The organism is Burkholderia sp. AU16741 (genome assembly GCF_002223345.1).
GTDB classification, from domain to species: Bacteria; Pseudomonadota; Gammaproteobacteria; order Burkholderiales; family Burkholderiaceae; genus Burkholderia; species Burkholderia sola.
On the sequence record NZ_NKEZ01000007.1, the window covers coordinates 631,749 to 689,419 of the forward strand.

At 66.8% G+C, this 57,671-nt stretch carries 46 protein-coding genes, 1 tRNA gene and 1 pseudogene (2 of these 48 cut by a window edge); 25 read left to right on the forward strand and 23 right to left on the reverse strand.

Translation table 11 applies throughout. The features are described from left to right. Positions 1-900 carry the 3' portion of a CHAD domain-containing protein gene (locus CFB89_RS19720; protein WP_089469304.1) on the forward strand. It extends 720 nt beyond the left edge of the window, so the window shows 900 of its 1,620 coding nt (coding positions 721-1,620); its start codon lies beyond the left edge, outside the window; its stop codon occupies positions 898-900. Positions 901-954: 54 nt separating this feature from the next. Beyond that, positions 955-1,791 (forward strand): TOBE domain-containing protein, encoded by an 837-nt coding sequence (locus tag CFB89_RS19725; protein WP_089469453.1) that lies wholly within the window; start codon positions 955-957, stop codon positions 1,789-1,791. Positions 1,792-1,972: 181 nt separating this feature from the next. Here the strand turns inward: CFB89_RS19725 and CFB89_RS19730 are convergent, their stop codons facing one another. The 4 genes from CFB89_RS19730 to CFB89_RS19745 form a co-directional block, all read right to left on the reverse strand. Continuing rightward, the gene (locus CFB89_RS19730) at positions 1,973-2,674 is read right to left on the reverse strand and encodes a sulfate/molybdate ABC transporter ATP-binding protein (RefSeq protein ID WP_089469305.1); all 702 of its coding nucleotides are present in this window, start codon (positions 2,672-2,674) and stop codon (positions 1,973-1,975) included. A 64-nt stretch (positions 2,675-2,738) separates the two neighbouring features. Further along, entirely contained in the window at positions 2,739-3,416 is a 678-nt protein-coding gene (gene modB, locus CFB89_RS19735; RefSeq protein WP_089469306.1) for a molybdate ABC transporter permease subunit, read from the reverse strand. Between the two features lie 10 nt (positions 3,417-3,426). Further along, positions 3,427-4,221: a molybdate ABC transporter substrate-binding protein gene (modA, locus tag CFB89_RS19740; protein ID WP_089469307.1), complete on the reverse strand. Its 795-nt coding sequence runs from the start codon at positions 4,219-4,221 to the stop codon at positions 3,427-3,429. Positions 4,222-4,340: 119 nt separating this feature from the next. Then, positions 4,341-5,039 (reverse strand): phosphatase PAP2 family protein, encoded by a 699-nt coding sequence (locus CFB89_RS19745; protein ID WP_089469308.1) that lies wholly within the window; start codon positions 5,037-5,039, stop codon positions 4,341-4,343. A 259-nt stretch (positions 5,040-5,298) separates the two neighbouring features. On the opposite strand from CFB89_RS19745, the gene CFB89_RS19750 reads away from it, so the two are divergent. Together CFB89_RS19750 and CFB89_RS19755 are read left to right on the forward strand one after the other, a co-directional pair. After that, positions 5,299-6,408, forward strand: coding sequence for a PHB depolymerase family esterase (locus CFB89_RS19750; RefSeq protein WP_089469309.1), 1,110 nt, complete (start codon positions 5,299-5,301; stop codon positions 6,406-6,408). A gap of 81 nt (positions 6,409-6,489) precedes the next feature. Further along, the gene (locus CFB89_RS19755) at positions 6,490-6,666 is read left to right on the forward strand and encodes a DUF3563 family protein (protein WP_069618521.1); all 177 of its coding nucleotides are present in this window, start codon (positions 6,490-6,492) and stop codon (positions 6,664-6,666) included. A 116-nt stretch (positions 6,667-6,782) separates the two neighbouring features. Here the strand turns inward: CFB89_RS19755 and CFB89_RS19760 are convergent, their stop codons facing one another. From CFB89_RS19760 to CFB89_RS19780, 5 genes are all read right to left on the reverse strand, one after another. After that, the gene (locus CFB89_RS19760; RefSeq protein ID WP_089469310.1) at positions 6,783-7,202 is read right to left on the reverse strand and encodes an organic hydroperoxide resistance protein; all 420 of its coding nucleotides are present in this window, start codon (positions 7,200-7,202) and stop codon (positions 6,783-6,785) included. Between the two features lie 156 nt (positions 7,203-7,358). Then, a complete protein-coding gene (locus tag CFB89_RS19765) occupies positions 7,359-7,811 on the reverse strand; it encodes a MarR family winged helix-turn-helix transcriptional regulator (RefSeq protein WP_089469311.1) in 453 nt (150 codons plus the stop codon). 200 nt (positions 7,812-8,011) lie between these two features. Next, complete coding sequence (locus CFB89_RS19770) at positions 8,012-8,818, reverse strand: BPSS1780 family membrane protein (protein ID WP_089469312.1); 807 nt, start codon at positions 8,816-8,818, stop codon at positions 8,012-8,014. Continuing rightward, positions 8,809-9,807 (reverse strand): homoserine kinase, encoded by a 999-nt coding sequence (locus CFB89_RS19775; protein WP_050011351.1) that lies wholly within the window; start codon positions 9,805-9,807, stop codon positions 8,809-8,811. The genes CFB89_RS19770 and CFB89_RS19775 overlap by 10 nt, the downstream gene beginning before the upstream one ends. A 99-nt stretch (positions 9,808-9,906) precedes the next feature. Further along, entirely contained in the window at positions 9,907-10,302 is a 396-nt protein-coding gene (locus CFB89_RS19780; protein ID WP_006479446.1) for a hypothetical protein, read from the reverse strand. A 129-nt stretch (positions 10,303-10,431) separates the two neighbouring features. Between CFB89_RS19780 and CFB89_RS19785 the strand changes: the two genes are divergently transcribed. Then, on the forward strand, positions 10,432-11,958 hold the full coding sequence (locus CFB89_RS19785; RefSeq protein WP_011548157.1) for an AMP nucleosidase: 1,527 nt from the start codon (positions 10,432-10,434) through the stop codon (positions 11,956-11,958). A gap of 115 nt (positions 11,959-12,073) precedes the next feature. Here CFB89_RS19785 and CFB89_RS19790 read toward each other — a convergent pair whose 3' ends face one another. Further along, positions 12,074-12,343: a hypothetical protein gene (locus tag CFB89_RS19790; protein ID WP_089469313.1), complete on the reverse strand. Its 270-nt coding sequence runs from the start codon at positions 12,341-12,343 to the stop codon at positions 12,074-12,076. A gap of 381 nt (positions 12,344-12,724) precedes the next feature. Beyond that, positions 12,725-13,483: a TIGR00730 family Rossman fold protein gene (locus tag CFB89_RS19795; protein WP_089469314.1), complete on the reverse strand. Its 759-nt coding sequence runs from the start codon at positions 13,481-13,483 to the stop codon at positions 12,725-12,727. Position 13,484: 1 nt separating this feature from the next. Between CFB89_RS19795 and polA the strand changes: the two genes are divergently transcribed. The 3 genes from polA (at position 13,485) to CFB89_RS19810 (ending at position 19,058) form a co-directional block, all read left to right on the forward strand. Then, positions 13,485-16,238, forward strand: coding sequence for a DNA polymerase I (gene polA, locus CFB89_RS19800; protein WP_089469315.1), 2,754 nt, complete (start codon positions 13,485-13,487; stop codon positions 16,236-16,238). Between the two features lie 278 nt (positions 16,239-16,516). Further along, positions 16,517-17,851 (forward strand): NAD(P)/FAD-dependent oxidoreductase, encoded by a 1,335-nt coding sequence (locus CFB89_RS19805; protein ID WP_089469316.1) that lies wholly within the window; start codon positions 16,517-16,519, stop codon positions 17,849-17,851. 331 nt (positions 17,852-18,182) lie between these two features. Next, positions 18,183-19,058: a dienelactone hydrolase family protein gene (locus CFB89_RS19810; RefSeq protein ID WP_089469317.1), complete on the forward strand. Its 876-nt coding sequence runs from the start codon at positions 18,183-18,185 to the stop codon at positions 19,056-19,058. A gap of 69 nt (positions 19,059-19,127) precedes the next feature. Here CFB89_RS19810 and CFB89_RS19815 read toward each other — a convergent pair whose 3' ends face one another. After that, positions 19,128-19,997 carry a sulfurtransferase gene (locus CFB89_RS19815; protein ID WP_089469318.1) on the reverse strand — a complete coding sequence of 290 codons (870 nt, stop codon included), beginning with the start codon at positions 19,995-19,997 and terminating at the stop codon, positions 19,128-19,130. A gap of 148 nt (positions 19,998-20,145) precedes the next feature. On the opposite strand from CFB89_RS19815, the gene CFB89_RS19820 reads away from it, so the two are divergent. After that, positions 20,146-21,474 carry an IS4 family transposase gene (locus CFB89_RS19820; protein ID WP_089466718.1) on the forward strand — a complete coding sequence of 443 codons (1,329 nt, stop codon included), beginning with the start codon at positions 20,146-20,148 and terminating at the stop codon, positions 21,472-21,474. Positions 21,475-21,545: 71 nt separating this feature from the next. Here CFB89_RS19820 and CFB89_RS19825 read toward each other — a convergent pair whose 3' ends face one another. Beyond that, positions 21,546-22,652: an aromatic ring-hydroxylating dioxygenase subunit alpha gene (locus CFB89_RS19825; RefSeq protein WP_089469319.1), complete on the reverse strand. Its 1,107-nt coding sequence runs from the start codon at positions 22,650-22,652 to the stop codon at positions 21,546-21,548. A 269-nt stretch (positions 22,653-22,921) separates the two neighbouring features. Between CFB89_RS19825 and CFB89_RS19830 the strand changes: the two genes are divergently transcribed. From CFB89_RS19830 to folE2, 4 genes are all read left to right on the forward strand, one after another. Continuing rightward, positions 22,922-23,215, forward strand: a complete 294-nt coding sequence (locus tag CFB89_RS19830; RefSeq protein ID WP_006479428.1) for an exodeoxyribonuclease VII small subunit — start codon at positions 22,922-22,924, stop codon at positions 23,213-23,215. Next, positions 23,212-24,096, forward strand: coding sequence for a polyprenyl synthetase family protein (locus tag CFB89_RS19835; protein WP_089469320.1), 885 nt, complete (start codon positions 23,212-23,214; stop codon positions 24,094-24,096). Before CFB89_RS19830 ends, CFB89_RS19835 begins: the two co-directional genes overlap by 4 nt. Before the next feature lie 81 nt (positions 24,097-24,177). After that, a complete protein-coding gene (gene dxs / locus CFB89_RS19840) occupies positions 24,178-26,082 on the forward strand; it encodes a 1-deoxy-D-xylulose-5-phosphate synthase (RefSeq protein WP_089469321.1) in 1,905 nt (634 codons plus the stop codon). A gap of 153 nt (positions 26,083-26,235) precedes the next feature. After that, positions 26,236-27,045 carry a GTP cyclohydrolase FolE2 gene (folE2, locus tag CFB89_RS19845; RefSeq protein WP_089469322.1) on the forward strand — a complete coding sequence of 270 codons (810 nt, stop codon included), beginning with the start codon at positions 26,236-26,238 and terminating at the stop codon, positions 27,043-27,045. A gap of 89 nt (positions 27,046-27,134) precedes the next feature. On the opposite strand, the gene tsaD is transcribed toward folE2, so the two are convergent. Further along, positions 27,135-28,175, reverse strand: a complete 1,041-nt coding sequence (gene tsaD, locus CFB89_RS19850; RefSeq protein ID WP_089469323.1) for a tRNA (adenosine(37)-N6)-threonylcarbamoyltransferase complex transferase subunit TsaD — start codon at positions 28,173-28,175, stop codon at positions 27,135-27,137. Positions 28,176-28,296: 121 nt separating this feature from the next. Between tsaD and CFB89_RS19855 the strand changes: the two genes are divergently transcribed. The 8 genes from CFB89_RS19855 (at position 28,297) to CFB89_RS19890 (ending at position 37,791) form a co-directional block, all read left to right on the forward strand. Then, a complete protein-coding gene (locus CFB89_RS19855; RefSeq protein ID WP_256979723.1) occupies positions 28,297-29,526 on the forward strand; it encodes an NAD(P)/FAD-dependent oxidoreductase in 1,230 nt (409 codons plus the stop codon). A 105-nt stretch (positions 29,527-29,631) separates the two neighbouring features. Then, entirely contained in the window at positions 29,632-29,844 is a 213-nt protein-coding gene (gene rpsU / locus CFB89_RS19860) for a 30S ribosomal protein S21 (RefSeq protein WP_006479415.1), read from the forward strand. A gap of 194 nt (positions 29,845-30,038) precedes the next feature. Further along, positions 30,039-30,485, forward strand: coding sequence for a GatB/YqeY domain-containing protein (locus CFB89_RS19865; RefSeq protein WP_050011331.1), 447 nt, complete (start codon positions 30,039-30,041; stop codon positions 30,483-30,485). A 70-nt stretch (positions 30,486-30,555) separates the two neighbouring features. Beyond that, positions 30,556-32,427 carry a DNA primase gene (gene dnaG, locus CFB89_RS19870; RefSeq protein ID WP_089469325.1) on the forward strand — a complete coding sequence of 624 codons (1,872 nt, stop codon included), beginning with the start codon at positions 30,556-30,558 and terminating at the stop codon, positions 32,425-32,427. 88 nt (positions 32,428-32,515) lie between these two features. Beyond that, positions 32,516-34,933, forward strand: a complete 2,418-nt coding sequence (rpoD, locus tag CFB89_RS19875; RefSeq protein ID WP_089469326.1) for an RNA polymerase sigma factor RpoD — start codon at positions 32,516-32,518, stop codon at positions 34,931-34,933. A 138-nt stretch (positions 34,934-35,071) separates the two neighbouring features. Then, positions 35,072-35,150: transfer RNA gene (locus CFB89_RS19880), tRNA-Ile, on the forward strand. Between the two features lie 274 nt (positions 35,151-35,424). Then, positions 35,425-36,975 carry a phospholipase D family protein gene (locus CFB89_RS19885; protein ID WP_089469327.1) on the forward strand — a complete coding sequence of 517 codons (1,551 nt, stop codon included), beginning with the start codon at positions 35,425-35,427 and terminating at the stop codon, positions 36,973-36,975. A 165-nt stretch (positions 36,976-37,140) separates the two neighbouring features. Then, entirely contained in the window at positions 37,141-37,791 is a 651-nt protein-coding gene (locus CFB89_RS19890) for a pyridoxamine 5'-phosphate oxidase family protein (RefSeq protein ID WP_089469328.1), read from the forward strand. A gap of 55 nt (positions 37,792-37,846) precedes the next feature. On the opposite strand, the gene CFB89_RS19895 is transcribed toward CFB89_RS19890, so the two are convergent. The 7 genes and pseudogenes from CFB89_RS19895 to CFB89_RS19930 all read right to left on the reverse strand — a co-directional run bounded on the left by CFB89_RS19895 (position 37,847) and on the right by CFB89_RS19930 (position 49,294). Further along, the gene (locus CFB89_RS19895; RefSeq protein ID WP_089469329.1) at positions 37,847-39,523 is read right to left on the reverse strand and encodes a DUF3300 domain-containing protein; all 1,677 of its coding nucleotides are present in this window, start codon (positions 39,521-39,523) and stop codon (positions 37,847-37,849) included. 453 nt (positions 39,524-39,976) lie between these two features. Then, the gene (locus CFB89_RS19900) at positions 39,977-41,812 is read right to left on the reverse strand and encodes a protease pro-enzyme activation domain-containing protein (protein ID WP_089469330.1); all 1,836 of its coding nucleotides are present in this window, start codon (positions 41,810-41,812) and stop codon (positions 39,977-39,979) included. Between the two features lie 818 nt (positions 41,813-42,630). Continuing rightward, the gene (locus tag CFB89_RS19910; RefSeq protein WP_089469331.1) at positions 42,631-43,242 is read right to left on the reverse strand and encodes an ankyrin repeat domain-containing protein; all 612 of its coding nucleotides are present in this window, start codon (positions 43,240-43,242) and stop codon (positions 42,631-42,633) included. A 77-nt stretch (positions 43,243-43,319) separates the two neighbouring features. After that, a complete protein-coding gene (locus CFB89_RS19915; protein WP_089469332.1) occupies positions 43,320-44,855 on the reverse strand; it encodes a catalase in 1,536 nt (511 codons plus the stop codon). Positions 44,856-45,091: 236 nt separating this feature from the next. Then, positions 45,092-46,577: pseudogene (locus CFB89_RS19920) on the reverse strand (efflux transporter outer membrane subunit). 13 nt (positions 46,578-46,590) lie between these two features. Continuing rightward, positions 46,591-48,177, reverse strand: coding sequence for an MDR family MFS transporter (locus CFB89_RS19925; protein ID WP_089469333.1), 1,587 nt, complete (start codon positions 48,175-48,177; stop codon positions 46,591-46,593). Then, positions 48,170-49,294 carry an HlyD family secretion protein gene (locus CFB89_RS19930; protein ID WP_089469334.1) on the reverse strand — a complete coding sequence of 375 codons (1,125 nt, stop codon included), beginning with the start codon at positions 49,292-49,294 and terminating at the stop codon, positions 48,170-48,172. The genes CFB89_RS19925 and CFB89_RS19930 overlap by 8 nt, the downstream gene beginning before the upstream one ends. A 91-nt stretch (positions 49,295-49,385) precedes the next feature. Here CFB89_RS19930 and CFB89_RS19935 point away from each other — a divergent pair, with 91 nt between their 5' ends. Beyond that, positions 49,386-50,222, forward strand: a complete 837-nt coding sequence (locus tag CFB89_RS19935) for a CerR family C-terminal domain-containing protein (RefSeq protein WP_089469335.1) — start codon at positions 49,386-49,388, stop codon at positions 50,220-50,222. Between the two features lie 33 nt (positions 50,223-50,255). Here the strand turns inward: CFB89_RS19935 and CFB89_RS19940 are convergent, their stop codons facing one another. Together CFB89_RS19940 and CFB89_RS19945 are read right to left on the reverse strand one after the other, a co-directional pair. Continuing rightward, the gene (locus CFB89_RS19940; protein ID WP_089469336.1) at positions 50,256-52,718 is read right to left on the reverse strand and encodes a mechanosensitive ion channel family protein; all 2,463 of its coding nucleotides are present in this window, start codon (positions 52,716-52,718) and stop codon (positions 50,256-50,258) included. Positions 52,719-53,066: 348 nt separating this feature from the next. Next, positions 53,067-54,026, reverse strand: coding sequence for an LLM class oxidoreductase (locus CFB89_RS19945; RefSeq protein WP_089469337.1), 960 nt, complete (start codon positions 54,024-54,026; stop codon positions 53,067-53,069). Between the two features lie 1,204 nt (positions 54,027-55,230). Here CFB89_RS19945 and CFB89_RS19955 point away from each other — a divergent pair. The 3 genes from CFB89_RS19955 to gndA all read left to right on the forward strand — a co-directional run. Next, positions 55,231-56,139 carry an NAD-dependent protein deacetylase gene (locus CFB89_RS19955; protein ID WP_089469338.1) on the forward strand — a complete coding sequence of 303 codons (909 nt, stop codon included), beginning with the start codon at positions 55,231-55,233 and terminating at the stop codon, positions 56,137-56,139. Then, a complete protein-coding gene (locus tag CFB89_RS19960; protein ID WP_089469339.1) occupies positions 56,136-56,777 on the forward strand; it encodes a DUF938 domain-containing protein in 642 nt (213 codons plus the stop codon). Before CFB89_RS19955 ends, CFB89_RS19960 begins: the two co-directional genes overlap by 4 nt. Before the next feature lie 97 nt (positions 56,778-56,874). Beyond that, positions 56,875-57,671: the 5' portion of an NADP-dependent phosphogluconate dehydrogenase gene (gndA, locus tag CFB89_RS19965; RefSeq protein ID WP_089469340.1), read on the forward strand. It continues 616 nt past the right edge of the window; only the first 797 of its 1,413 coding nucleotides appear in the window; the start codon lies at positions 56,875-56,877; the stop codon falls past the right edge of the window.

Sequence of the window (57,671 nt, forward strand, 5' to 3'; positions counted from 1 at the left end):
CCGGTGGCCGCCGCGCTGGTCAAGGCGCAGCCCGTCGACCTGACCGGCATCCGCACGCAGCGCGCCGCGCTGTTCGCGCTGTCCGGCGACATCACCGCGCAATGGCTCGGCAACGAGTGCGGCGTGCTCGATCGCGACGATCCCGAATTCGTGCACCAGATGCGCGTCGCACTTCGCCGCCTGCGCACGCTGATGCGCTTCTTCCCGCGCTTCACCGACCGTCAATGGAAGGACACGCTCGGCGTCGACCTGCGCTGGCTCGCCGCGTTGCTCGGCACCGTGCGCGACTGGGACGTGTTCGCGACCGAGAGCCTGCCCGCACTGATCGCGGCCGACGGCGGCGGCAGCGAGTGGGACGGCACGCTCGGCGCGGCCCGCGCGCAGTCGATGGCCGCGCGCGTCGAGCTGCGGCAGGCGCTGCATTCGGCGCGCTATGCGCGGCTGACGCTCGGCTGGCTCGAATGGCTGAGCGCGCTCGCGCTGCCCGCGGCCGACGGCGACGACGCGCCGCCGCTGCGGCGTCACGCGACCAAGCGCGTGCGGCGGCTGTTCGGTCATCTCTACGGATCGCCGTCGCTCACGTCGCTCGACACGGCCGCGCGCCATCAGGTGCGGATCGATGCGAAGCGGCTGCGCTACGCACTGGAATTCTTCGCGTCGCTGGCGTCGCGCCGCACGCGCACCGAGACGGTCAAGACGCTGGCGCGCGTGCAGAGCGTGCTCGGCGAAGCGAACGACGCGATGGTCGCGCTGCATCATCTCGAGCAACTGGCCGCGCCGCCGTATCAGCTCGGTTTCGTGCGCGGCTACGGCGCCGCGCTCGAACAGCGGGCCGCCCGCGACGCCGAGACGCTGCTGGCCAGCCTGCGGCCGCCGAAGCTCGACGGCAAGCCGGGCTGAGCGCCGCGCGCCGGACCCTATAATGGCCGCCCGTTTCCCGCACGCATGCCGATGATGACCGACGCACCGCATTCTTCCTCGTCCCCCGGGCCGCTCGAACTGGGCGGCGAGCTGTGGCTGCGCGCCGGCGAACAGACGCTCGGCGGCGCGACGCGCATCGCGTTGCTCGCGGCGATCGGCGACACCGGTTCGATCACGCGCGCGGCGAAGGCGGTGGGCCTCAGCTACAAGGCCGCGTGGGACGCGGTCGACACGATGAACAATCTCGCCGGCGAACCGCTCGTCGCGCGTTCGACGGGCGGCAAGGGCGGCGGCGGCACGACGCTGACGCCGCGCGCGACGTCGTTGATCGCCGCATTCCGCACGATCGAGCGCGAGCATCGCCGCTTCATCGAGGCCGCGAGCGCGGCCGTTGCGGGCTTCGACGTCGACTGGGCGCTGATCGGCCGGATCGGGATGAAGACGAGCGCGCGCAACCAGTTGTTCGGCAAGGTCGCGTCGATCGTGCGCGGCGCCGTCAACGACGAGGTGACGCTCGCGCTGCCGGGCGGGCAAGCCGTCGTCGCCGTGCTGACGCACGAAAGCGCCGAGGCGCTCGGGCTGCGGGAAGGCGCGAGCGCGTGCGCGCTGGTGAAGGCATCGTGGGTCGTGCTCGCAGTCGACGATGGCGGGCCCGACCTCAAGGTGTCCGCACGGAACAGGCTGCGCGGCAGCGTCGAAACCGTCACGGCGGGCGCGGTGAACAGCGAGGTGACGCTGGTGCTCGACGGCGGCGGGACGCTGACGGCCGTCGTGACCAACGACAGCGTCGATGCGTTGCAGCTCGACGCCGGCCGGCGCGCGATCGCGCTGTTCAAGGCGTCGAGCGTGATTCTGGCGGTGACCGGCTGACCCGCCCGGCAGCGCGGCTTCCATTGGCCGACGGCCGTCGTGCGGGGCGGAGTGAAGCCGGTGCCGCATGCGTGCGCATCGCACCGGCTTCGTTTCCGCTTTCAGCATGTGCCGCGACGCGGCTGCTCTCAAGCTCCGGCGTGGCGGCCGGCGCCACGCTCGCGACCACGGCGTCGCGCGTTCAGGTGACGCGCGTCGGCCACTCGGCGTGCGGCGAACTCGCCCGCACGCGTCCTTCGCTCAACTGCACGACCTGGTCGCCGAACGCGGCGACGTCATCGGGGTCGTGCGAGATCAGCACCATCGGGATGTCGAGCCGCGCCTGCAGTTCGGCGAGTTCATGGCGCATGCGCTGGCGCATCGCACCGTCGAGCGCCGCGAACGGTTCGTCGAGCAGCAGGATGCGCGGTTGCGCGACCAGCGCACGGGCGAGCGCCACGCGCTGCTTCTGCCCGCCCGACAGTTGCGACGGATATTGCCCCGCGAGCGATTCGAGATCGAACGCGCGCAGCCAGTACGCGACCTCCGGCGGCGCCGTTTTCGCGCGCGGATTGCGCAGGCCGGACGTGAGCCCGAACGCGATGTTCTGGCGCACGTTCAGATGCGGGAACAGCGCGTAGTCCTGGAACAGGTACGCGACACGGCGTTCGCGGGTCGGCACGTCGATGCGGCGCGCGGCGTCGAACAGCGGCTCGCCGTTCAGCGTGATCGCGCCTTCGTCGGGCGTCAGCAGCCCGGCGATCGCCTGCAGCGTCATGCTCTTGCCCGCGCCCGACGGCCCGAACAGCACGACGCGCTGCGTCGTCGCCGTGAACGACACGTCGAGCGTGAAGCGGCGTTCGGCGTTCGCGTAGGTCTTGCGGATGTCGACGACGACGCTCATGCGGGCCTCCGCCGAAGCGGGCCGGCTGCCGGACGACGGGCGCGATACGGGCGGCGCAGGTGCTTCATGTCAACTGGCTCCGCCGGGCGCGCGACGGCACGAGCCAGCCGGTCGCGAGCAGCACGAGCACGCAGGTGATCGACGTCACCAGCACGAGGAAATTGGCCGTGTTGTCGTCGCCGGCCTGCACGGCCGCGTAGATCGCGACCGACAGCGTCTGCGTGCGGCCGGGCAGGTTGCCGGCGATCATCAGCGTCGCGCCGAATTCGCCGAGCGCGCGCGCGAACGCGAGCAGCGCCCCCGCGAGGATCCCGCGCGCGGCGAGCGGCAGCGTCACGCGGAAGAACACCGCGGCTTCACCGAGCCCGAGCGTGCGGGCGGCGCGCTCGAGATGCGGATCGACGCCCTCGAACGCCGCGCGCGCCGATTTCAGGATCAGCGGAAACGCGACGACCATCGACGCGATCACCGCGCCTTGCCACGTGAACACCAGTTCGATGCCGAACGTGTCGAGCCACGCGCCGAACACGCCGCGCCGGCCGAGCAGCACGAGCAGGTAATAGCCGAGCACGGTCGGCGGCAGCACGAGCGGCAGCGTCAGCACGGAATCGACGACGTCGCGCAGCGGCGAGCGCCAGCGTGCGAGCATGAACGCGGCCGCGACGCCGAGCACGATGTCGAGCGCGGTCGCCCAGCCGGCAACCTTCAGCGACAGCAGCAGCGGGACCCAGGCGTCTTGCATCGCGATTCGCTCACTTGGCGGGCTTGAAGCCGAACGTCGACAGCACGGCCTGCCCCTGCGGCGACGCGACGAAATCGATGAACGACTGCGCCTGCGCGGCGTGGCGGCTGTCCTTGACCACGGCGATCGGGTAGGTGATGGCCGTCTGGGTCGGCACCGTCAGCGCGATCTTCACGCGGCCCGGCATGATCGCCGCGTCGGTGCCGAACACGAAGCCCGCGTCGACCTCGCCGCGCGCGACGTAGTCGAGGCTCTGGCGCACGTTGGCGGCCAGCACGCCCTTCGCGCTGACCGCATCCCACACGCCGGCCGCGCGCAGCGCGCCCTCGGTGTAGCGGCCGACCGGCACCGAGGCCGGATCGCCGTACGCGATGCGCTTCACGCCCGGCGCTTTCAGGTCGTTCAGCGACGCCGGCGCGGGCGCGCGGTTGTCCGCCGGCACGATCAGCACGAGCGAGTTCGCCGCGAAATCGCGGCGCGTGCCGGGCACGATCACCTTCTCGTTCACCGCGCGATCCATCGCCTTCTGGTCGGCCGACGCGAACACGTCGGCCGGTGCGCCCTTGGCGATCTGCTGCATCAGCACGTCCGATGCGCCGAAGTTGAACAGCACCTTGGTGTCCGGATGCTGCTTCTCGTACGCGTCGCCGACGGCCTTGAACGCGTTCGTCAGGCTGGCGGCCGCCGACACGACCAGTTCGTCGGCGGCGCAAGCGGGTGCGCTGAATGCGACCGCGGCGGCAAGCGTGGCGATCGGCAGCAGGCGAAGCAGGGTGCGGCGAAGCGGACGGACGGTTGAGCGCATGGAGATTCGTCGTGAATGGATGGAAACCGTAATCGTAATATAGGGCGGGTTATAACGCTCGGCATAGTGCTCATGCGACGGTGCGCATGAAATGGTCGGACGTGAAAACGGGCGGCCGGTTACGCGTGAAGCGTAGGCGGCGCCGATCGGGTGCGCTGCAGCGACGACGGCTGCGACGCGGGATGGTAGTTCGGATTGGCCTTCCAGCGCGCGCGGACGAACGGGCGCTCGTGGCCCGACAGTTCCAGCGCGACCTTGGTGACCCAGCGATGCGACGGCACCGTGAGGCCGTGCAGCGCCACGGTGACGAGCGCGAGGCTCGCGACGACCGCCGGCACCGACCAGCGGTGCGGCGTCGCGCGCCACGAGCCGGCGATGAACGTGAGCGCGGCGACTCCGCCGACGAGGCAGCCGGTAATCGATTCGGACGGCGAATGCGCGTCGAGCGCGACCCGCGACACGCCGACCGCGACGCCGGCCGCCAGCCCGAGCGCGATGCCGGCGAGCCGCACCGGCGTGCGCGTGCGGATCAGCGCGAGGAAAATCGCGACCGGATACACCGACGTCGACAGCATCGCATGGCCGCTGAACCCGGTGAAATCCCACGCGCGGATGCCGATGCCCCAGCCGAGGAACGCGATCTTCGTGAGCGCCACCACGCCGATCGCGGCCGCGAGCACGCCGAGCCACGCGGCCGCACGCTGCCACGAGTAGCCGAGCGCGAGCCAGACGGCGATCGTGATCGCGAGCGGCAAGGTCAGGCCGGCGCCGCCGAACGCGGTAATCATGATCCACAGGTGAGCGGGCAGGTCGAACATCGGGAAGGGGACGAACGAAGGCGGGGACAATGCTTAAATCAACGCGCGAGCCGGGAAGAACGACTACAACGGATACAAGCGACGAAACCCCAGTATAGCGCCGCGTCCGCATGGGGCCCGCTTTTTGCGCGACCGGGCACGATCGACGAGCAGGAAAAATCCTGGAAACAATGTTATGGTGCATTGCACAAAGTCGAACGATGCATCCGTTGTGGCGGCTCTCATGGCGCCCTATTTTTCCTGACTGCGAGCCCGATCGATGACCAAAAGTCTGACCAAGGTATGGCTGGGCGGCATGAAACGCATGCTGTCCCCGGTCGCCAAGCGCGCGGCGCGCGATGCGCAGCGCATCACCCGCGACGCACTCGAGGCCGCGGCCTCTCCTGCCGTATCCGACCCGTCCCCACCTCGCGAGTCGCGTGTGCGACCGCGCGCGGCCGCGTGGGCGGCCGGCGAGTGGGCGCGCGGCGAATATCCGATGGCGCCCGCGCTCGGTCGCCTTGTCCAGAACCTCGCGTACGGGCTCTACGTGCCGTCCGGCCGCCGGCGTGGCGCGATGCCGCTCGTCGTGATGCTGCACGGGTGCCAGCAGTCCGTCGACGAGTTCGCGCTGGGCACGCGGATGAACCTGCTGGCCGACAAGCACGGCTTCGCGGTGCTGTATCCGGAACAGTCGCTGCGTGCGCACGCGCATGGGTGCTGGCACTGGTATGAAGACACCGACCGCGCGGGGCGGGGCGAGGCGGACACGGTGGCGGCGCTGGTCGACGCGCTGGTCGACGAGTACGGTTTCGACGCGTCGCGCGTCTACGTCGCCGGGCTGTCGGCCGGCGCGGGGCTCGCTTCGCTGCTTGCGCTGCACCACCCGGACCGTTTCGCGGCGGTCGCGTTGCACTCGGGCCCCGCACTCGGCGAAGCGAATTCCGGCATCACCGCGATGGACGTGATGCGCCGCGGTTTGCGGCAGAACCCGGCCGCGGCGGTCGATGCGCTGGTCGACGCCGGCGCGTATCCGGGCATGCCGGCGCTGATCGTCCAGGGCGACGGCGATCATGTCGTCGCGCCGAAGAACGCCGATCAACTGACCGTCCAGTTCATGCGCCTGAACGGGCTCGCCGACAGCCGGGGCGCGCTGCGCGGCGGCGAGCGCGTCGAGACGCGCAAAACGGGCGTCCAGATTACCGATGTATGCCGCGACGGCGAGCCGGTGGTGCGGCTGTGTCACGTGAAAGGGCTCGATCACGCGTGGGCCGGCGGCGACGAAGCCGTGCCGTTTCACGCGGCGGTCGGCCCCGACGCAAGCGTGATGATCTGGGCTTTTTTCGAAACCCGTCGTCGCACTGTGGCGACCGAACGACGCATCGTTTGATCGACGCTGGTCAAAGCCTAGGGTTTTCCCTATAATTCGGGAAAACCCCTAGTCCAGAACCTTTGAACAGCGAGATCGACCATGTACCTGCTGAGCCACCTCTTCCTGATGCTGACCAAGAACGCTGAAAAGGCTGCGAAAGAGCGCGCCGACGCGTACCTGGCCGAAGCCACCGACATCTACGATCTCGAATTCCGCATGCGCAAGATCGATCGCGACGCGGCAATGAATCGTCCGTATTCGATCGGCGCGCGCTAAGCGGCGCACGCGGGCCTGCCGGCCCGCCGTTTCGATGCATCGCGCAAAAGGGCGCGTGCGGCATGGTGCCGCACGCGCCCTTTTTGTATTCGCGTGAAACCCGAACCGGCGTCGTGTCAGACGACCGTCAGGCGCACCGGCACGTTGTTGCGCGTCGCGTTCGAATACGGGCACACGTGGTGTGCCTTGTCGACCAGCGCTTGCGCGTCGTTCTTGTCGAGCCCCGGCAGCGACACGCGCAACTCGATGTCGAGCCCGAAGCCGCCTGCATCGTTCGGGCCGATGCCCACTTCCGCCGTCACTTGCGTATCGGCCGGCAGCGTCTGCTTGTTCTGGCCCGCGACGAATTTCATCGCACTCAGGAAGCAGGCCGAGTAACCTGCGGCAAACAGTTGCTCCGGATTCGTGCCTTCCGCGCCCGTGCCGCCGAGTTCGCGCGGCGCCGCCAGCTTCACTTCCAGCTTGTTGTCGGCGGATACTGCGCGGCCGTCGCGGCCGCCGGTGCTCGTGGCGCTGGTCTTGTACAGAATGTTCATCGTGCAGCTCCTGTCGGGAAGAGAGGGAGAAAGCGGTCCGGTCAAACGGGATGTCGCCGGCCACGACTGAAATATAGAACACTAATGATTTGTGTGCAAATTAAATTTTGAAGAAAAACCCGGCGATGCCGGGCGGGTCGCTTCATGCGCGAAGTGTCAGCGTTCGTTGGCCACCGACAACGCGTCGCGCAACTGCTGGAGATCGGCGCGCAGCCTCACCAGGAATTCGGGTGTCTGTTGCATCGCGCAAAAAAGGTCGGCGGGCACCGAGCGCGCGCGGTCCTTCAGCACACGGCCTTCCGGCGTCACGCGCACGTTGACCACCCGTTCGTCGGCCGCGCTTCGCACGCGCTCGACGTAGCCGAGCGCTTCCAGCCGCTTGAGCAGCGGCGTGACCGTGGCCGGATCGAGGTCGAGCCGCGCCGAGACGTCCTTCACGGCCATGTCGTCGCGCTCCCACAGCACGAGCATCGCGAGATATTGGGGATAGGTCAGCGACAACTTGTCGAGCAGCGGCTTGTACGCCTTCGTCATCGCGTGCGAAGTCGAATAAAGCGCGAAGCAGAGTTGCTCGTCGAGCGTCTGGGGCAGCGGAGGCAGGCGATCCATGATTCGGGTAGCGCATCGGATGCGCGAACGATTTGTACGCAAATTATTTTGCGCGCAAAAGATCGCGTTGAACAGGGGCGACCCGCAGCGTTCGATACCGGAAGAAGGGGGAGCAGAAGCGCGCCGCGCGACGCCGCGGTGCGGGAAAACAGCGCGCCGGCCGGCGGCGGGCGGCCCGCGCCGGCCGGGAGAGCAGTCAGTCAGCGGCCCGACGTCGTCGTGGCGCCCGGTTCCTGCACGCCGAAGCAGCCGCGATAGGTCGCGTAGAACGAGCAGTACAGCATCGTGACGATGATGATCGTCACCGGCATCATGATCGTGAGCGCATACGCGCCGGCGCCGAGCGCCTGCAGCAGCAGCGACAGCACGAGCGACGTGCCGAGCGCGACGCCGAACCACAGTACGCCGTACACGACGAACGCGCCGCGATTGCGCCAGCAACTGACGACGCTGAAGAACAGCGCCTTCGCGGGCGGGACGTCATGCCACGCGACCAGCACCGGCGCGAACCAGAACAGCATCGCGACCGGCAGATAGAGCAGCGTCGCGAAGAACAGCGCGCCGAGCGTGCCTTGCGCGGCGAGCGTCTCGGGCGTCGTGTTCGCTTCGTCGGCCGCACCCATCATCACGTGGAACAGCGCGCCGCCGTCCACGAACGACGACGCGGCGAACACCAGCACCATCGACGCGACGTAGATTACGCCGAGGACGAGCAGCCGCTGGGTCGCGACGGCGCCGTACGAGCGAAAGCCGTCGACGAGGATCGTCGGCATCACGGTCTTGCCGGCCACCGTGTCGCGGCACGCGGCCATGAAGCCGACCGCGATGCCGGGAATGAACATCAGCGGCAGCGCGGAGCCGATCACGGGCACCCTCGACACCAGCGTGATCGCGAGCAGGTACGTGAAGAACAGCGTGATGAACGCGAGCGGGTTCCGGCGGAACAGCCAGATGCCTTGACGGAACCAGACATAGCCCGTTTTCGCGGGCACTTCGATCAGTTGCATGCGGTTTGGATCTCGGGAAGCGCGGGCGTATGCGCGATACGCTCACGCAGAATGCGTTCGAAATGGCCGGGGTCGTGCGGCTTGAGCATCTCGGCCGCGCGTGGCAGGTAGAAGTCGTACAGGCGCGACACCCAGAAGCGGTATGCGCCGGCGCGCAGCATGTCGCTCCAGTGGCGGCGTTCCTCGGCCGTGAACGGCCGCACCGTCTGGTACGCGCGCAGCAACGCATCGGCGCGCGCGACGTCGAGCACGCCGGTCGCGAGGTCGACGCACCAGTCGTTGACGGTGACCGCGACGTCGAACAGCCACTTGTCGCAGCCCGCGAAATAGAAGTCGAAGAACCCGCCGAGCCGCACGTCGTGGCCGGTGCCGGGCGCCGCGTGCGCGAACAGCACGTTGTCGCGGAACAGGTCGCAATGGCAGGGGCCGGCCGGCAGCGCCGCATAGTCGTCCGACGCGAAGAAGCCGGCCTGGTGCGCGAGCTCGCCTTCGAGCAGCGTGCGTTGCGCGTCCGTGATGAACGGCACGATCGCCGGCACGTTCTCCTGCCACCACGGCAGGCTGCGCAGGTTCGGCTGGCTGCGCGGATAGTCGCGCCCCGCGAGGTGCAGGCGCGCGAGCATCTGCCCGACCTCGATGCAGTGTTCGACGCCGGGCGCGAGTTCGGCCGCGCCGTCGAGCTTCGTGACGATCGCGGCCGGCTTGCCGTGCAACTCGCCGAACAGCGCGCCGTCGTCACGCGGGACCGGGTCCGGCACCGGCACGCCATGGGCGGCGAGGTGGCGCATCAGGTCGAGGTAGAACGGCAACTGCTGCGCCGTGAGCTTTTCGAAGATCGTGAGGACGTATTCGCCGCGCGTCGTCGTCAGGAAGAAATTGCTGTTTTCGATACCGGACGGAATGCCGCGGAACGCAAGCACGTCGCCCAGTTCGTAGTGGCGCATCCATTGCGCGAGATCGGAGTCGGAAACAGCGGTGAAAACGGCCATGCGGGATGCGTCAGGTCAAGGTGTCGGCACGCGGGCGGCGTGCAGCGCGACAGCAGGTGAAGGAGCGGCGCGGCGCGGTCGGTGCGCGGCGCCACGGAATCAGTAGCGCAGGTTCAGCGACGGCAGGCGCGTGATCGGGATGCCGGCGTCGTGCGGCTTCGGCGACGTGTCGGGCGTCGAGCTCATCTGGTAGCGCGTGCCGAAGTTCGACTTCACGTCGATCTCGACCGGCTTGCCGCGGTCGCGGTACTCGGTGACCTCGGTGCCGTTCTTGCTCTTTTCGTGGAAGCTCGGCGTGCGGCGGATGTCGGCGAAGTCCACTTTCGACGTGACTTCGGCGCCCGGCCGGTTGATCTTGCGGAGATCGGGCAGGCCGGCGGCTTCGTTGGCCTCGGCCCGGGCCTGCGCGTCGGCGTCAGGCGTGCCGCCGGCGGCGTGAGCGACGCTGGCGGCGGCAAACGCGACGGCAGCGGCGACGAAAATGAGCGGCTTCATGATGAGTCTCCAGTGAACCTACCGATTTTAGCAAATACTGTGCACCATCCGGCCCTTGTGTGCGCAGGGGCGGCCATAAGGGCGACCGGGTTCCGTGGTAATGTCGTCGGATCAGACGAGGTGATGAAAATGAAGAACGATTTGAGCCGCCGGCACCGTGTGCTGTCGCCCGAAAGCCCGTCGGTCGAGGCTTTCGACGATCCGATCGCTGCCGTCGCGCGGCTGTCCGCCATTTACGACACGAATACGGGCTTCCTGCGCGATGCGTTCGCGCGCTATCGCCGCCACGAAGCGATTACCGAGCACGTGCGCGCGTGCTACCCGTTCGTGCGGATCCGCACCGACGTCAACACGCACGTCGATTCGCGCCGCTCGTACGGCTTCGTCGCGGGCCCCGGCGTGTTCGAGACGACGGTCACGCGCCCCGATCTCTTCGCGAACTACTACCGCGAGCAACTGCGCCTGCTGGCGAAGAACCACCATGTGAAGATCGAGATCGGCGTGTCGTCGCAGCCGATTCCAATCCATTTCGCGTTTCCGGAAGGCATCCATCTCGAGGGTGAACTCGATCGCGACCGCCTGCTCGCGATGCGCGACATCTTCGATACGCCCGACCTGTCGTATCTCGACGACCGCATCGTCAACGGCACGTTCGAGCCGGCGCCGGGCGAGCCGCATCCGCTCGCGCTGTTCACCGCCGCGCGCGTCGACTTCTCGCTGCATCGGCTGCGCCACTACACGGCGACGTCGCCCACGCACTTCCAGAACTATGTGCTCTACACGAACTACCAGTTCTACATCGACGAGTTCGTGAAGCTCGGCCGCACGATGATGACGGAAAGCGACGATCCGGAGGTGCGCGCGTACCGCAGCGAGTACAGCGCGTTCGTCGAGCCGGGCGACGTCGTCACGTACAACGCGAACCTCGGCGGCGAGCCGGCCGAGGGCACCGCGCCGCCGCGCCTGCCGCAGATGCCCGCGTATCACCTGAAGCGCGCGGACGGCAGCGGGATCACGATGGTCAACATCGGCGTCGGCCCGTCGAACGCGAAGACGATCACCGATCACATCGCGGTGCTGCGCCCGCACGCGTGGGTGATGCTCGGTCACTGCGCGGGGCTGCGCAACACGCAGCGCCTGGGCGACTACGTGCTCGCGCACGGCTACGTGCGGGAGGATCACGTGCTCGACGCCGACCTGCCGCTGTGGGTGCCGATCCCGGCGCTGGCCGAAGTGCAGCTCGCGCTCGAGCGCGGCGTGGCCGAGGTCACGCGGCTCGAGGGTGTGGAGCTGAAGCGCGTGATGCGCACGGGCACGGTCGCGAGCGTCGACAACCGCAACTGGGAGCTGCGCGACCATCGCGAGCCCGTGCAGCGGCTGTCGCAGAGCCGCGCGATCGCGCTCGACATGGAAAGCGCGACGATCGCCGCGAACGGCTTCCGCTTCCGGGTGCCGTACGGCACGCTGCTGTGCGTGTCCGACAAGCCATTGCATGGCGAGCTGAAGCTGCCGGGCATGGCCGACACGTTCTATCGCGGGCAGGTCGACCAGCATCTGCAGATCGGCGTGAAGGCGATGGAGATCCTGCGCACGAACGGGCTCGACAAGTTGCATAGCCGGAAACTGCGGAGCTTCGCGGAAGTGGCGTTCCAGTAACGACACACGGCGCAACGGCGTCCATCACGACAAAGGCCGCACGCGAACTTGCGTTCGCGTGCGGCCTTGTTCTTTTCGTTTCGGCGCGAAGGCCGGATGGCCCGCGCTCAGGCGTTCAGCATTCGCCCTTTTTCGCGTGCCCCGGCGGGCAGTGATAGCCGCCATGGCCGCGATGACGCTCGTGATCCTCCCACTCGCGGCGTTCCCAGTAGCGGCGGCCGTCCCAATAGCGGTCGCCGTGCCAGCCGACGATTACCGCCGGTGCGGGAGCGACGACGACCGGCGCGGGCGTGCCGATGTTGACGTCGACGTTGACGGCATGAGCGAGGCCGGACAGCGAAAGGCCGAGGCCGGCGAAAGCGAGGGCGATCAGCGAGCGTTGCATGTTCTTTTCCGTGGTGTCGTGATGAATGGGCCGACGCGACGCGATGGAAGCGAGGGGGACCGTTCCACCGGGGGAACGCCGCGCCGACAGAATGCAGTGTGCTGCCGGGCGACGGAAAAGGCGAGTCGTGATTATTACGGAGGATTGGCGGTGCGTGCGCGCGCGAAGGGCCATCCATTTGACAGTGGCGGGCCGCCGGTGCGGCTGATCCCGTCGCATGACGCAGCGCCGACGGCGGGATTTGACATTCGACCGCGCGCGGCGGCGAACGGGTATTAACGGCGCGTTACAAAATCGCGCCCGGCGAGCGGCCGGCACGCGTTGCTCATTGCGTGCCAGGCACGACAACCGGCCGTCGGGCCGGCTGTCGTCACTGACCGGTTACAGATAGAACATCCGGTCTTCTTCCGGGCGCGGCGGATGATCATCGTCGTCCGAACCTTCCTCCTCGCCGCTGTCCTCGTAGAACGCGAGCACCGCGTCGAGCACCTGGTCGGGATCGTCGATCACCTGCATCAGATCCATGTCTTCCGGATTGATCAGGCCCATCGGAATCAGTTGATCGCGGAACCATTGCAGCAGCCCCTGCCAGAATTCGCTACCGACGAGGATGATCGGCACGAGGCGCGATTTCTTCGTCTGGATCAGCGTGAGCACTTCGGACAGTTCGTCGAGCGTGCCGAAGCCGCCCGGCATCACGATCACCGCGTCCGAGTTCTTCACGAACGTGACCTTGCGCGTGAAGAAGTGGCGGAAGCGCAGCGAGATGTCCTGATAGTGGTTGCCGGCCTGCTCGTGCGGCAGCTCGATGTTCAGGCCGACCGACGGCGCCTTGCCGGCGTGCGCCCCCTTGTTTGCGGCTTCCATGATGCCGGGGCCGCCGCCGGAGATCACCGCGAAGCCGGCGTCCGACAGCTTGCGGGCGATCTGCACGGCGAGCTTGTAGTGCGGCGTGTCGGGTTTGAGGCGGGCAGAACCGTAGATGCTGACAGCCGGGCGGATCTCCGACAGGTACTCGGTCGCCTCGATAAACTCTGCCATAATCGTGAACATCTGCCACGATGCGCGCGCCTTCTTGGCCGTCGCGCGCTCTTGATCTGCGAGCGAACGCAGACTCGGAATCACTTTTCTCTTGTTCATAATGCCTGAAGAACGAAATCTGGAAGGTAAGACCCTGCTATTGGTTGACGGTTCGAGCTATCTGTATCGGGCTTACCATGCGATGCCTGATTTGCGTGGCCCTGGCGGGGAGCCGACCGGAGCGCTCTACGGAATCATCAACATGCTGCGCCGTATGCGCAAGGAAGTCAGTGCAGAGTATAGCGCTTGCGTGTTCGATGCAAAGGGCAAGACGTTCCGCGACGACCTTTATGCCGACTATAAGGCAAACCGTCCGTCGATGCCGCCCGATCTCGCGTTGCAGGTCGAGCCGATCCACGGCGCGGTGCGCGCGCTCGGCTGGCCGCTGCTGATGGTCGAAGGCGTCGAGGCCGACGACGTGATCGGCACGCTCGCGCGCGAAGCCGAACGGCACGGGATGAACGTGATCGTGTCGACCGGCGACAAGGATCTCGCGCAGCTCGTGACCGGCCGTGTCACGCTCGTCAACACGATGACCAACGAGACGCTCGACCGCGACGGCGTGCTCGCGAAATTCGGCGTGCCGCCCGAGCGCATCATCGACTACCTCGCGCTGATCGGCGACACCGTCGACAACGTGCCGGGCGTCGAGAAATGCGGGCCGAAGACGGCCGTGAAATGGCTGTCGCAATACGACAGCCTCGACGGCGTGATCGAACACGCGGCCGAGATCAAGGGCGTGGTCGGCGACAACCTGCGCCGCGCGCTCGATTTCCTGCCGCTGGGCCGCCGGCTCGTGACGGTCGACACGGCCTGCGATCTCGCACCGCATCTCGACTCGATCGAAGCGTCGCTGAAGAGCGACGGCGAGGCGCGCGACCTGCTGCGCGACATCTTTGCGCGCTACGGCTTCAAGACCTGGCTGCGCGAAGTCGAGAGCGCACCGGCCGAAGGCGGCGGCGCCGATGCGCCGGAAGGCGAGCCGGCCCCGGTGATCGCAGCCGACGTCGCGCGCGAATACGACACGATCCAGACCTGGGAACAGTTCGACGCGTGGTTCGCGAAGATCGATGCGGCCGCGTTGACCGCATTCGACACCGAGACGACCGCACTCGATCCGATGCTCGCACGGCTCGTCGGCCTGTCGTTCTCGATCGAGCCGGGCAAGGCGGCCTACCTGCCGGTCGCGCACTGCGGCCCCGACATGCCCGAGCAGCTTCCGCTCGACGAAGTGCTCGCGCGCCTGAAGCCGTGGCTCGAGTCGCCCGATCGCAAGAAGGTCGGCCAGCACCTGAAGTACGACGCACAGGTGCTCGCGAACTACGACATCGCGCTGAACGGCATCGAGCACGACACGCTGCTCGAATCGTACGTGCTCGAATCGCACCGCACGCACGACATGGACAGCCTCGCGCTGCGTCATCTGGGCGTCAAGACGATCAAGTACGAGGACGTGGCCGGCAAGGGCGCGAAGCAGATCGGTTTCGACGAAGTGGCGCTCGCGCAGGCCGCGGAATACGCGGCCGAAGACGCGGACATCACGCTGCAGCTCCATCACGCGCTGTATCCGCAAGTCGCGCGCGAGCCGGGCCTCGAGCGCGTGTACCGCGAGATCGAGATGCCGGTGGCGCTCGTGCTGCGCAAGATGGAGCGCACCGGTGTGCTGATCGACGATGCGCGCCTGCACGCGCAGAGCACCGAAATCGCGACGCGCCTGATCGAGCTCGAGGGCCAGGCGTACGAACTGGCGGGCGGCGAATTCAATCTCGGCTCGCCGAAGCAGATCGGGCAGATCTTCTTCGAGAAGCTGCAGTTGCCGGTCGTGAAAAAGACGCCGAGCGGCGCGCCGTCGACGGACGAGGAAGTGCTGCAGAAGCTGGCCGAGGACTACCCGCTGCCGAAGCTGCTGCTCGAGCACCGCGGGCTGTCGAAGCTGAAGTCGACCTATACCGACAAGTTGCCGCGCATGGTGAACCCCACCACCGGCCGCGTGCATACGAACTATGCGCAGGCGGTCGCGGTGACGGGCCGCCTTGCGTCGAACGATCCCAATCTTCAGAACATTCCGGTGCGCACGGCCGAAGGCCGGCGCATCCGCGAGGCGTTCATCGCCTCGCCGGGCCACCAGATCGTGTCGGCCGACTATTCGCAGATCGAACTGCGGATCATGGCGCACATCTCGGGCGACGCGTCGCTGCTGCGCGCGTTCTCGCAGGGCGAGGACATCCACCGCGCGACGGCCGCCGAGGTGTTCGGCGTGACGCCGCTGGAGGTCAATTCCGACCAGCGCCGGATCGCGAAGGTGATCAACTTCGGGCTCATCTACGGGATGAGCGCGTTCGGGCTCGCATCGAATCTCGGTATCACGCGCGACGCGGCGAAGCTCTATATCGACCGTTATTTCGCGCGCTATCCGGGCGTCGCGCAGTACATGGAAGACACGCGCGCGGCGGCCAAGGAGAAGGGCTACGTCGAAACCGTTTTCGGTCGCCGCCTGTGGCTGCCCGAGATCAACGGCGGCAACGGCCCGCGTCGCCAGGCGGCCGAGCGCGCGGCGATCAATGCACCGATGCAGGGCACGGCGGCCGACCTGATCAAACTGTCGATGATCGCCGTGGACGACTGGCTCACGCGCGACCGGCTTGCGTCGCGCATGATCATGCAGGTGCACGATGAACTGGTGCTCGAAGTGCCCGAAAGCGAGCTGTCGCTCGTGCGCGAGAAACTGCCGGAAATGATGTGCGGCGTCGCGAAGCTGAAGGTGCCGCTGGTCGCCGAAGTGGGCGCCGGCGCGAACTGGGAAGAGGCACACTGACGCACCCCGTACGATTCCTTGCTGCCCGCGGCATATTGTTGCAGGGATGCCGAATATCGAGATGGTTTGCTTGTGGTCAACGCGCAAGCTCCCGGACAATGCATGTCAGTCATGCCATTGACGCGGGGCGGCGCGCCCCGCGTGCCGGATCGGCCGCATCGAAGTGCTTCGAACTGCACATCGATGATGTCCGAACCGGTTAATCCGCCGGGCTGTGCGAATGCATCGCGTTTGCTTTATCCGGCGGCAGCAGTTTCGAATCGCAAAGGGGGAATCAGATGCATCGGATCATCATCGTAGGCGGAGGCGCGGGCGGCCTGGAACTGGCGACGCGGCTCGGCGACCGTTACGGCGCACGCGGCAATCGTCCCGCGCGTGCGCTTGTCACGCTCGTCGACCGCAATCCGACGCACATCTGGAAACCGCTGCTGCACGAGGTCGCGGCCGGCAGCATGGATCCGTTCACGCAGGAGCTCGAGTATGCGGCGCAGGCGCGCTGGCACGGCTTCGAGTTTCAGCAGGGCGAGCTGACCGCGCTCGACCGCGCGGCGAAGCGCATCACGCTGTCGCCCATCAACGACAGCGACGGCGAGGAACTGTTGCCGGCGCGCGAGCTGGAATACGACACGCTGGTGATCGCGATCGGCAGCACGACCCACTTCTTCGGCGTGCAGGGCGCGCCGGAAAACGCGATCGCACTCGATACGGTCGGCGAGGCCGAACGCTTCCGCAAGCGGCTGATCGCGGCATGCATGCGTGCCGAGCACCAGGCGCCGGCGCCCACCGCGCCGGGCGAGTCGACCGAGCCGCGCATCCAGGTCGTGATCGTCGGCGGCGGCGCGACGGGCGTCGAGTTGTCCGCGGAACTGCGCAATACCGCGCAGGTGCTGTCCGTGTACGGGCTGCACAAGCTCGATCCGCGCCATGACGTCGGCATCGTGCTGATCGAATCGGGGCCGCGGATCCTGCCGGCACTGCAGGAGCGCGTGTCGGCGGCGACGGCCGAACTGCTCGAAAAGCTCGGCGTGCGGCTGATGCTCGGCGAGCGCGTGACCGAGGTGGCGCCCGGGTTCGTGCATACCGCGAGCGGCAAGGCGGTGCGCGCGGATCTGACGGTCTGGGCGGCCGGCATCAAGGCGCCGTCCGTGCTCTCGCACCTCGACGGCCTTCAGGTCAACAAGCTCGGTCAGCTCGACGTGCGCCGCACGCTGCAGACCTTCACCGACGACAACGTATTCGCACTCGGCGATTGTGCGGCCTGCGCATGGCCGGGCAACGAACGCAATGTGCCGCCGCGCGCGCAGGCGGCGCACCAGCAGGCGAGTTTCCTGCTCAAGGCGATCGGCTGCCGGCTCGAAGGGCGCCCGCAGCCCGAGTTCACGTATCGCGATTTCGGCTCGCTCGTGTCGCTCGGTCACTTCAGCGCGGTCGGCAACCTGATGGGCGGGCTGATCGGCGGCAACATGTTGATCGAAGGGCTGTTCGCGCGTTTCATGTACATGTCGCTGTACCGGCTGCACATCGCGGCGCTGCACGGTTACCCGCGCATGATGCTCGACACGGTCGCGCACTGGCTGCGGCGCACGACGCTGCCGCGCGTCAAGCTGCACTGATCGCGTCGTTGCGCGTGGCGCGGGCGGGGAATGCGCCTATCGTGCGTGTTCGCCGCCCGTTTTTCTTTTCGGCTCACACGGATTCTGTCGCGCGTCGATGCGCGATACGGGCCGCCGTGCGATGACCGATTCGGCAGGCGCCGCCACGCGTCGTAATCGAGTCTTACACATCCGACAGTTGACGCGACAACGGATTATTGGGCATCTTGTCCGGGTTTTCGTTTGCGGCGGGGTGCCAACCGCCGCGACCTCCGCGCCGCGCGGCGGTGCGATGCCCCGTCATGTCGTATCCGCGATCGTGACGGCGGCGCCCCAATCGAGGAGTGCATTCATGTTGAAACCCGAAGTCGACAGCCTGGTCCCCCACGTCCCGTTCTCGCGCCGCAAATTCATGCAGGCTGCGCTCGGCGGCACCTTCGCGGCGGCCGTGCTGCCCGTGTCGGCGCAGACGGTCACGACCGACAGCGCCGGGCTGGACGTCGACACCATCGAGATCCGCTCGGGCGATGCGAGTATTCCGGCGTATCGCGCCCAGCCGGTCGACAAGACGAACCTGCCGGTCGTCATCGTGATCCACGAGATCTTCGGCGTGCACGCGCATATCGCCGATGTATGCCGACGCTTCGCGAAGCTCGGTTATCTCGCGATCGCGCCCGACCTGTTCGTCCGGCAGGGCAATGCGGCGAAGTATCCGACGATGAAGGATCTGTACGACCACATCATCAGCAAGGTGCCGGACCGGCAGGTGACGGAGGATCTCGACGCGACCGTCGCATGGGCCGGCAAGAACGGCGGCGACCTGTCGCGTCTCGGCGTGACGGGGTTCTGCTGGGGCGGCCGCCAGGCGTGGCTGTATGCGGAACACAATCCGCACGTGCTGGCCGCCGTGGCGTGGTACGGGTTCGTCGAAGGCAAGACCGACGAGATGACGCCGTTCAATCCGGTCGACCATGCGTCGTTGCTGAAGGTGCCGGTGCTCGGGCTGTATGGCGAGAAGGATCAGAACATCACGCAGGCGTCGCTCGCGGACATGCGCAAGGCGATCCAGGCGAGCGATTCGAAGCGCGCGCGCGAATCGGAGATCGTCGTGTATCCGGATGCCGGTCACGCGTTCTTCGCCGACTACCGGCCGAGTTACGTGAAGGGCGATGCCGAGGACGGCTGGAAGCGCGCGATCGAGTGGTTCCACAAGTACGGCGTGATGTAAACGACGAGCGGTGGCAACTGCCGCCTCGGCACCAGCCGCCGCATCATCGTCGTCGCGCCGCGCGGGTGCTCAAGGATTCGGGCCGGTCGCGATCGGTCGCGACGGATCGGCGCTCCATTCGCTCCACGAGCCCGGGTACAGCGACGCGCCGTGCAGGCCGGCCACTTCCAGCGCCAGCGCGTTGTGGCATGCGGTGACGCCCGAGCCGCATTGCAGGATCACGCGGTTCGGCTCGGTGCCGGCCAGCACGGTCGTGAATGCCTCGCGCAGTTCATGGCCGGTCTTGAAGCGGCCGTCGGCAGTCAGGTTGTCCTTGAAGAAGCGGTTGCGCGCCCCCGGAATGTGGCCGCCCACCCCGTCGATCGTTTCGTTTTCGCCGCGATAGCGATCCGGCGCGCGGGCATCGATCACGACGCGCGCGGGCGACGACACGTTCGCGAGCACGGCCGCCGCATCGACCGTCGATTCGAGCGGCGTGGCCGAGCGGAAGTCGCCGGCGGCCGGTTGCGGCACGTCGGTCGTCAGCGGCTGGCCGGCCGCTTCCCAGGCTTGCAGGCCGCCATCGAGCACGGCAACCGAATCGTGGCCGAGCCAGCGCAGCAGCCACCACAGGCGCGCCGCATAGGCGCCGCCTTGCGCGTCGTACGCGACGACCTGCTGACCCTGCTTGAGGCCACGGCTGGCGAGCAGCGTCGCGAGTGCGTCTCGGGTCGGCAGCGGATGGCGGCCGTTGGTGCCCGTCTTGCGGCCCGACAGGTCGCGGTCGAGATGAAGATATTGCGCGCCGGGGAGGTGGCCGGCCGCGTAGGCGGCTTCGCCGACGCCGGGGTCGACGAGATCGAAGCGGCAGTCGAACAGCGCGACGCTGCCGGGCGCCGCGGCCAGGCGCTCGGCGAGATTGGCGGCGGAGATGAGCGTGGTGTAATGAGTGTGTGGCATGACGACTCCCTGGAGTGCAAATGGCCTGACACTCCAAGTCTAAACAAAAAAAGACGGGCCGAAGCCTAATGCCGTTCAGTTAAGAACTGAACGGCATTTTTGTTTTGGGTGTTGTAAACGGTGATGGAGGCTGTTAACCTGCGTCGCCATGCTTGATGACACCCTGAATTTTCTCGCTGAAGAACAGGAGACGCCCGACTGGGCTCGTCTGGGTGAGCACTTGCCCTACGAGTGGATTGAGCAGGTGGTGGCTTACACGGGACGGGCGAGCATCCGGCAACGCCGCTTGCCCGCTGAACAGGTTGTTTGGCTGGTTATTGCGCTGGCATTGTATCGGCATCAATCGATCAGCGAGGTTGTCGACGATCTCGATCTTGCGCTACCGGATATGCAGGCGCCGTTCGTCAGCAAGAGCGCTGTCGCTCAGGCCCGGCAGCGCCTGGGCGCGCAACCACTGAAGGCGCTGTTCGAATTGTCGGCCAAGGCGTGGGCCGAGCAGGACCGCAAACAATACCTGTTCAAGGGGTTGAGCCTGTTTGCGATGGATGGCACGACGCTCAGGACGGCGGACACCCCCGAACATCGGGCTCATTTCGGCGCCCAGGTTTATGCCGGCAACACCATCGCCAGTTATCCGCAGGTCCGTGGCGTGACGCTGACTGCCGTGCCCACGCACCTGATCCGCAGCGCGGCGTTCGGTCCGTATGGCACGAACGAGATGCTATATGCCAAGGATCTGCTCGACGCCATCCCCGATGATTCGCTGACGGTATTCGACAAGGGGTTTCTATCTGCAGAAATCCTGTGTGGCTTGAGCCGCGCGGGTTCGAACCGTCACTTCCTCATCCCGGCCAAGGCCAACACCAAATGGGAAGTCATCGAGGGAACGCCTGATGATGCGGTGGTAAGCATGCGCGTGTCGCCCCAGGCACGCAAGAAATGCCCGGACCTGCCAGAGGTGTGGCAGGCGCGAGCCGTCACCCTGGTCGACTCAAGTGCCCGCAAGCGCGTACTGCTGACGTCACTGTTCGACCGAAAACGCTACACGAGCGCCGATATCGTGGCCTGCTATGCGCGCCGCTGGCAAATTGAAACCAGCTATCGAGAACTCAAGCAGACGATGATGGGCATGGCGCCGATCCTGCGCAGCCGCAGCGTTGAGGGGGTGTATCAGGAAATCTGGGGCGCGCTGATTGCCTACAACCTCGTGCGATTGGAGATTGCCAAGGCCGCGCTTGCGGTGAAGTGCGAGCCGACTGAGATTAGCTTCGTGCGCGCCTTCCACGTCATCCAGTACGAATTGCACTGGGCCGCGGTTACCCGTGCGCAGGGCAAACTCCCAGCCCTGCTGCAACGACTGCGACTACGTCTGGTCGCGCTACTCAAAGAAGAACGGCCCGCTCGAAAATTCGAGCGGGCCGTGAAGGCTGTGCCAAAACGCTATGCCGTCCGTGTCCTTAAAAAGAACCTTAACTGAACGGCATTAGGGCCGAAGCCCGTCTTTTCGTCTGCCGGATGCCGCGCGGCGTCAATGCGCCGCAGCCGCTGTCAGAGGTCGCCGAGGTGGCGGCGCAGGAACTCGTGGAAGTGCTGCATGCCGTCTTCCATCGGGCTCTGGTACGGGCCGACCTGCGACTCGCCGCGGGCCATCAGCGCGCGGCGGCCCGCGTCCATCCGCATCGCGATCTCGTCGTCCTCGACGGCCGTTTCCATATAGGCGGCACGCTCGGCTTCGACGAATTCGCGTTCGAACAGCGCGATTTCCTCGGGGTAATAGAACTCGACGATGTTGGTCGTCTTCTGCGGCCCGCGCGGAATCAGCCACGACACCACCAGCACGTGCGGATACCACTCGATCATCAGGCCCGGGTAGTAGACCATCCAGATCGCGCCGAACTCCGGCGGCACGCCGTTGCGGAACTTCAGCACCTGCTCGTGCCATTTCTGGTAAGTCGTGCTGCCCGGTTTCGCGAGGGCGTTGTGCACGCCGACCGTCTGCACGCTGTACCAGTCGCCGAACTCCCATTTGAGATCGTCGCATGACACGAAGCTGCCGAGGCCCGGGTGGAACGGGACGACGTGGTAATCCTCGAGGTAGACCTCGATGAACGTCTTCCAGTTGTAGTCGCACTCGTGCACTTCGACGTGATCGAACTGGTACTCGGAGAAGTCGAAATGATGCTTCGTGCCGAGGTTCGCGAGATCGCGCGCGACGTCGCGGCCCTCGGCCTCGAACAGCAGCCCCTGCCAGTTCTGCAGCGGGCTCTTGCCGAGGTTCAGGCACGGCTTGTCGGGGAAGTGCGGCGCGCCGAGCAACTGGCCTTCGAGATCGTACGTCCAGCGGTGCAGCGGGCACACGATGTTCTGCGCATGGCCGCGCCCGTTGAGCATGATCGCCTGCCGGTGGCGGCACACGTTCGACAACAGTTCGATCTGGTTCGTCTGGTTACGGACCAGCACGCGGCCTTCCTTCTCGGAGGGCAGCGCAAAATAGTCTCCCGCCTCGGGCACCATCAACTCGTGCCCGACGTAGCGAGGACCTTTCTTGAAGAGGGTTTCGATCTCGCGCTCGAGTAGCGCCTCATCGAAATATGCAGTGACTGGAAGCTGGCTGTGGGCCGACTTCAACTGAAGCGCATCGCTGAGATTGGACATTCCCACTCCCGGTGTTAGCGTGAAAGCAGTGAACAACCCAACCATCGAAAAATCGATTTAGGGAAACGGAGAATTATACCCGGTTCGCCCCGCAAGGCTAGGATTAAGTGCCTGATTTGTGTCAATTTTTTGTCGGGCGACCGTCGAAAGGCGCACACTGTGCGTCGTAGATGGGGCCGGAATTGTGCGCGGGCGCCCACGACGGCAGGTCGGAAAATTCTCTTTTGCCGTAGAATGTCCGACTTGTTTTGAAATTTGACACCTCGTCCATGGCGAAAACCGCATCCCCAGGCGCCACGCCGCCCGGCAATGGCACCGAACCGTTGCCGGACAATTATGAGATGGCGCTCGCGGAACTCGAGACGCTGGTTGCCCGGATGGAAGGCGGCGCGTTGAGCCTCGAGGATTCGCTGGCGGCGTATCGCCGCGGTGCGACCCTCGTTGCGTTTTGCCAACAGCAGCTCGAGAAAGTGGAGCAGCAGGTTCGCGTGCTCGACGGCGCGACGCTGAAGCCGCTTTCGTCCGGAACGGCCGCCACGGACGGCGAAGACGACGATCTATGACATTCGAACAATGGATGCGGTCCGTGCTCGACCGTGTCGAGGACGCACTCGGCCACTATCTGCCGGCTGAAACCGCGACGCCCGCGAAACTTCACGAGGCGATGCGCTATGCGGTTCTCGGTGGCGGCAAACGCGTTCGCCCGCTGCTGTGCCATGCGGCAGGCGAACTGACCGGCGCGACGGAAGCGGCGCGCAACGCGGCGGCGGCGGCGCTGGAGATGGTCCACGTCTACTCGCTCGTGCACGACGACATGCCGTGCATGGACGACGACGCGCTGCGTCGCGGCAAGCCGACCGTGCACGTGCAGTACGACGAGCCGACGGCGCTGCTGGTCGGCGACGCGCTGCAGTCGCAGGCGTTCGTCGCGTTGACCGACGCCGATGCGCTGTCGCCGGTGCAGCAGGCGGCGCTCGTGCGCGAGCTGGCGCTCGCGAGCGGCTCGATCGGCATGGCCGGCGGGCAGGCGATCGACCTGGCGAGCGTCGGCCTGAAGCTGACGCGCGAACAGCTCGAGACGATGCACCGGATGAAGACGGGCGCCTTGCTGCGCGCGGCCGTGCGGATGGGCGCGCTGGCCGGCGAGACGCCGTCGGCGGAAACGATGGCCGCGCTGGATGTTTACGCGGGCGCCGTGGGTCTGGCCTTCCAGGTCGTCGACGACATTCTCGACGTCACGACCGATTCGGCGACGCTCGGCAAGACGGCCGGCAAGGATGCGGCGAACGACAAGCCGACCTATGTATCGATCCTCGGTCTCGAGGCGTCGCGCGAACTGGCGGCGCAACTGCGCGCCGAAGCGCACGACGCGCTGAAACCGTTCGGCGCACGCGCACAGCGTCTCGCCGAACTTGCCGACCTGGTAGTGAACCGGGTCAGCTGACGCGAAAGCCCGCCGCCGCGCACACGCTACGGTGCGTGCAAAAGAATGCGGGCGCGTTTGATTTCCTACAATGGAACGACGATGTACGACTTGCTGAAAACCATCGACGACCCGGCGGATTTGCGCCGCCTCGATCGTCGCCAACTGCAACCGCTCGCGGATGAACTGCGCGCGTTCGTGCTCGACAGCGTGTCGAAGACGGGCGGCCATTTGTCGTCCAACCTCGGGACGGTCGAGCTGACGATCGCGTTGCACTACGTGTTCAACACGCCGAACGATCGCATCGTCTGGGACGTGGGCCACCAGACCTACCCGCACAAGATCCTGACGGGCCGCCGCGACCAGATGCATTCGCTGCGTCAGCAGGACGGCATCTCGGGCTTTCCGCGCCGCAGCGAATCCGAATACGACACGTTCGGCACCGCGCACTCGAGCACGTCGATCTCGGCCGCGCTCGGCATGGCGATCGGCAGCCAGCTGAACGGCGACGACCGCTTCTCGATCGCCGTGATCGGCGACGGCGCGATGACGGCCGGCATGGCGTTCGAGGCGATGAACAACGCGGGCGTGTCGGAAGACGCGAAGGTGCTCGTGATCCTGAACGACAACGACATGTCGATCTCGCCGCCGGTCGGCGCGCTGAATCGCCATCTCGCCCGCCTGATGTCGGGCCGCTTCTATGCGGCCGCGCGCGCGGGCGTCGAGCGCGTGCTGAGCGTGGCGCCGCCGGTGCTCGAACTCGCGCGCAAGCTCGAGGAGCACGCGAAGGGCATGGTCGTGCCGGCCACGCTGTTCGAGGAGTTCGGCTTCAACTACATCGGCCCGATCGACGGTCACGATCTCGATTCGCTGATCCCGACGCTGCAGAACATCCGCGAGCTGCGCGGCCCGCAGTTCCTGCACGTGGTGACGAAGAAAGGTCAGGGCTACAAGCTCGCCGAAGCCGATCCCGTGCTCTATCACGGCCCTGGCAAGTTCAATCCGGCCGAAGGCATCAAGCCGTCGGCCACCCCGGCGAAGAAGACATACACGCAGGTGTTCGGCGAGTGGCTGTGCGACGAAGCCGAGCGCGATACGCGCGTGGTCGGCATCACGCCCGCGATGCGCGAAGGCTCGGGCATGGTCGAATTCGAGAAGCGCTTCAAGGATCGCTACTACGACGTCGGCATCGCCGAGCAGCACGCGGTGACGTTCGCGGGCGGTCTCGCGACCGAAGGGCTGAAGCCCGTCGTCGCGATCTACTCGACGTTCCTGCAGCGTGCGTACGACCAGCTGATTCACGACGTCGCGCTGCAGAACCTGCCGGTCGTGTTCGCGATCGACCGCGCGGGCCTCGTCGGCGCGGACGGCGCGACACATGCGGGCGCGTACGATCTCGCGTTCATGCGCTGCATCCCGAACATGACGATCATGGCCGCGTCCGACGAGAACGAATGCCGCCAGATGCTGCACACGGCGCTGCAGCAACCGAACCCGACCGCGGTGCGCTATCCGCGCGGCGCGGGCACGGGCGTGGCGACGGTGAAGGAATTCACCGAGATCCCGCTCGGCAAGGGTGAAGTGCGTCGCCGCACGTCGCAGCCGGAAGGCAAGCGCGTCGCGATCCTCGCGTTCGGCACGATGGTGGCGCCGTCGCTCGCCGCCGCGGAGGAGCTCGATGCAACGGTCGCGAACATGCGCTTCGTGAAGCCGATCGATGCGGCGCTCGTGCGTGAGCTTGCCGAAACGCACGACTACGTCGTCACGGTCGAGGAAGGTTGCGTGATGGGCGGCGCGGGCTCGGCCTGCGTCGAAGCCCTGATGGAGAGTGGGGTTATCCGACCCGTACTACAATTGGGCCTCCCTGACCTGTTCATCGATCACGGCGACCCCGCGAAGCTGCTGTCGCAATGCGGCCTCGACGGCGCGGGCATCGCGAAATCGATTCGCGAACGCTTTCTGAATCCGGCGGCCGATGTCGCCGGCCAGGCGAAGCGCGTCGCATAAGTCGACGCCGCCCGTGGGCGGCGTCGGTGCGACTGGCGCAACCGCTCTTCATTGATGCGGAAAACATGGGCCTGCGGGCCCATGTTGCTTTTCCGGCCGCCGCATGATGCGGCGTGCGCGTCGTCGGACGCGCGGCTTACAAGGATTGAACAAATGAACCAGATGAATCCCGCCTTCGTGATGCCCGACGTGCAGAGCACGGTGGATACCCGTCAGATCCCGATTCAGCGCGTGGGCGTGAAGGCGGTTCGGCATCCGTTGACGGTGTGTACCGAAAGCGGCGACGTGCAACCGACGGTCGGTGTCTGGAACCTCGACGTCCGTCTGCCGGCCGATCAGAAAGGCACGCACATGTCGCGCTTCGTCGCACTGCTCGAAGAGAATCGTGCGCCGCTGACGGTCGAGCGCTTCCGTGCGATGCTCGCGTCGATGCTCGAAAAGCTGGAAGCCGAGGCCGGCCGCATCGAAGTCACGTTCCCGTATTTCGTGAACAAGACGGCGCCGGTGTCCGGCGTGCAGAGCCTGCTCGACTATGAAGTGATGCTCGCGGGCGAAAGCCGCGACGGCGACACGCGCGTGTTCCTGAAGGTGCTCGTGCCGGTGACGAGCCTGTGCCCGTGTTCGAAGAAGATCTCGCAGTACGGCGCGCACAACCAGCGCTCGCACGTGACGATCGATGCGGAGCTGGCCGCCGATCTGCCGGTCGAGGCGCTGATTCGCATCGCGGAAGAGGAAGCGTCGTGCGAACTGTGGGGGCTGCTGAAGCGTCCGGACGAGAAGTTCGTCACCGAGCGTGCATATGAGAACCCGAAGTTCGTCGAGGATCTCGTGCGTGACGTCGCGCAACGTCTCGATGCGGACGAGCGGGTAATCGCGTACGTGCTCGAAGCCGAGAATTTCGAGTCGATCCACAATCACAGCGCGTATGCGCTGATCGAGCGCGACAAGCGGCTGGCGGCATAACGCCGCGGCGTTTTGTCGCGCCAATGACGAAGGCCGCTCGGAACCGAGCGGCCTTTTGTTTTCCTGCCTGGGGCGTTGCGCGGTGCGATTCAGCTCGCGAGCGACGCGAGATCCCAGCGCGGTTTCACCGTGAACGCGTAGTCGGCATTCGCCTGTTCGGGCCAGCGGCCGAGCCGCAGCGCACCTGCGAGCGCGATCATCGCGCCGTTGTCGGTGCACAGCGCGAGATCGGGATAGTGCACGTCGAAGCCGCGCTTGGCCGCGGCCGCCGACAGGGCGGCGCGCAACTGGCGGTTCGCGCCGACACCGCCCGCGACCACGAGGCGCTTGAGCTTCGTTTGCTTCAGCGCGGCGAGCGACTTCGCGACGAGTACGTCGACGGCCGCATCGACGAAGCCGCGCGCGAGGTCGGCCTTCGCGCGTTCGAGTGCTTCGCCCTCGAGCTTCGCCGCTTCGAATTTCTTCATCTGTGTGAGCACGGCCGTCTTCAGGCCACTGAAGCTGAAGTCGAGATCGCCCGAATGCAGCATCGGGCGCGGCAGCACGACCGCGCCCGGCGTGCCGGTTTCGGCGAGCTTCGATACTTCGGGGCCGCCCGGATAGCCGAGACCGATCAGTTTCGCCGTCTTGTCGAACGCTTCGCCGGCCGCGTCGTCGAGCGTCTCGCCGAGCGTCTCGTACACGCCGACGTCGGTCACGCGCATCAGTTGCGTGTGGCCGCCGGAAACCAGCAGCGCGACGAACGGAAACGGCGGCGGCTCGTCGACCAGCAACGGCGACAGCAGGTGGCCTTCGAGGTGATGGATGCCGACGGTCGGCTTGTTCCACGCGAGCGCGAGCGCATTCGCGATGCTCGCGCCGACCAGCAGCGCACCGGCGAGGCCCGGCCCCTGCGTGAACGCGATCGCGTCGATGTCGTCGCGGCGCGCGCCGCTTTGCGCCATCACTTCCTCGAGCAGCGGCAGCGCGCGGCGGATATGGTCGCGCGACGCGAGTTCGGGCACGACGCCGCCGTAGTCGCGGTGCATCGCGATCTGCGAATGGAGCGCATGTGCGAGCAGGCCGCGCTGCGTGTCGTAGAGCGCGAGGCCGGTTTCGTCGCAGGAGCTTTCGATGCCGAGAACGAGCATGGGTGAGGGCAGGGCGCGCCGGTTCGGGCGTGCCGCGGGTAGGTCGACGTAACCCGAAATTATAGCAGGCCGGGGCTCGCGGCCGCCGCGGGCGGCCCGAGCCCGAGGGTGGACAGGTACAATCCGCGCCATGGAAACTTATGACATCGCCGTGATCGGCGCGGGCGCCGCCGGCATGATGAGCGCCGCGGTTGCCGGGCAGCTCGGCCGCCGCGTCGTGCTGATCGATCACGCGCCGCGGCTCGCCGAGAAAATCCGCATCTCGGGCGGCGGCCGCTGCAACTTCACGAACCTGTACGCCGGGCCCGACAACTACCTGTCGTCGAATCCGCATTTCGCGCGTTCGGCGCTCGCGCGCTATACGCCGCGCGACTTCCTCGGCCTGCTCAAGCGCCATCACGTGAGCTGGCACGAAAAGCACAAGGGCCAGCTCTTTTGCGATCACGGCAGCGACGCGATCATCGACGTGCTGAAGCACGAGTGCGACGCGGGCGGCATCGCGTGGCGCCGGCCCGTCGTCGTCGACGCGGTGCGCCATGCGCCGGCCGGCGGCTTCACGCTCGACACGCAGCAGGCCGGCCCGATCGGCGCGCGCGCGCTGATCGTCGCGACCGGCGGCCTGTCGATCCCGAAGATCGGCGCGACCGACTTCGGCTACCGGCTCGCGAAGCAGTTCGGCCACAAGCTCGTCGATACGCGGCCCGCGCTCGTGCCGCTGACGTTCGCGCCGCAGGACTGGGCGCCGTTCGCGCCGCTGTCCGGCGTGTCGCTCGAAGTGCGCGTATCGACCGGCGACAAAAAACGCGGTGGCGAATTCGTCGAGGACCTGCTGCTGACCCATCGCGGGCTGTCCGGGCCGGGCATCCTGCAGATCTCGAGCTACTGGCAGCCCGGCGATCCGATCCGCATCGACCTGCTGCCGCAGCGCGACACGGTGGCCGACCTGCTCGACGCGAAACGCACGTCGAAGCGCCAGATCGGTTCGCTGCTCGCGGAGTGGGTGCCGTCGCGCCTCGCGCATGCGTGGCTCGATACGCATCGCGTCGCGGCCGACGCGCGGCTCGCGGATCTGCCCGACAAGACGCTGCGCCAGATCGGCGACGCGCTGTCCGGCTGGACGCTGACGCCGAACGGCACCGAAGGCTACAAGAAGGCCGAAGTGACGAAGGGCGGGGTCGATACGCGGGAGCTGTCGTCGGCGACGATGATGAGCGCGCGCGTGCCCGGGCTGTTCTTCGTCGGCGAGGCGGTGGACGTGACGGGCTGGCTGGGCGGCTACAACTTCCAGTGGGCGTGGGCGTCCGGCACAGCGGCCGGGCAGGCCGCGGCCAAGTACGCGCGAGGCGGCTGACGCGCCGGCCACCGCCGTTCCGGCGGGGATGGGGTCCGTGCCTTTGACCCATCGCTCTGCTATACTCAGTAGTCTTTCCCTGCAAACCTTTATTCGTGTCGGATCATGACGATCATTCGCGTTAAAGAGAACGAGCCGTTCGAAGTTGCAATGCGTCGCTTCAAGCGCACGATCGAGAAGAACGGTCTGTTGACCGAGCTTCGTGCACGTGAGTTTTACGAGAAGCCGACCGCAGAACGCAAACGTAAGAAGGCCGCTGCGGTGAAGCGTCATTACAAGCGTATTCGCAGCCAGACGCTGCCGAAGAAACTGTACTGAACGATTGGGCGCCGCGCGGTTCGCTGAGCGGCGCACCGGCGACTCCGTGCGATCGGGTGCGGTCGCGCAGCCGATCAGGCGGCGAGTCGCCGATGCCGGATTCGAGCAACCCGCTTGAGACACTGTCCCAAGCGGGTTTTTGTGTTGACGCCCGTTTGCGGGCGTCGGATTCACGTTTCCATCCCGGGTGAAAGATGAGTTTGAAAGAGCAGATCAGCGAAGACATGAAGGCCGCGATGCGCGCGAAGGAAAGCGAGCGCCTGGCAACGATTCGCCTGCTGATGGCCGCGATCAAGCAGCGCGAAGTCGACGACCGGGTCACGCTCGACGACGCGGGCATCACGGCCGTGATCGACAAGATGATCAAGCAGCGCAAGGATTCGATCAGCCAGTTCCAGGCGGCCGGCCGCGACGATCTGGTCGCGAAGGAGCAGGCCGAGCTGGCCGTGCTGGGCGGCTACATGCCCGCGCAGCTGTCGGACGCCGAAGTGGCGGCCGAGGTCCAGGCGGCGGTCGCGCAAACCGGCGCAGCCGGCCCGCAGGACATGGGCAAGGTGATGGGCGTGCTGAAGGGCAAGCTCGCCGGCCGTGCCGACATGACGGCCGTTTCCGCGCAGGTCAAGGCCGCGCTCACGAAGTAAAACCCGTTCCCGGCGCGCCCAGCGATGCGTGCGCCGGGCGTCGTATTGTCTTTTTTCGCTCGATCCCACGGTGATTCCGCATTCGTTCCTGCAGGATTTGCTGAACCGCGTCGATATCGTCGACGTGGTGGGCCGGTATGTGCAGCTCAAGAAGGGCGGCGCCAACTTCATGGGGCTGTGCCCGTTCCATAACGAGAAGAGTCCGTCGTTTACCGTCAGCCCGACCAAGCAGTTCTATCACTGCTTCGGTTGCGGTGCGCACGGCACGGCGATCGGCTTCCTGATGGAACACGCGGGGCTCACGTTCCCGGAAGCCGTGCAGGAACTCGCGCAATCCGTCGGGCTGACCGTGCCGCACGAGCCGTCGATGCGCGGTGGCGGCGGAGGCGGTGGCGGCGACTATCCGGCGCCCGTGTCGAAATCGGTGGCGACCGCGCTGTCCGATGCGATGACGGCCGCGTGCGACTACTACCGCAAGCAGTTGCGCGGCGCGACCGTCGCGATCCAGTACCTGAAGAACCGGGGCCTGACCGGCGAAGTCGCCGCGCGCTTCGGTCTCGGCTATGCGCCGGACGGCTGGCAGAACCTCGAAGCCGCGTTCCCCGACTATCGCGACGAATCGCTCGTCGAGGCGGGGCTCGTGATCGTCAGCGAGAAAACCGACGCGCAGGGCGTCGCGCGCCGCTACGACCGGTTCCGCGAGCGGATCATGTTCCCGATCCGCAACGTGAAGGGGCAGGTGATCGGTTTCGGCGGCCGCGTGCTCGGCAGCGGCGAGCCGAAGTATCTGAACTCGCCGGAAACGCCGCTGTTCAACAAGGGCAGCGAGCTGTACGGGCTGTTCGAGGCGCGCCTCGCGATTCGCGAGCGCAAGTACGTGCTGGTCGTCGAAGGCTACATGGACGTCGTCGCGCTCGCGCAGCTCGGCTTTCCGAACGCGGTCGCGACGCTCGGCACCGCGTGCACGCCGATTCACGTGCAAAAGCTGCTGCGCCAGACCGACACGGTCATTTTCAGTTTCGACGGCGATTCGGCCGGGCGGCGCGCGGCCCGGCGCGCGCTCGAGGCCTGCCTGCCGCATGCGGGCGACAACCGCACGATCCGGTTCCTTTTTCTGCCGACCGAGCACGATCCGGACAGCTACGTGCGCGAGTTCGGCGCGGATGCGTTCTCCGAGCAGGTCGAACGCGCGATGCCGCTGTCGCAATTTCTGTTGAACGAAGCAATTGCCGGCAAGGCGCTCGATCAGCCGGAAGGCCGCGCGAAGGCGCTGTTCGATGCGAAGCCGCTGTTGCAGGCGCTGCCCGCGAACGCGTTGCGCGCGCAGATCATGCACATGTTCGCCGATCGTCTCGATATCCCGTTCGAAGAGGTCGCTGCGCTGTCCGACGTCGATACGCGCATCGCGACGCCGCCGCGGCAGGCGCCCGCGCGCAGCGAGCGGCGCCGCGTGACGGACAGCGAAAAGCGCGCGTTGCGTACGCTGGTGATGCATCCGCGCGTCGCATCGCAGCTCGACGACGAACAGATTGCGACCCTGCGCACGCTGCCGCGCATCGGCGAGCTGTTCGCGGAAGTCGTCGATCATGCGCGTGCGCTGGGCGACGGCGCGGAGTTCCGGCTGCTGTCGGATGTCCTGAGGACGTCCTCGAATGGGGCGACTTACGAGGAAATCTTCCGCGAAATTCTGGACTATGATGAAAACGTCCGCGATTTGCTGTTACAGAATCCGGAAGACGAGACGGTGCCCGAGCGGCAGCGTGAGCAGGAGCGGATTGCGGGGGAGGAGCTGCAGGCAGCGGTGCTCAAGATGCGCTATGACGCCTGCTGCGACCGGCTGGACAGGCTGGCGCGGCAATCTACCTTCACCCCCGAGGAATTGGCCGAATTGACGGACTTGAACCAGCAGCGAACCGACATGAAGCGTCGGCTCGGGCTGTAGGCGGCCGGGGCGCTTAGAGAGGGCTCCCCAGCGTGCTATAATATAAGGTTTCCAGCGGTTTGTTTTCCAAGCAGAGGCGAGAATCGCGATGGCAAAGACGACAGGCGGAAAGAAAGCAGCAGGCAAGGGCTCGACGGAGCCGACCAAGAAGGTCACAGCGGCCAAGTCTGCTTCTTCCACCAGGACAACGTCTTCAGCCACGTCAGCCCCTGCAGGAAAGAAAACCGCGGCCGGCACTGCTCAGGCTGCGCCGGCGCCGGCAGCCAGAACACGGGCTGCCGCCAGACCCGACTCCGGGCCGGCCAAGCCGGCAGCGAAGCGGGCAAGTGCGAAAAGCGCAAGGGACACGACTGCCGACGCGGACGAAACGGCAGTACGTACTACTCATGCACCCACGGTTCAACCGGCTGTCGTCCAGCAGCCGCGAGTCGATATAGCCGGTACGGCGAACTCCATGACCAAAAAGCTGAACGAAGTATCCGTCGAAGACGACGCAAATCAGAGCGACGAGCAGCCCGCAGCCGCGGCTGCACCGGGCAAGTCCAAGGTGCGCGATCGTCGCGCCAAGGAAAAGGCGCTGCTGAAGGAAGCGTTCGCGACGAGCACGCCGGGCACGGCCGAGGAGCTCGAAGAGCGCCGCGTGAAGCTGCGCGCGCTGATCAAGCTCGGCAAGGAGCGCGGCTTCCTCACGTACGCCGAAATCAACGACCACCTGCCGGACAACTTCACCGAGACGGAAGCCCTCGAGGGCATCATCGGCACGTTCAACGACATGGGCGTGGCGGTTTACGAGCAGGCGCCGGACGCGGAAACGCTGCTCCTGAACGACAACGCGCCCGCCGCGTCGTCGGACGATGAAGTCGAGGAGGAAGCGGAAGTCGCGCTGTCCACCGTCGATTCGGAATTCGGCCGCACGACCGATCCGGTCCGGATGTACATGCGCGAGATGGGCACGGTCGAGCTGCTCACGCGCGAAGGCGAAATCGAGATCGCGAAGCGGATCGAGGACGGCCTGCGCCACATGGTGATGGCCATCTCCGCGTGCCCGACGACGATTGCCGACATCCTCGCGATGGCCGAACGCGTCGCGAACGAAGAGATCCGCGTCGACGAGCTCGTCGACGGCCTGCTCGATCCGAATGCTTCGGACTCCGCCGATACGGACGGTTTCTCCGCGAAGGAAGCGGAAGCCATCGAGAACGAGGACGAGGAAGCCGAAGAGGAAGAGGAAGAAGAGGAAGAGGAGGAAGACGACGGTGCCGCGCAGGCATCGGCCAACGCCGCCCAACTCGAAGCCCTCAAGCGTGCGTCGCTCGAGAAGTTCTCGCAGATCAGCGAGTGGTTCGACAAGATGCGCCGCGCGTTCGAAAAGGAAGGCTACAAGTCGAAGGCCTACCTGAAGGCGCAGGAAACGATCCAGAGCGAGCTGATGACGATCCGCTTCACCGCGCGTACCGTTGAACGCCTGTGCGACACGCTGCGTGCGCAGGTGGACGAAGTGCGTCAGGTCGAGCGTCAGATCCTGCACATCGTCGTCGACAAGTGCGGCATGCCGCGCTCGGAATTCATCGCGCGCTTCCCGGGCAGCGAGACCGATCTCGACTGGGCCGAGAAGATCACGGCCGAAGGCCATTCGTACAGTGCGGTGCTGTCGCGTAACGTTCCGGCGATCCGCGAACAGCAGCAGCGCCTGCTCGACCTGCAGGCGCGCGTCGTGCTGCCGCTGAAGGACCTGAAGGAAACCAACCGCCAGATGGCGGCCGGCGAACTGAAGGCACGTCAGGCGAAGCGTGAAATGACCGAGGCGAACCTGCGTCTCGTGATCTCGATCGCGAAGAAGTACACGAACCGCGGCCTGCAGTTCCTCGACCTGATCCAGGAAGGCAACATCGGCCTGATGAAGGCGGTGGACAAGTTCGAATACCGTCGCGGCTACAAGTTCTCGACCTATGCGACGTGGTGGATCCGTCAGGCCATCACGCGCTCGATCGCCGACCAGGCGCGCACGATCCGTATTCCGGTTCACATGATCGAAACGATCAACAAGATGAACCGCATCTCGCGGCAGATCCTGCAGGAAACCGGTCTCGAGCCGGATCCGGCCACGCTCGCCGAGAAGATGGAGATGCCGGAAGACAAGATCCGCAAGATCATGAAGATCGCGAAGGAGCCGATCTCGATGGAAACGCCGATCGGCGACGACGACGATTCCCATCTCGGCGACTTCATCGAGGACACCAACACGGTCGCGCCGGCGGATGCCGCGCTGCATGCGAGCATGCGCGACGTCGTGAAGGACGTGCTCGATTCGCTGACGCCGCGCGAGGCGAAGGTGCTGCGGATGCGCTTCGGTATCGAGATGAGCACCGATCACACGCTCGAGGAAGTCGGCAAGCAGTTCGACGTCACGCGCGAGCGGATCCGTCAGATCGAGGCCAAGGCGCTGCGCAAGCTGCGTCACCCGAGCCGTTCCGACAAGCTGAAGTCGTTCCTCGAAGGGAACTGATTTCCGGCGTCTCTGCCACGAACGCCGCCGGTATCCGCATGATGCCGGTGGCGTTCGTTCCCTTTGTCGTCTTTGTTGTTACAATGCCGGCCCGGCCTCGTTGCCGGGGTGGCGTGTAGCACGCCTTGCTTCTCGTCTGGGCCCCTAGCTCATGCTTGGTTAGAGCAGCGAACTCATAATTCGTTGGTGCCGGGTTCGACTCCCGGGGGGCCCACCAGATTCGCTTCCACGGTTGTCCGGGGAAGCCGCGAAACCCGCGATGCCGCATGGCGTCGCGGGTTTTTCTTTGGCGCACCGGCGCCGCCTGTCGCATCTTCGCCACCGCGGAAACACGGAAAGCGTGCCGCCCCGATATCAATCGAAGTATGCTGTAGCGCGATCCGGTCGCACGCGGCTCCGTAGCGGGCACCGTGGACCCGCGCCGCGCTCCGTCCGGCAGCCCAGCCAGAACAAACACAATCCGACTTCGCCCGACAGTGGGGGCGGCCAACATGATCATGCTGCGTTCGTGGAGTGCGATTCTGTCGTTGCTGATGCTTGTCGCATGCGCGAGCCTGCCGCCGCTGGCCGATCGCGCACCGACGCATGCATTCGCCGATACCGAAGACACGCGCCTCGGCGTGGCATTTCGCCAGCAGGCTGCCGCGCATCCGGGGCAGGACGCGTTTCATTTGCTGACCGATCCGGTCGACGCGCTGGACGCGCGCGTGTTGCTCGCCGACCGCGCCGACCGCTCGCTGGACCTTCAGTACTACATCTGGCACGACGATCTGACCGGGCACCAACTGGCCGACGCGATCATGCGTGCGGCCGATCGCGGCGTGCGCGTGCGCGCGCTGCTCGACGATCTCGGCACCAACGCGGACGACCGCAAGCTGCTCGAGATCAGCGCGCATCCGAACATCGAGATCCGGCTGTTCAATCCGGTGGCCACGCGCCGGTTCAAGAAGATCGGCACCGTATTCGAGTTCTCGCGCGTCAACCGGCGCATGCACAACAAGGCGATGATCGCGGACAACCAGGCGGCGATCGTCGGCGGCCGCAATATCGGCGACGAATATTTCGGTGCATCGTCGATGCTGGAATTCGGCGATCTCGACGTCGTCGTCCACGGCCCGGTCGTGAAGGACATCTCGACCGAATTCGATACGTTCTGGAATTCGCCGTATGCGTATCCGGTCGATACGCTGGTCGGGCACGAGGCGGCGCCGGGCGGCCTCGACCACGAGCGCGAACGGTTGCGCGACTACCTGAGAGAGATGGAAGACAATCCGTACGTGCTCGAGGCCCGCCAGCGGCTCGACCGGATCGTCCACGGGCAGGGCACGGAATTGTCGTGGGGGCATGCGACGGTGCTGTACGACGATCCGTCGAAGATCGCGCACCCGCCGAAGGACCGCGACGGGCACCTGATGCCGCAGTTGCGTGCGCTTGCGTTGCAGCCGCAGCACGACCTGCTGATCGTGTCGCCGTATTTCGTGCCGGGCAAGGACGCCGTCGAGCGGCTGCGCGCGCTCGTGGCGCGCGGCGTGCGCGTGACGGTGCTGACCAATTCGCTCGCGTCGACCGACGTGGCGGCCGTACATGCCGGCTACAGGCGCTATCGAAGCGAACTCGTGAACGCAGGCGTGCGGCTTTACGAGCGCCGGCCCTCGGGCGACAAGAGCATTTCGAAGCAGGTCATCATCGGCTCGTCGCGCGCGTCGCTGCATGCGAAGACCTACGTGTTCGATCACACGAGCATCTTCATCGGATCGATGAATCTCGATCCGCGCTCGCTGAACCTCAATACGGAGATCGGCCTTTACTGCGAGAGCCCTGCGATTGCGTCGCGGGTGGCCAACGATCTGGAATCGCGGCTCGACCGGATCGCGTGGCGTGTCGAAGCCAGAACCGATCCCGCGGGCGAAGGGCGGCTCAAGTGGGTTCAGACCGATGCGGACGGGAAAGTCACCGAAATCGATCACGAGCCGGAGGTGTCCGCCGGGCGGCGGATGGAAGTGTGGTTCCTCGGGCTGTTTCCGATCGAATCGCAACTGTGAGCGATGCTCAGCGCCGCACATGGCCGGCGAGCGGCGCGACTAGCCACTTTCGATGTGCGTGTATTTGGCTCGATTCGGCGAGCAACTGTCGATGGGCTAGGCAATCGCGTGCTCACGCCGGGATGCTGCACGATACCGATACAATTAATTTTGCAGTGCAGATATATGAATGAACAGACCACACTCTCTTCCACACCACGCACGACCATTCGCCGCCTGCCTGAACTGGCGAGTCACGATCGCACGATGCTCTACCGCATCGTGGACGACGCGTACGTCTGTCACGTCGCGTTCGGCGACGGGCAGAACACCCACTGCATCCCGACCGCGCACTGGAGGACGGGCGACGTGCTCTATATCCACGGGTCCAACGGCAGCCGGATGATCAAGGCGCTGTCGGCGGGCGCGCAGGCGTGCGTCGCCATAACGCTGCTGGATGGTCTCGTGCTGGCCAGGTCCGCCTTCAACCATTCGATGAATTATCGGTCCGCGGTGATCTACGGGCAGTTCGACATGATCGAAGGCAGCGCGGAAAAACTCGCCGCGCTGGATGCGTTGATGGACAAGATCGCGCCGGGCCGCAAGCACGAAGCGCGGCCGGGCAATTCGAAGGAAATCAATGCGACGAGCGTGCTGCGGATTTCGATGGCGGAAGCGGCCGTGAAAATCAGCGATTCGCTGCCGTCCGACAAGGAAGTGGATCTCGGGCTGGCGGTGTGGGCCGGGATCCTGCCGCTGAAGACGGCACGTGGCGCACCGGTTCATGCGGGCGGCAACGTGCCGGTGCCGGACTATGTCCGGAACTGGGCCGATTGAATGGCATGACGGGCCGTATCGCGCCCGCATGGCCGAGATGCCGGCGCGTCGTGCGTTAGCCCGGCCGATGTTCGCGCGACTCGTGTTGCGGGTGCGACTCGGCCGGATGCGACGTGTGCGCATGCTCGGGCGCCGCTTGCCGAGGCTGCGGTGACGCATGTTCGTGCGGCGGCGCTTCGGGGTGCGGCTGCATCTCCTTGCGTTGTTGCTGTTGGGCCGCCTCGCTCCGCTGTTGCTGCTGAGCCTCGTTACGTTGCTGCGCTTCCATGCGCTGCTGTTGTTGTTGCACTTCGTTGCGTTGCTGCGCCTGAGCGCGTTCCTGCTGCTGCGCGGCATTGCGTTGCTGTATTTCTTCGCGCTGCCGGGCTGCGTCGCGTTGCTGCATGTCCTCGCGTTGCCGTTGTTGCTGCGCCGCGCGAGTTTCCTGCGCGGCCCGCTCGCGTTGCATCGCCTGCTGCCGCTCGTCGTGCGTCGCACCGGGCGGATGCGACGCGGGCGCCTCGGCATGCGGCGCATTCGCGCGATTCTGCGCGAATGCTTCGGGCGCCGGTCGCGCACCGGGGCGCGCGTCGTTTGCAACGAAGTGCGGCATCGTCATCGGCGCGGCGCCCGGATGCCGCGCCATGGCCTGGCCATGCATCGGCTCCGCGCCCGGCCGGATCGTATTGCGCTCGATCGTCGCGCTATGGTTGGTGACGTTGCCGCCGTAGTTGTTCGTGATGCGTGTGTTGCGGATGTTCGTGATGTTGTTGATCACCGTGGTCGACTTCGTCACGTACGTGGTGTGGTTGTACACCACGGCCGGGCGCTGCCAGCCGCCGTGCCATGCCGGGCCTTCCGGGCGCGGCGCGCCCCAGTTCACGCCCCATGCATGCCAGCCCCAGTCGTGATGCCCGAAGATCGCGGCGCCGACGGCGACGCCGACGCCGAACGTGATCACGCCGGCCGTGACGATCTCGCCGGTGTTGTAGGCGGGCGGCCGATACACGTAGCCGGGATAGGACGAAACCGGCTCGCCGTAGACGACGGCCGGGTTGTACGACGGCACGTACACGACATCGGGCTGCGCGGGCTCGATCGCGATCGCCTGTTCGGGCGGCGGCACGATCGCCGGCCCGCTGTAGACCACCGGTGCGTCGGTGGCCGGCGTGTAGCCCGCCGGCGCAGCCTGCGCGACTTGCGTGACACGCATCTGGCCGCTGGAGCGAAGATGGCCGGACTTCTGCGCGCGCTGGCGCATCACCTGGATCGCATTCATCACGTCGGTCGGATCGTTGTAGTACACCTGTCCGAGCGAGGTGGTCCAGGCCGGGTTCGACGCCATTTGCGACAGCACCGCGGGGAACGCGGTCAGCGCCTTGACGGACGGGTCCCACGGTTGTGCATCGGCGGCGGTCGCTAGCGCGTGGCCCTTCAACGACGGATTTTGCGTCACCCATGTATTCGCGGCGGTTATCTGGTCCGGATAGGTTGCGCCCGCCAGCACCAATGCGACCAGCTTGTCGGGGAACAGCGCGATCGGCGCGACCATTTGATAGAGCTGGTCGGCGCTCGGCGGCGTGTACGCGACGGGCGTCGACGCGGGCTGGGCCGCCGAGGCGGCGTTCGCATCGCTGGCCGGCGCGGCGGTGCTGCCGTCGTCGTGCTTGCAGGCCGACAGGCCGAGCAGCGACACGATGACGGACGACGCGATCAGCGTCCTGACGGGGCGGTGTGCACGTGTGTGGTTCATGTTGTTCGTTCGGTGTGGTGGCAGCGTTGGCAGGCACGCGGGCCGCGCGATCGACTTGAACACCGTGTTGCGGACGTCCGCGCAGGTTCCGGTGGCATTGGCCGGATCGGGCGGCTGGATCGTGTTCGCATGGTGGTTGGCCCGCGACGAATCGATACCTTTAGTTAAACGCGCGATATGCGCGGAAGTTGTCGCGGTGTTGTGTAACAGTGTGTACCTTGCAGCGCGTAAGCAGGCAGGCGGGCACGCGGTAACCCACATGAAAGTTGTTTGCGCAACGATTGCAAGGTTGGGGCGTGCGTGTCGCTCGCCGCGCGTGGCGACTGGGTGCTGAATGCAGAAAACCCGCGACGGCTTCGCAGCCTTCGCGGGTTTATTCAACGCGATGGGTTGGGTGCGGCCCCGGCGCGCGTGATACGTCGCGCTCCCGCCCCCGGTTCTGTCAGCGATTCATCAGCGTGCGAAATCCGACGTGCTCTGGATGAACGCGTTCAGCTTCGAGATGTTCACGCTGCCGAAGCCCGTCGTCGCATCCCAGCCGGCCTTCGCCTTGTAGCCGTAAGTGCCGCTGCCGTTGTTGCCGGACGTGACGTCGTGCAGCAGCGCCGCGTTGGTCGGGAAGTACTTGTAGATGCTCGACGCCGGGAACCCGAGCGCATTGTTGTTGGCCGACTGCAGCCGCGCCCAGATGCCGGTGAAGATCGGCGCGGCGAGGCTCGTGCCGCCTTCGTTGTTCAGGTAGCCCGAGCCCCACAGCGTGTCGGACGTCTGGCCGTTCACGACGAGAATCGCACCCGTGCGCAGGTCGGCGTCGAAGCCGACGTCGGGCAGCGCGCGCTTGGTCGAGCCGGTGAGGGTGGACGACTGCCACGTCGGCGCGGTCTCGTACTTGCTGTACCCGCCGCCCGTCGACCACACGGTGCCCGGCTGCCAGCTCGGGTCGTTCCAGACGATTTCGCTGTTGTACGCATTGGTCGACGTATTGGTGAACAGCGTTGTGCCGCCGACCGCGATTACGTACGGCGACGTGGCCGGCTCGCTCACCGTGTAGGTCGAGCGCGACGGCGTGCCGCTTGCGCATTCGTACGCGCCGTGGTCGCCGGCGGAAACCGAGAAGGTTTGCCCTTGCGCGACCGCCTGCTTGAAGATGGTGTCGTCGGTCGCCTGCGAGCCGGTGCTGTTTGCGGACGATTCGCACACGCCGAGCGATACGTTGATCACCTTCGCGACGTTGTCGGTCACGGCCTTGTTGTAGGCGGCCGTGATCGCGGTGAGCGTCATCGACGGCGCGACGTAGAACACGACCTGCTTCACGCTGCCGCCGGCCGCGCCGACGATCGACTGGCTGTCGAGGTTCCACTCGACGGTGCCGTCGGTGTCGGTGTACGAACTGCCGGACGGGCCCGTCTTCACGATGCTGCTGCTGATCGTGCCGAGGCCGTTGTTCGCGGCGAACGTATTGAGGTCGCTCACCGTCTGCGACAGGTCACCTTCGGAGATGATGCCGACCGTGGTCTGCGAGGCCGTCGGCGTGCCGTCGCCGCCGTAGATCGACGAGAACTCGGTCGGATTGTGCGGCACCGCCGACGCGCCGGCCGGGATCGTCAGGTTGCTGGTGTTGCCTTGCGGTTTGCTGCCCGCGCCCGTATGCACGAGCTCGACGTTCTGCAGGCCGAGCACCGAGCCGACGACGTTGCCGATCGCATTCGGCACCTGCGCGGCGTCGGTGTTCGCATAGACGCTGCGGCCGTTGCGCGTGAAGCGCTTGAGGGTCGTGCGGAACGCGGCCTGGACGGTTGCCGCGGTGCCGGACGCGGAGACCAGCAGCCGGTTCGGTGCGACCACGATATTCACGAAGCCGGCCTTGCGCAGGTGGGCGACGACGGACGCGACCTGCTGGTCGGTCGGTGCGTATTGCGCGGCGAATTGCGCAGGCGTGAGGAACTGCCGGTAGTGCGGCGAGCCGGGCGTATGCAGGTCGCGCAGGTACTGGTCGAGCTGGGCCTCGTTGCGCAGGTTCAGCCCGAGCACGATGTCCACCGATTCGCCGGGCGCCATGTCGATGGCCGAGGCGGCAGCGGCGGCCGTGCTCGCGGCGGGCGCGCCGGTCGTGCCGGCTTCGTTCTGCTGCACGAGCGGCAGGAACCCTTTGGTGCGCGTTTCCGTCCAGCCGGCCGCAGGCGCGGCATGGGCGGCCGTCATGCCGAACGAAGCGGCGGCTGCGGCGACGGCGAGTGCGAGATTGACGGTGCGAATGTGCTTTTGTTTCTTGTTTGCAACCTGATTCATTTGAATTACCCCTCCGGTTGAACAACGAACGGCACGAACAACAACGGTCGACGGCGGTGCGGGTCATGCACCGCCGTTTTCTGTCGCATGCAGGCGGATGGCACGGACGCGACAGGGCCTTTCGCCCGATCCGGAAAGCGGTTTTTCTCCGGGGGCGAAATACGGAAAACGCGGTAACGGGAAAGGCTGCACCGCAGGGCGGGGCAGTCGCGCCGGAGTCGGCGCGGGCGGGATTGCTAGAGCAACAGCTTCGTTATCCTGCTCATTTGATTCGATCCTTCGGCCCGCTGCCGGATGGCAGCCGTCCAGTGAAATGCATCGGGATGCTGCACGCGCCGGCGAGCGAACGAGTCATTCGGCAGCGCGTACTTCGGTGCAGCGGAAGCGAAAAAACGTGGAGCGGAATCGATTGCGTGGCGGGCAATCCGTCGGATTGCTTGCATCGGACGGTATCAAGAACGAAAGTACGGTGTCAAACTTTTTTTGATTATATGAAACAATATTAAATCGAATAAGACGCAATGATTTTGAAAGATCGGCGGCATTTTGTAATGTTCGAAACCGGCATGACAGGTAATGCAGAAAGCGACTCGCCGATCCTTTCCGATGCGTATTGAAACAGCCGTTCGTTATCGAGGAAACGTTCGAATCGCCGGGGCTCGTCGGCGCCGGGCGAACCACCCGACGAGGCGGCGCGCCGGCAACTGGCTGGCGACGACAGGGCCGCTGGGCACACGCGTGGGGGGCACGGCGCCTCGCGCGATCGGCGACGCCGATCGGGTCAGCGAATGGGGCGCGCGATTCGACGCGCAGGCGCGCTACGGTTTGGCGCCGGCATTGCGCAGGGCGTCCGCGGCATACGTGTTGTCGTGCGTCAGCGCGAGCTGAAGCAGCGATTGGCCGCGCCGGTCGACATGGTTCGGATTCGCGCCATGCGCGACGAGCAGTGGAATCAGCTCGAAGCGGTTGAACAGCGTCGCGAACCCCAGCGCGGTTTCGCCGGCGCCGTTCGTCTGGTCGATCGGGCAGCGCGTGTCGATCAGGCGCCGCGCGATGTCGGATTCGTTCCGGAACAGCGCGCCCATCAGCGCGGTGTTGCCGTGACGATCGCCGATGCACGCATCCGCGCCCGCCGACAACAGGTAGTCGAGCGCTGCGGGCTGGCCGTCGTACGACGCGAGGATCACGGCCGTATAGCCGTGGCTGTCGGTCGCGTCGACCGGATAGCCGGCGTCATGCAGCGCGCGGAGGATATCGACGCGGCCGACGCGCGCGGCGTCGAACCAGTCGTCGTCATAGCGGCGCAGCGCGGCAGGGTCGGCCTTGCCGTACGTCGGCTGGTCGGGCAGGTGCGCGCAGCCGGCGAGCGCAGTCAGCGCGAGCGCCGCCGCGGCCGCGCGAATCGCGTGGGTGAAGCGTTCGGATCGCATGGGGAAGTCCTGATGAAAGGGGCGGGCCGACGTGCGCGGCGGGAGCGCACACGTCGGCGGCGACCGGCGTCGCGAGATCAGTTGTCGCCCAGCTTCGCCGCGAGCGACTGCACTTGCTGGACGTTCGCGTGAACGGCCTGTGCGAGGCGCGTGCCGTAGTCGGCGTCGGTCTTGTAGAAGTACGACAGCATCGCGTATTGGTTCTGCGCGTTCTTCACCTGGCCGAGGTCGCCGGACAGCGCGGTGACGAGGTCGTCCTTGTCCTGCTGCGACAGGCTGCGGTAGTACTCGCCCGCCTGACGGAACGGCAGCTTCTTGCGGATCGCTTCCTGCTGCGTCGTGCCGCTGAGCGCCATGCGGACCGACTTGTACTGCGGATCCTGCGCGAGTTCGTTCAGCGTCGACGGCTCGTAATTCACCTCGCCCTTGCGGTCGCCGGCATTCATCTTGCCGTCCTGGTTGTTGTTGACCACCGGCACGACCGGGCGGTTGATCGGCAGATCCATGTAGTTCGCGCCGAGCCGGTACATTTGCGTGTCGGCGTACGCGAACAGGCGATCCTGCAGCATCCGGTCTTCGGACGGCTCGATCCCCGGCACGAGCCGCGACGGCGCGAACGCCGATTCCTCGGTCGACTGGAAGTAGTTGTCGGGCACGCGGTTGAGCGTCATCGTGCCGATCTTGCGTTCAGGCACGCCGGTCCACACCTTCGTGTCGTCGAGCGCGTCGAAGTCGAAGCGGTTCAGGTCCTTCGGCGTGAGCACCTGCACGTACAGGTCCCACTTCGGGAAATCGCCCCGTTTCAGCGCGCCGTACAGGTCGTTCGTCATCAGGTTCCAGTCGCGGCCGATCGATGCGGCGATTTCTTGCGGACGCAGACCGTGCACGCCTTGCTGGCTCTTCCAGTGGAACTTCACGTAGTGCACGTCGCCTTGCGCATTGACGAACTTGAACGCATGCACCGCGAAGCCGTCCATGTGACGATACGAATCGGGCATGCCCTCGTCCGTGTACAGCCGCGTCAGCATGTGGGTCGCTTCGGGCGTGTGCGCGAAGAAGTCGAACGCGAGGTTCGGGTCCTGCACGCCGGTCACGGCGCTCGGCTTGTTCGCGTGCACGAAGTCGGGGAACTTGATGCCGTCGCGAATGAAGAACACCGGCCAGTTGATGCCGACCATGTCCCAGTTGCCTTGCTGCGTATAGAACTTCACCGCGAAGCCGCGCGGGTCGCGTGCCTGCTCCGGCGAGCCGCGATAGCCCATCACGGTGGAGAAGCGCACGAACACCGGCGTGCGGGTGCCCGGCGTGAAGACTTTCGCCTTCGTCAGGTCGGAGATGTCGGCGCTCGGCACGAACTCGCCGAAGGCGCCGGTGCCGCGCGCATGCACGACGCGTTCCGGAATGCGCTCGCGATCGAAGCGCTGCAGCTTCTCGATGAGCGCGGAATCCTGCAGCAGCACCGGGCCGGCGGGGCCGGCCGTCTGCGAATTCTGGTTGTCGCCGACGGGCGCGCCGGTGTCGCGCGTGAGTTCGGCGGCGTACGGAGAGGCGGACAGTGCGACGCAGATCGCGGCGACTGCGTGCCGCAGCACGCGATGGGAAGATGAGGACATGACGATGGAACTCCTTGAATCCGATCGGTGGTGGGGAAGCCGACTGAATTAGAAGATATCGTCAGACGATTGGCTAATTGAAATTCGATATGTTTTCGATAGCCGCGGCGTCGATGCGGCGCGAGCCTGCTCGTCGCGCAGGGAACGCAGCAGTATTGTTGCGCGCGCAATGAGCGATGGCCGAATTGTTTCGACGAGCATGACGCATCGGTCGTGCATGATTTGTGGCCGCGCCGTCAACCGGCGCTTGCCTGCCATCCGAGCCCGAGGCTCTTCTGCACCGACACGTAATCCTTGATCAGTTCGGCCTGCCCGGCGATCACGTTCTGCTGCGCGGCGAGCGCTTCGCGTTGCGTGTCGAGCAGGTCGATCATCGACGCGACGCCTGCGCGATAGCGCTGGTCCATCAGTGCGCGCGAATGCACGGCCGACGTCTGCACCTTCGTCAACGCGACGACATGCTCGCGCTGATGCCCGTAACGCTGCAGTGCAGTGTTGGCATCCTGCAAGGCACCGAGCACGGCCTTTTGATAATTCGCTTCCGCTTCGTCGCGTGATGCTTCGGCCGCGCGCACCGCACCGCGCGTGCGTCCGAAATCGAGAATGTTCCATTGCAGATACGGCGCGCCGACCCACGTGAAATTCTGCTTGCGGAACAGGTGGCCGGGGTCGGTCGCGCTGAAGCCGAGATCGCCGAGCAACGTTACCTTCGGGAAATAGTCGGCGATATGCTCGCCAATCTGCGCATTGCTCGACGCGAGCCGGCGTTCGGCCGCGCGGATGTCGGGGCGTTGCTTGAGCAGCGTGGCCGGATCGCCGATCGCGACGCTGCCGGGCAGCGTCGGCAACGCGGCGTCCGGTGCCGACAGCGCGGCGTCGAGCGCGCCGGGCGCGCGGCCCGTCAGGATCGCGAGCCGGTCGAGCGATTCGGTCACCTGGGCATCGAGCGGGATCAGCGACGCGCGCGTGTTCTCGACCTGCGTCGTCAGCCGCTCGATGTCCGCATCGGCCGCGACGCCGCGCGCGGCGCTGCTGCGTGAGTTCGAGCATCTGCTGTTGCAATTGCGCGGTGCGTCGCGACAACGCAAGTCGTTGCTGCTGGTCGCGCAGGTCGACGTACGCATTCGCGACTTCGGCCGCGATCGATACCTGCGTGTCGGCGAGATCGGCGTCGACGGCCTCGGCCTGCGCGGATGCGGCTTCGACCGCGCGGCGCGTGCCGCCGAACAGGTCGATTTCCCAGGTCGCGTCGAAGCCCGCCGAATAGAGTTGCAGCGGCCCCGAGCCGCCGAGCGACGGCGACGTGCCGCTCGATTGGCCGGAGCCGTTCGACGGCAACAGCGAGCCGAGCGCGCTGACGTCCGGTTCGCGCATGCGGATGGCGGCGACGGTGGCCGACGATTTCGGCAGCTGCGTCGCGCGCTGTTGCGAAAGCTGCGCACGCGCCGCGCGCAAGCGGGCCTGTGCCGCGTGCAGATCGGGGTTGTACACGAGCGCGGCGACGATCAGCTCGTCGAGCTGGCGATCGTTCAGCGCGTGCCACCACGCGCTCGGTGCAGGCGCGGCGGTGTCGACGCCGGTGGCCGGCGCACGCACGAAGGTCGGCGCATCCGGTGCGGCGGGCGCGCCGCGATAGTCGGGGCCGACCGTGCAGCCGGCGAGCAGGCACGCGGCCGCGCACAGGGTGAGCGCGGGGCGGCGGGGCAGGGAAAAGGATTTCATCGCGTATGACGGGTCAATGGCCGGACGACATCGGTTGCGGCCCGCGCGGCGTTCTCAGCAGCAGCGCGAGCGGCACGCAGGCGAGCAGCGCGAGGCCCAGCAGGTAGAAGGTTTCGGAGTAGGTCATCACGACGGCCTGGATCTGGATCTGCTGCGCCAGCTGGCCGAGCGCGCGCATGTTCGAATACGCGAGATCGCCGGTGTGCGCGAACCAGTTGGCCGCATAGGCCGACAGGCGGTCCTGACCGATCAGCGAATTCGCGGTCACCGATTCGCGCAGCGCGGCCGTATGGAAGGTCGTGCGCCGGTCGATCACGGTGCCGATGATCGCGAGCCCGATCGAGCCGCCGAGGTTGCGCGCCATGTTGTAGAGCCCGGCCGCATCGCCGGAGTCTTCGCGGGCCACGGCCGCCATCGACGCCTGGTTCAACGGCATCATCGCGAGCATCTGCGCGAGGCCGCGGATCAGTTGCGACCACACGAAATCGTGGCCCACGCTCTGCGCGGTCAGGCTGATGTCGAGCATGCAACTCAGGCAGAACAGCAGCAACCCCGTGATCACGAGGATGCGGAAATCGACCTTGCCGAGCAGGCGCGGCAGGATCGGCATCACGAGAAAGGCCGGCAGCCCCGACAGCAGCATGATCGCGCCGGCCTGTTCCGCGTTGTAGCCGGCGACGATCGCGAGGAACTGCGGCAGCAGGTAGGACACGCCGTACAGCCCGGCGCCGACCGCGGACACGATCACGATCACGCTCGCGTAGCGCGGGTTGCGCATCAGCGACAGCCGCATGATCGGCCGCTTCGCGAAGCGCTGCGACAGCGCGATCAGGACCATCCCGACGAACGACACGACGCTCAGCGTGACGATCATCTGCGATTCGAACCAGCGTTCGCGCTGGCCCTCCTCGAGCACGACGGTCAGCGAGCTCAGGCCGATCGCGAGGCCGAAGATGCCGAGCCAGTCCGCGTTGAAGAACGCACTCCATTGCGGGCGGTCCGACGGCAGGCCGAACACCAGCAGCGCCATCAGCAGCAGACACACGGGCAGGTTCAGGAAGAAGCACCAGCTCCAGTTCACGTTTTCCGCGAGCCAGCCGCCGAGCACCGGGCCGAACAGCGGCCCGAGCAGCACGATCAGGCCGAACAGCGTCATCCCGACCGGCAACTGCGACAGCGGCAGGCGCGTGCGGATGATCGTCTGCGCGGTCGGGATCAGCGCGCCGCCGGTGAAGCCCTGGCCGATCCGGCCGGCGATCATCATCGGCAGCGAATGCGACCAGCCGCACATCATCGAGAACGCGATGAACAGCGCGGAGTTCGTCAGCAGGAAATTGCGTAGCCCGAACACGCGCGTGAGCCACGCGGCGAGCGGAATCATCACGATTTCCGACATCAGGTAGCCGGTCGAGATCCACGTGCCTTCGGTGCCGGTCGCGCCGATTTCGCCCTGGATCTGCGGCAGCGCGGAATTCGTGATCGAGATGTCGAGCGTCGCCATCAGCGCGCCGAGCGCGCCGGCCGCGACCGCGATCCAGTCGGTCACGCTCGCGCGGCCTTCGTGCGGCGGCATGGGTATCGTGGCGGGCGTATCAGCCATGATGCTGCTCGTCGCGGGCCGAGCGCGTATCGACGTCGACCGTCACCGACAGCCCGGGCAACAGCATGCGTTGCGCGCGGGCGTTCGCGGCGAGGCGGATGCGCACCGGCACGCGCTGGACGATCTTCGTGAAGTTGCCGGTCGCGTTCTCCGGCGGCAGCAGCGCGAACTGCGCGCCGGTGCCGGGCGCGAAGCTGTCGACGACGCCGGACAGCGGGCCGCCCGGCAGCGCGTCCACATGCAGCTCGACGGGCTGGCCGATGCGCATGTTGCCGATTTGCGTTTCCTTGAAGTTCGCGACGAGATAGATCGAGTCGACCGGCACGACGGTCAGCAGGCGCGTGCCGGGCTGCACGTATTGCCCGACGCGCACCGTGCGATCGCCGACGCGGCCCGCAAGCGTGCTGCGTACGATCGTGTTGTCGAGGTCCAGCTGCGCCTGCGCGGCGCTGGCCTGCGCGGCCTCGAGCTGCGCGCGCGCCTGCTGGAGCTGCGCGGTGAACGACGCGATCTGCGTGCGGGCGGCGGCGATCGACGCGTTGTTCGCGGCGAGCGTCGCCGCCGCCTGGTCGCGCGTGCTCTTCAGGTCGGCCACGCGTTCGTGCGTTTCGGCGCCGGTCGCCGCGAGCGGCGCATAGCGCGTGTATTCGTCGCTCGCGTGCTGCGCGTTGATGCGCGACACCTTGGCTTGCGCGTCGGCCTGGTCGAGATTCGCGCGCTGCTGGCTGATGTCGGCCTCGGCGCGCGCGATATCGGCGCGGCGGGCGTCGACGGTAGCCTGCGCTTGCGCGAGCGCCACCTGGTACTGGCGGACGTCGAGCCGCACGAGCGGATCGCCGGCCTTCACGGGCTGGTTGTCGCGCACGTAGACGTCGGTCACGTAGCCGGCGACCTTCGGCGCGGCGGTCATGCTGTCGGCCTGCAGGTACGCGTCGTTGGTGCTTTCGATGAAGCGGCCGACCGTCCACCAGCGGCCGAGCCACACCGCGCCGCCGACGGCCGCGAGCACGGCCACCACGAGCAGGATGCGCCGCCTCGTTCCGCCGTTGCCGCCGCGCGGCATTGTTCCGTTTTCCTGACGATCTGCTTTCTGTGGCGGGTCTTGTGGCGTCGACATGCGGGATCCAATTTATTCCAAGTGGAAGAATTATTCCAGTTGATAAAATTGTGTCAAGTAGAATGTCGATCGAGCGAATGACGAGGAAGGCATGAACGAAGCGAAGAAGCTGCGCCGCACGTCGGCGGGCGGCTACGCGCGCGGCGACGAAACGCGCCAGCGGATCATCGAGGCGGCGATCGAACTGTTCGGCGAACGCGGGTTCGCGGGCGCGTCGACGCGCGAGATCGCCGCGATGGCAGGCGTGAACGCGCCAGCGCTCCAGTATTACTTCGAGAACAAGGAAGGCGTGTACCGCGCGTGCGTCGAGACGATCGCGGAGACCGGCTGGCAGGTATTCGCGCCGGCGGTCGGCCATGCGCGGGCGATGCTCGACGCCCACGCGAGCGTCGACGCGCTGATCGACGCATTCATCGGGCTGCTGCGTGCACTGTCGGACCGGATGTTCACCGCGCCGAAGACGATGAACCAGCGGATGTTCTTCGCGCGCGAGCAGGGCGGCCAGGAACCGGCGAGCGCGAGCGAAATCCTGATGACGCGCATGCGCAAGCCGCTGAACGACGTGAGCGCCGAGCTGATCGGCCGCATCTCCGGGCGGCCGGCCGACGATCCCGTCACGCGATTGCGCGCGCTGAGCCTGTTCGGCCAGATCACGGTGTTCCACATCGCGCAGCGTTCGGCGCTGCATTTGCTCGAATGGGACGCGTTCGAGGGCGAGCGCGCGGCGCTGGTGACCGACACGATTGCCGACCAGACGCGCGTGCTGCTCGAGCAATGGCATGCGCAGCGCGATGCGGGTGCCGCTGGCCGGGAATCCGCGCCGAAGCGCGGGCAGGGTGCCGCGGCGAAACGACGTGCGGCGAAGCCGGGGGCCGCGCCGCCCGCCGCGAAAAGCACGGCGCGCGTGAAGAAGCCTGCCGCCCGTTGAGCGTGGCCGGTCACCGGCCCCGGGCGATCGCGATCAACCCGGCTTGCGCTCCGCTTCGTCGGGCGACGGCGGCGGGACTGCCGGGTCGGCGGTATTCCGCGCGTCGGCGCGCGGATCGTTTTCATCGTGGCCGACGGGCCGCGATCCGTCCGCATAGGCGACGACGCTGCGCTGCGGATTGGCGATCCGGATCCCGCGTTCGCGGAACGTCTCCGCGATCCGCCGGTTGAATTCGCGCTGCACGCTCCAGCGTGCCGAGTCCGTGCACTGGATCTGTCCGGCGAGCGCGAGCGCCGCGCCGTCGACCTGGTCGATGCCCCAGTAGCTGAAGTCCGACAGGATGCCGTCGTGGTACTTCGGATCGTCGCGCAACGCGGCGCCGATTTCCTTCAGCGTCGCGATCGCGCGCTCGATGTCCTCGCCATACGCGATGCTGACCTTGACGGCCGCATTGCCGAGCCCGCGGTTCGTGTTGTTGACGGTCGTCACCGAGCTGAACGGGATCGTATACAGCGACCCGTCGCCCGCGCGCAGCCGCACGGTGCGGATCGACAGGTATTCGACCGTGCCCGACACGCCGGCGAGCGTGACCCAGTCGCCGACCTGCATCGCGTTTTCCATCAGCAGGAAGATCCCGGTGATGAAATCCTGCACGAGTTTCTGCGAACCGAAACCCAGCGCGACGCCGAAGATGCTGGCGCCGGCCAGCAGCGGGCCGACGTTCACGCCGAGTTCGCTGAGGCCCGTCAGCACGACGACGAGCGCGATCATCACGAATAGCAGCGAGCGCAGCATCGGCAGCAGCGTGCGTAGCCGCGCGGCGCGCACCAGGTTGCCTTCGCGCGTCCAGCGTTGCAGCCGGCGCTCGATTGCGATGTTGGCCGCTTCCCACACGACGAGCGCGACGATCGCCGCGATCGCGATCGTGACCAGCGCGGACGCGAGCCGGTGGCCGATCGTGCCCGTCTCGAATGCGCGGAAGATCGGCACGCCCCAGATCTGCAGCAGCAGCACGACGGTCACGATGCCGAGCGCGGCCGACACGATCTGGCGCAGCAGCGGGTAGTAGCGGTACGCGTGCAGATGAACGAGCGTGCGGTCGTCCTCGCGGCGCTGGAACAGCCGCGCGAGCGCGCCGAACACGACGATCGACACCATCCGCATCGCGATCATCACGGCGATCGAGCGGCCGCCGAGCGTGATCAGCACGCGGTAGCCGTTGTGGACGTCGAGCGCCCACACGAACCACAGCGCCATCACGATGAAGACGGAGACGGGCGCCCATGCGTCCGCGAGCGCGTTGCCGACGACGGTGAAGGTCGGACGATCCGCGCCGGCGGCGCGGATGCGTGCCGCGACCGGCCGGCGGCACCGCAGGATCAGCACCGAGATCATCACGTGCCCGACCAGCGCGACGGCCTTCAGCAGCGCGACGTGGCCGGCTTCGGTCAGGCCGAAGTTGGCGGCGATCTCGACGGCCGCCGTGCACGCGCCGACCACGATCACGATCCGCCCGATCGAGCGTTGCGCGAACTCGGCCCATGCGTCGCTGATATGCAGCAGCCGCAACTGCCGTGCGTCCGGCTGGAAGAACAGCCGGCTGACGATCGTGACGAGCCGGCAGATCACGTAGGTGTCGATCAACGCTTCGAGCGCCGATTCGATTGGCGTGTCGGCTTCGACGAGCAACGATATCGTCAGGCTCGCGACGCCGACGAACACGAGCAGCGGCACCGCGCGCAGCGCGAGACTGACGAGTGCGCGCGGCATCCGGTGCAGCAGCGTGGTGTGCCGGCGGGCGTGGCCTCGACTTTGCGAGGGCGCGGTGTCGGCAGTGTCCGCGGCCGCGGCGTCGGGCGGGGCGGACGTATCGGGCGGAGAGGCAGTGTCGGGCGGCGGCGGGGGGTCCTCGTCCGATGCGGCGGCATCGGGCACCGCGCGGCGCGCGGCTAGCGCAGCCAGTGCGCGTCGCAGCAGCCGCTTCGCGAGCCATTCGACGACGAGCGCAGGCAGCAGCACCGCGAGGAGGATGCCGAGCGTGCGAGTCAGGTCCGCACGTTCGTCGGCGCGCACGAGCTTGGCATGCCACCAGCTTCCCACCGAACCGATATCGAGCAGCGAGTGCAGCGATTCCTGCAGCGCGTTGCCGATCTGCGTGGCCCAGCGCGATCCCTGGCGGACGAGCATCGAGGCGAGCCCGTTCGACGTGAGCGCGGCCGGCGCCGCGGCAGCCGATGCGCCGCTGGCCGCGGGCGCTGCGCTTGCCGGCACCGCGGGCGCGCTCAACGCGCCGACGGCCGCGATCGCGCGCAGCGTCGTTTCGACCTGCGCACGCTCGCGCGGGTTTTCGAGCACATTCAGTGCCTGCCGCGCTTCTTGCGGCGTCAGTGCGGGCGCGGCGCCGGAGGCGGCCGACGCGGCGGTCGGCGCGGGAGCGGCCGCGTGGGCGGCCGAGACGACGGCGGCGAGCAGCCAGCCGAGGAAGATATGTCGCATGGAGTGGGCATGCGGGTGCGTCTCGTCACGCGGCCCGCCAGACTGAACGATGGACGGAAGTTAACATGATCGCGATCGAAACCGAATAGTTCCGTCGCCGACATTTTGAATCCGGCATGAAGGCGCCGGCGTGGGCGTCGGCGGCACATGCCGGCAAGCCGTGTGCCGGACACGGTCCGTCGGTCGCCCGATAGCGGCGGGAACGTCATTGTCGGCCCGGACGTAAGGCGTCTGTAACGCGCGTTTGCCGATGGCGGTTCCGGTCAGCGATGCGCCGCTGCCTGCGCGCGTTCGCTCGGCCACGATCAGCGCTCGCGTCGCATCCTGTGAATTTGGATTCCTGATGAATCACGCTTGCTCGTCGTGATACACCGGCAACACATGCGCGGCGATTTCCTCGATGACGTCGCGCACCGGCCGGTCCGATCCCGGGTTCAGCGTGACATGATGCGTCCCGGCCGCGCGCATGTCCTGCAGGATGTCGACCAACGCGCGGCGCCCGGTTGCATAACCGAGCGGCAGCGCGGTGGCGGGCGTATCCGGATGCGCGGCGAGATCGAGCCGCATCGATACGCCGAACGCGCGAAATGCCGGCGACGCGAGCCGGTCGACCGCCGCGCGCCACATCGAATAGCGGGCGCGCTGCGTCTCCGGATCGCGGTGATACGTCATCCAGCCGATCGAATGCCGTGCGATCCAGTCGACGCTCTGTCCGCCCGAGCCGACCGCCAGCATCGGCACCGCGTCGCCGGTTTGCGGCAGCAGCGCGAAGGCGGGCGCATCGGGCGGCGCATGGTCGGGCAGCACGCGCGACGGCACGTCGAGCGCGGCCGCGACGACGTCCCAGTGCGCGCGATAGCGCTCGCGCCGGGTTTCCGCATCGACGCCGAACGCCGCATATTCGGGCGGCCGGTCGCCGGAGCCGAGCCCGAGGATGAAGCGACCGCCCGACAGCGTCGCGACCGACAGCGCGCCTTTCGCGATATGCAGCGGATGACGCAGCGGCAGCACGATCGCGCCGCTGGCGAGCGCGATCCGGCGGGTGCGCGACGCCAGTGCGCCGAGCAGTACCCACGGGTCGAGGTGGCCGACCGGGTCCGGATAGTCGGCGCTGTTCAGCGGTACGTCGCGAATCCACAGCGCGCGAAAGCCGAGCGAATCGGCCAGCGCGGCGAGTTCGAGCTGCTCGTTGAAGTCCGCGACGAGGTGGCCGCTGCGAAGGAGCGGAAGCGTGAGGCCGATCGACAGCCGCCCGGCCGAGAAGACACGATGCGCGACGTCGGGATGGGCGGAAGCGGGTGGGGGCATGTCGGGTCCTGGGCGGCGAGGCAGCGGGCGCGGGCGGCGCCCCGTGTCCGAATGCTAGCGTGTTTGCGCGAAGCACGAGCGGGACGACGCGAACCCCGCGCTACCCGCTCCGCCACGTGTGCCCGGGGCGGAACGCGACGCATTGCGACGCGCGGTTGTCGCGATCGGCGCCGTAGAACAGCATGCGGTAGTCGATATCAGCCCGTGCCGGGTGTCGGGCAGGCGGCGAGTGCGGGTTCCGGTCGGAGGCGCACTGCGGGAAAGGCCCACTCCGGGCGTTACGCGCGACGCTAATTGTGGGGCGATTGTAAGACGACTGGCCGCCTGGCAAAGCGCCGACCCGACGATACCGGCGACGCCCGCGGTGCGTTTCAGTTTCGAAACATTCGCGCTTTCTGACGGGGCGCGATGCCTGCCCGCTGCCCCGGATGGGCCCGCGAGGCCTTGCGGCATGAAGCATGGTGCGCTCCTTGCATGGTTGTATGGGCCGTGAGCGCGATCGCAGGTGCAGTGGGCCCGGCAATCGCTTCAGTGGGTCGGATATATCGAAGACGGGGACAAGAGAATGAAAAAAGACCGAAACGCAACATGCCATGTTGCAAACATGAATCCCCGACCTCCCTGGGTATTCGCTTCGCCGTTGATCGCGGCGACGTGAGCGAGCGGCTTTCCGTTCCATCCGAGCAATCGGGTTCGTTGTGAACGACGGCGTGCATGCGTGACGCACGCGTCCGACCGGTGCCGGTCGGCCGTCCAGGATGAACCGAGAACGCAGGCGGATGGCCGCGACCCGGATCCCGAATCGTCATGCCATGGCGCAACGCACGTCGTCGCGGCGAATGCGTTTGCAAGCCGCGCATGGCGCCGACGTGACGAACGCGACGAACGCGACGAACGGGAGCGGGTCGGGAAAGCCGGCGACGCGCCGATGGGCGCGGCAGTGCGGGACACATGAAGTCCGGGGGAGCGTCCGTCGATCGCGGTACGAAGGACGTCGCAACATTGTGCTGTCAGTTGATCCACTACCCCGATGGATCAATTGTTGAAGCGCCCGTCGCCGAGCGGCGATGGGCGTCTTTTTGCGTGCGCCGGCTTGCCGTGGCGGCAGCCCGCCCGATCGCACGGCGTTCTGTATCATGTGCTGGCGTGCGTGGCCGCCCGTGCGGGTGCACGGTCTGCCGGCGCAATCGATCACGTTGCCAACATGAACGACACAGCCTTGCCCGACTCTTCCCTCGCCGACGTCGATCCGGCCGCGCTCGACGCGCTGCACACGTTCGTCGAGCGTCATCCGCGCCTGCTCGTGCTGACCGGCGCGGGCATCAGCACCGATTCCGGCATTCCCGGCTACCGCGACCGCCACGGCCAATGGATGCGCTCGCCGCCGATCCAGCTTCAGGAATTCCTCGGCTCCGATGCCGCGCGGCGCCGCTACTGGGCGCGCAGCATGATCGGCTGGCCCGTGGTCGGCCGCGCGCGGCCGAACGGGTCGCATGTCGCGCTGGCGCGGCTCGGCGGCGCGGGCCGGATCGAGCGCCTCGTCACGCAGAACGTCGACGGCCTGCATCAACGCGCGGGCAGCGACGACGTGATCGAGCTGCACGGCGGCATCAATGGCGTGACCTGCCTCGACTGCGGCGCGCATCATGCGCGGGCGGCGATCCAGACCGTGCTCGAAGCCGACAATCCCGATCTGTTGGGCGCGCAAGCCGAGCCGGCCGCGGACGGCGACGCGCATCTCGAATGGACTGCGCTCGACACGTTCCGCATCCCGGCGTGCCCCGCGTGCGGCGGCCTGCTGAAGCCGGCGGTGGTGTTCTTCGGCGAGAACGTGCCGCGCGAGCGTGTGGCGCTGGCGTCGCAGGCGCTCGACACGGCCGACGCACTGCTCGTCGTCGGCTCGTCGCTGATGGTGTACTCCGGCTACCGCTTCTGCGTGTGGGCGCAGGCGCAGCACAAGCCGGTGGCCGCACTCAATTTCGGCCATACGCGCGCCGACCCGATGCTGACGCTGAAGGTCGAGGCGCGCTGCGCCCCCGCGCTCGACGCACTCGTGGCGCGGCTGGGGTTCGGAAGCAATCTCAACGGCAACATGACGGAGCCTGCATCGTGACCGGCGCCGCTGCTTCGCCCGATCCGTCCGCGCGGCTGTCGGCGCCGGCGGCCGAACGCAATCGCGGGCCGATCCTGGACGTGCTGCGCCGCGTGCTGCCGGCGACCGGCAGCGTGCTCGAAATCGCGAGCGGCACCGGGCAGCACGTCGTTCACTTCGCGCAGGCGTTGCCGGGCCTGCACTGGCAGCCGAGCGATCCCGACGCGCAGGCGCGGCGTTCGATCGCCGCGTGGGTCGCGCATGCGGGCCTCGCGAACGTCGCGGGGCCGCTGGCGTTCGACGTGCGCGACACGCCGTGGCCGGCCGCGACGCTCGACGCGATCGTCTGCATCAACATGATTCACATCTCGCCGTGGGCCTGTACGGAAGCGCTGTTCGCGGGCGCGTCGCGCGTGCTGCGGCCAGGCGGCGTGCTGTTCCTGTACGGCCCCTACCGTCGCGAAGGCCGCCATACGGCGCCGTCGAACGAGGCCTTCGACCGGCAGTTGCGCAGCCGCGACCCGTCGTGGGGCGTGCGCGATCTGGAGACCGTCGTCGCGCTGGGGCTCGATCGCGGGCTCGACTGCATCGAGGTCGTCGAGATGCCGGCGAACAACCTGAGCGTCGCGTTCCGGCGCCTGCCGCACGCGGAGCAATGACACGCAAGCGGGCAGCGCCGCCGGGTTTCCACTATCCTTTCGCCTGTGCGCGCGGCCCGGCTCGGGTCGCGCCCCGTTTTTTCCGGAGAATTGACTAATGGGCAAACAAGCAATCGGTGTGATCGGGCTCGCGGTGATGGGCCGCAATCTCGCACTCAATATCGAGAGCCGCGGTTACGCGGTGTCGGTGTTCAACCGCAGTCGCGAGAAAACCGACGAACTGATCGCCGAATTCCCCGGCCGCAATCTGGTGCCGACCTATACGCTCGAGGAATTCGTCGCGTCGCTCGAAACGCCGCGCCGGATCCTGATGATGGTGAAGGCCGGGGAAGCCACCGATGCGACGATCGCATCGCTCAAGCCGCTGCTCGAGAAGGGCGACGTGCTGATCGACGGCGGCAATACGCACTTCACCGACACGATCCGCCGCAACCAGGAACTCGCGCAATCGGGCCTGCATTTCATCGGCACCGGCGTGTCGGGCGGCGAAGAGGGCGCGCTGCGCGGCCCGTCGATCATGCCGGGCGGCCAGCGCGACGCGTACGATCTCGTCGAGCCGATCCTCAAGCAGATCGCCGCGAAGGCGCCGTCGGACGGCGAGCCGTGCGTCGCGTACATGGGCCCGGACGGCGCGGGCCACTACGTGAAGATGGTCCACAACGGCATCGAATACGGCGACATGCAGCTGATCGCCGAAAGCTACTCGGTGCTGAAGGACGTCGCAGGCCTGACCAACGACGAACTCGGCGCGGTGTACACCGAATGGAACCAGGGCGAGCTCGACAGCTACCTGATCGAGATCACGTCGAAGATCTTCGGCAAGCAGGACGAAGAGACCGGCAAGCACCTCGTCGACGTGATCCTCGATCGCGCCGCGCAGAAGGGTACCGGCAA

Coding starts and splice junctions, on each gene's coding strand:
- CFB89_RS19725 (WP_089469453.1), top strand. CDS start 955: ATGACCGACGCACCGCATTCTTCCTCGTCCCCCGGGCCGCTCGAACTG.
- CFB89_RS19730 (WP_089469305.1), bottom strand. CDS start 2,674: ATGAGCGTCGTCGTCGACATCCGCAAGACCTACGCGAACGCCGAACGC.
- modB (WP_089469306.1), bottom strand. CDS start 3,416: ATGCAAGACGCCTGGGTCCCGCTGCTGCTGTCGCTGAAGGTTGCCGGC.
- modA (WP_089469307.1), bottom strand. CDS start 4,221: ATGCGCTCAACCGTCCGTCCGCTTCGCCGCACCCTGCTTCGCCTGCTG.
- CFB89_RS19745 (WP_089469308.1), bottom strand. CDS start 5,039: ATGTTCGACCTGCCCGCTCACCTGTGGATCATGATTACCGCGTTCGGC.
- CFB89_RS19750 (WP_089469309.1), top strand. CDS start 5,299: ATGACCAAAAGTCTGACCAAGGTATGGCTGGGCGGCATGAAACGCATG.
- CFB89_RS19755 (WP_069618521.1), top strand. CDS start 6,490: ATGTACCTGCTGAGCCACCTCTTCCTGATGCTGACCAAGAACGCTGAA.
- CFB89_RS19760 (WP_089469310.1), bottom strand. CDS start 7,202: ATGAACATTCTGTACAAGACCAGCGCCACGAGCACCGGCGGCCGCGAC.
- CFB89_RS19765 (WP_089469311.1), bottom strand. CDS start 7,811: ATGGATCGCCTGCCTCCGCTGCCCCAGACGCTCGACGAGCAACTCTGC.
- CFB89_RS19770 (WP_089469312.1), bottom strand. CDS start 8,818: ATGCAACTGATCGAAGTGCCCGCGAAAACGGGCTATGTCTGGTTCCGT.
- CFB89_RS19775 (WP_050011351.1), bottom strand. CDS start 9,807: ATGGCCGTTTTCACCGCTGTTTCCGACTCCGATCTCGCGCAATGGATG.
- CFB89_RS19780 (WP_006479446.1), bottom strand. CDS start 10,302: ATGAAGCCGCTCATTTTCGTCGCCGCTGCCGTCGCGTTTGCCGCCGCC.
- CFB89_RS19785 (WP_011548157.1), top strand. CDS start 10,432: ATGAAGAACGATTTGAGCCGCCGGCACCGTGTGCTGTCGCCCGAAAGC.
- CFB89_RS19790 (WP_089469313.1), bottom strand. CDS start 12,343: ATGCAACGCTCGCTGATCGCCCTCGCTTTCGCCGGCCTCGGCCTTTCG.
- CFB89_RS19795 (WP_089469314.1), bottom strand. CDS start 13,483: ATGAACAAGAGAAAAGTGATTCCGAGTCTGCGTTCGCTCGCAGATCAA.
- polA (WP_089469315.1), top strand. CDS start 13,485: ATGCCTGAAGAACGAAATCTGGAAGGTAAGACCCTGCTATTGGTTGAC.
- CFB89_RS19805 (WP_089469316.1), top strand. CDS start 16,517: ATGCATCGGATCATCATCGTAGGCGGAGGCGCGGGCGGCCTGGAACTG.
- CFB89_RS19810 (WP_089469317.1), top strand. CDS start 18,183: ATGTTGAAACCCGAAGTCGACAGCCTGGTCCCCCACGTCCCGTTCTCG.
- CFB89_RS19815 (WP_089469318.1), bottom strand. CDS start 19,997: ATGCCACACACTCATTACACCACGCTCATCTCCGCCGCCAATCTCGCC.
- CFB89_RS19820 (WP_089466718.1), top strand. CDS start 20,146: ATGCTTGATGACACCCTGAATTTTCTCGCTGAAGAACAGGAGACGCCC.
- CFB89_RS19825 (WP_089469319.1), bottom strand. CDS start 22,652: ATGTCCAATCTCAGCGATGCGCTTCAGTTGAAGTCGGCCCACAGCCAG.
- CFB89_RS19830 (WP_006479428.1), top strand. CDS start 22,922: ATGGCGAAAACCGCATCCCCAGGCGCCACGCCGCCCGGCAATGGCACC.
- CFB89_RS19835 (WP_089469320.1), top strand. CDS start 23,212: ATGACATTCGAACAATGGATGCGGTCCGTGCTCGACCGTGTCGAGGAC.
- dxs (WP_089469321.1), top strand. CDS start 24,178: ATGTACGACTTGCTGAAAACCATCGACGACCCGGCGGATTTGCGCCGC.
- folE2 (WP_089469322.1), top strand. CDS start 26,236: ATGAACCAGATGAATCCCGCCTTCGTGATGCCCGACGTGCAGAGCACG.
- tsaD (WP_089469323.1), bottom strand. CDS start 28,175: ATGCTCGTTCTCGGCATCGAAAGCTCCTGCGACGAAACCGGCCTCGCG.
- rpsU (WP_006479415.1), top strand. CDS start 29,632: ATGACGATCATTCGCGTTAAAGAGAACGAGCCGTTCGAAGTTGCAATG.
- CFB89_RS19865 (WP_050011331.1), top strand. CDS start 30,039: ATGAGTTTGAAAGAGCAGATCAGCGAAGACATGAAGGCCGCGATGCGC.
- rpoD (WP_089469326.1), top strand. CDS start 32,516: ATGGCAAAGACGACAGGCGGAAAGAAAGCAGCAGGCAAGGGCTCGACG.
- CFB89_RS19885 (WP_089469327.1), top strand. CDS start 35,425: ATGATCATGCTGCGTTCGTGGAGTGCGATTCTGTCGTTGCTGATGCTT.
- CFB89_RS19890 (WP_089469328.1), top strand. CDS start 37,141: ATGAATGAACAGACCACACTCTCTTCCACACCACGCACGACCATTCGC.
- CFB89_RS19895 (WP_089469329.1), bottom strand. CDS start 39,523: ATGAACCACACACGTGCACACCGCCCCGTCAGGACGCTGATCGCGTCG.
- CFB89_RS19900 (WP_089469330.1), bottom strand. CDS start 41,812: ATGAATCAGGTTGCAAACAAGAAACAAAAGCACATTCGCACCGTCAAT.
- CFB89_RS19910 (WP_089469331.1), bottom strand. CDS start 43,242: ATGCGATCCGAACGCTTCACCCACGCGATTCGCGCGGCCGCGGCGGCG.
- CFB89_RS19915 (WP_089469332.1), bottom strand. CDS start 44,855: ATGTCCTCATCTTCCCATCGCGTGCTGCGGCACGCAGTCGCCGCGATC.
- CFB89_RS19925 (WP_089469333.1), bottom strand. CDS start 48,177: ATGGCTGATACGCCCGCCACGATACCCATGCCGCCGCACGAAGGCCGC.
- CFB89_RS19930 (WP_089469334.1), bottom strand. CDS start 49,294: ATGTCGACGCCACAAGACCCGCCACAGAAAGCAGATCGTCAGGAAAAC.
- CFB89_RS19935 (WP_089469335.1), top strand. CDS start 49,386: ATGAACGAAGCGAAGAAGCTGCGCCGCACGTCGGCGGGCGGCTACGCG.
- CFB89_RS19940 (WP_089469336.1), bottom strand. CDS start 52,718: ATGCGACATATCTTCCTCGGCTGGCTGCTCGCCGCCGTCGTCTCGGCC.
- CFB89_RS19945 (WP_089469337.1), bottom strand. CDS start 54,026: ATGCCCCCACCCGCTTCCGCCCATCCCGACGTCGCGCATCGTGTCTTC.
- CFB89_RS19955 (WP_089469338.1), top strand. CDS start 55,231: ATGAACGACACAGCCTTGCCCGACTCTTCCCTCGCCGACGTCGATCCG.